The sequence below is a fragment of the Streptomyces sp. NPDC002156 genome, from assembly GCF_053593675.1.
On record NZ_JBSFDA010000050.1, the window covers coordinates 1 to 57,671 of the forward strand.

Consider the following 57,671-nt stretch of genomic DNA (forward strand, 5'->3'; position numbering starts at 1 on the left):
CCCGCCACTGCTCGGGGTGCTGGGCCAGTGTCAGCAGGCCCCGGGCGAGGGTGTTCCGTGGCTGCTCGGCGCCGGTGAGGAGCAGCAGCAGGATGGCTTGGCGGGATGTTCGGGGTGGGTGAACGGGGATTGTTTTCGCCCCCGCCGCCCCTACCCGTCCCATCCTTCTGGGGGCTGCGCCCCCAGGCCCCCCCTTTCGCGCTGAACGCGCTCGTCCTCAAACGCCGGACGGGCTGAAATGCCTCGCCCCGCGCTGATCAGTTGGTCGTAAACGGGTGGGTGGGCGGGAAACTCGACCTGGGCTGTACCAGCGTTGCCTTTCGCGCCCCGGTCGGGTGACCCGGCCGCGCGGCAAACCCCGGTGCGGCCGACCCCCGCGTTCTCCTGATCGCATGATGAGCAGAAACATCACGCGCCGGTGCCTGGCTGTGGCCCTCGTCGCGATGACCGCCCTTCCCGCCCACACCGCCCTCGCCGAGTCGTCGCCCCAACCATCCCCCGGCCCCATGGGCGACCTCGTTCCCGGCGTTCGGCCCTCGCCCTCTCAGCCCTGGTCCTTCGACACGCCGGACCAGGTGCTCGCCCCGCAGGTGTACACCCCGTCCAAGAAAGAGGACGCCGTCGAGCCGGCCGACGCCGCGCAGGGGACGTACGACCTCATCGAGTACGTGCCTCTGCATGAAGCCGCTCGCAGAGTTGCCTGCTCCAAGCTCACGGGTCCTTATCAGCGGCAGGTCGAGTACTGGCTGAAGCTGAAGGTGGACGGGAAGCAGTCCGCCGCCGACTGCCGGGCCATCCGCGCGTTCCAGCTCAAGCACAAGATCAAGCCCGCGATCGGGTTCGCGGGGCCTGTCACCTGGTCCCGCATGCAACTGCTGTCCGCGCGGAAGAACCCGAACGCCGCCGGCAAGTGCCCCGTACGGACCTACCGCGTCACCTGTGTCGATCTCGGGCGGCAGCTCACCTGGGTGCAGAAGGGGAAGAAGGTCGTCTACGCGCCCGTGCCCGTTCGGACCGGGCGGGCCGGGTATGCGACCCGGGGTGGGTGGCACAAGGTGTACTGGAAGCACAAGAATCATCACTCGACCCTCTACGACACCCCTATGCCCTACTCCCAGTTCTTCAGCGGCGGTCAGGCCTTCCATGGCGTCTACGGCAGCATCTACACCACCGTCGGCTCCATGGGCTGCGTCAATATGCGGCTCGCCGACGCACGGAAGCTGTGGAGCGTGCTGAAGACCGGCGACCGGGTCTACGTGTGGGGTCGGCGGGCCGCGGGGTAGGCGCCACCGTGCTCCTGAGCCCCTCTGAGACACTGGGGGCGCCATGAGTGAGACAGCAGCCCCGCCCACCGCAACCCTGCGTGCCCGCGCCGAGATCGATCTGGCCGCCCTGCGGGCCAACGTACGGACCCTGCGCGCCCGCGCACGCGGCGCGGCCCTGATGGCCGTCGTCAAGTCCGACGCGTACGGCCACGGGGCGCTCCGGTGTGCCCGTGCCGCCGTCGAGGCGGGTGCGGAGTGGCTCGGCACCGCCACGCCCGAGGAGGCGCTCGCCCTCCGGCAGCCGACCTCCGGGATTCCTCGCGATATCCGGATCATGTGCTGGCTCTGGACGCCCGGCGGGCCCTGGCAGGCCGCCATCGAAGCCGACGTCGATGTGTCGGTGGGCGGGATGTGGGCCCTGCGGGAGGTTGTCGAGGCTGCCGCTGCCGCCCATCGGCCCGCTCGTGTGCAGCTCAAGGCCGACACCGGGCTCGGGCGTGGTGGCTGTCAGCCGGGGGACGACTGGTGCGCGCTCGTCGCCGCGGCCCTGCGCGCCGAGCGGGACGGGCTGATCCGGGTCACCGGGCTCTGGTCCCATCTCGCCTGCGCCGACGAACCCGACCACCCCTCCATCGACGCCCAGCTGACCCGCTTCCACGACATGGTCTCGTACGCCGAACGGCACGGACTGCGGCCCGAGGTACGGCATCTCGCCAACTCGCCCGCCGTGCTCAGCCGTCCGGACACGCACTTCGACCTCGTACGGACGGGGGTGGCCGTCTATGGCATCTCGCCGAGTCCTGAGATCGGGACCTCCGCCGACCTGGGGCTGCGTCCCGTGATGACGCTGGCCGCCTCGCTCGCGCTGGTCAAGCACGTACCGGGCGGCCACGGCGTCAGTTACGGGCACCACTACGTCACCCCCGGGGCCACCACCCTCGGCCTGGTGCCCGTGGGCTACGCGGACGGCATCCCGCGTCACGCCTCCGGCACCGGTCCCGTACTGATCGGCGGCAAGTGGCGGACCGTGGCCGGGCGGGTCGCCATGGACCAGTTCGTCGTCGATCTGGGGGGCGACGAGCCCGAAGCCGGTGCGGAGGTTCTCCTCTTCGGGCCCGGCGACCGGGGCGAGCCCACCGCCGAGGACTGGGCACAGGCGGCCGGGACGATCGCGTACGAAATCGTCACGCGCATCGGAACCCGGGTGCCCCGCGTCTACGTGAATGAGCAACAAGAGGGGTAGGCGCCCGAGTGGTCGGCCGAAGGGCTCTTCGGCCGGCGGCACGAGTCACCCCGGCAGCAGCCAGTCCCATCAGTCATTCCAGAGTTACTTCAGCGAGGAGCGGTACGTGAGCGAGAGCAGTGCGGAGGTCGTCGCGAGCGCCGCCACGGCGGCCGTGGCCTCCGCCACGGGGGCGTCGGCGAACTGGCGCCGGGCGACCGGCATCGTCGGCGTCGCCATAGGAGTGGTGGCCGCCGGTGCCGCCGCGGGTGTCGCCGTCGAGCGGATGACCGTGGGACGCGGGATGCGCCAGAAGGCGCGGCTCGCGCTCGACTCGACGGGCCCGTACGGCTCGCTGCGCGGAACCCCGGGCAAGGCGTACGCCGACGACGGCACCGAGCTGTACTACGAGGTCGACGACATCGACCCGGCGGCCGCGCCCGCCCTCACCCCGCGCCGGCGCCGCCTGTTCGGGCGCAAGGCCCCGGCCCCCGTCACCGTCGTCTTCAGCCACGGCTACTGCCTCAACCAGGACTCCTGGCACTTCCAGCGGGCCGCCCTGCGCGGTGTCGTACGGAGCGTGTACTGGGACCAGCGCAGCCACGGCCGGTCCGGGCGCGGCGCCGCCCAGGTCAACGACGGCACGCCCGTCTCCATCGACCAGCTCGGGCAGGACCTGAAGGCAGTCCTCGACGCCGCCGTGCCCGAGGGGCCGATCGTGCTCGTCGGACACTCCATGGGCGGGATGACCGTCATGGCCTTCGCCGACCAGTTCCCGGACGTCGTACGGGAGCGGGTCGTCGCGGCCGCCTTCGTCGGTACGTCGTCCGGGCGGCTCGGCGAGGTCAACTTCGGGCTGCCCGTCGCGGGCGTCAACGCCGTACGGAGGGTGCTGCCCGGCGTACTGAAGGCGCTGGGGCAGCAGGCCGAGTGGGTCGAGCGGGGGCGGCGGGCCACCACCGATCTCTTCGCCGGGATCATCAAGCGGTACTCGTTCTCGTCGAGGGACGTCGACCCCGCCGTCGCCCGGTTCGCCGAGCGGATGATCGAGGGCACGCCCATCGATGTCGTCGCCGAGTTCTACCCGGCCTTCACCGAGCACGACAAGACCGAGGCCCTCGGCCACTTCAAGGACCTGCCCGTGCTGGTCCTGGCCGGGGTCGGCGACCTCGTCACGCCCAGCGAGCACAGCGAGGCCATGGCCGACCTGCTGCCGGACGCCGAGCTGGTCCTCGTGCCGGACGCCGGGCACCTGGTGATGCTGGAGCACCCGGAGGTCGTCACCGACCGGCTCGCCGACCTGCTCACCCGCGCGGGTGCCGTGCCGGCAGGGGCTACCGTTTCCGGTTATGGAAGCACCAGCGGCAGCGCACAACCAGGCTGAATCGGGTACAGCAGCGGAGTCGGTACAGATCGTCGTCGACTCGCCCGACCAGATGCGGGAGTTGGGCCTCCGGCTCGCCAAGCTCCTGCGGGCCGGCGACCTCGTGATGCTCACCGGTGAGCTGGGCGCGGGCAAGACGACGCTGACGCGCGGGCTCGGCGAGGGGCTCGGGGTCCGGGGTGCCGTCACCTCGCCCACCTTCGTGATCGCCCGCGTCCACCCCTCCCTCGGCGACGGCCCGCCGCTCGTCCACGTGGACGCGTACCGGCTGGGCGGCGGTCTCGACGACATGGAGGACCTCGACCTCGACGTCTCACTGCCCGAGTCCGTGATCGTCGTGGAGTGGGGCGAGGGCAAGGTCGAGGAGCTGACCGACGACCGGCTGCATCTGCTGATCCACCGGGCTGTCGGCGACACCACCGACGAGGTGCGGCACGTCACCCTCACGGGGGTGGGGGAGCGGTGGGCGGCGGTTGACCTCAGCTCGATCTGAGCGCCGGACGAACGTTTGCGTGAATGTTCCGACAATCGGTCGGCAAGATGTTGCGTTGGGTGTCTTGCGCGTGGTCACATGGTATCCAGTTCGTGGTTAGGTTTACCTAACTACATCCGCCCCCGGACCTCAGGAGGCGTCCATGTCGGCTACCGAGAGCACGCCTGCGCCCAAGCGCCGCGCGGTTTCCGGGGTGTCCATGCGTGAGCTGTTGGCTGCGGGTGCGGCCGCCCGTGCGGTGTCCACGCCCCCGCGTGTGCCGGACGCGCCCCTCCAGCAGCGGCCCAAAGCTGCTTGAGTGTTTGGCTGCGGCGCCGTTGTGGCTGGTCGCGCAGTTCCCCGCGCCCCTAAAGGGGGGCTGCGCCCCCTTTAGCGGATCACGATGACCTTCTCGCCGATCGTTGCGAACTCCCACATCGCGGTTCCGTCCGGGCGGGTTTCGCGGATGCCGCCTGTGCGCATTTCCGGGTCCGGTTCTGGCTGCGGAGCCGAGGCGTCCACTGCCGCGCTGAAGCCGATGGCCACGCCGTCCACGCCCGTGAAACGGACCACGTGCTCGATGGGGATGCCGTCGGTGCCCGTGATCGAGTTCGAGCGGGACGTGACCAGGTAGCTGCCCGGGGCCGGGTCGACCGTGCCCGGTGTGACGGTGAAGGTGCGGAGCACCTTGTTGTTCGTGGCGACGATCCACACCCGGTCGTCGTCCAGGGAGTACACGACCCGCTTGCCCTTGCCGGTGCCGCGTGGCAGGGCGTCGGGGTGCCGGGTGTCCCGGGGGACCTTCGAGGTCGTCACCGGAGTCGAGGAGGACAGGCGCTCGGCCTCCGGACGCGGGGCGTTCGCGGAGGCCTGGTAGGCGAGGAAGCCGACCGTGGCGAGGGCCGCCACGGTGAGCCCGGCCACGAATCCCGAGCTGCTCCTGGTCACCGGCGCCCACCTCTTCGTCTTGTACGTCCCGTTTTGTGGCGACGGTAGCAGCAGCCGTACCGCCGACCGGGGCGGCCGTACGGGGGGCGCGGGCGCCGTAGGCTGTTCGCGTGCTCTTGCTCGCTCTGGATACCGCCACCCCGGCCGTCACGGTCGCCCTGCACGACGGGACGGCCGTCGTCGCCGCGTCGGGCCAGGTCGACGCGCGCCGGCACGGGGAACTGCTGCTGCCCGCCGTCGACCGGGTCCTCGCCGAGGCGGGCACGGGCCTCGACGCCGTCACCGGCGTCGTCGTCGGCATCGGCCCCGGCCCCTACACCGGCCTGCGCGTCGGCCTGATGACCGCCGACACCTTCGGACTGGCGCTCGGCGTCCCCGTCCACGGCGTCTGCACGCTGGACGGCCTCGCGTACGCCGCCGAGGTCGAGGACGGCCCCTTCGTCGTGGCGACCGACGCCCGCCGCAAGGAGGTCTACTGGGCCCGCTACAGCGACTCCCGTACGAGGGTGACGGAGCCGTCCGTCGACCGGCCGGCGGACATCGCCGACCAGGTCGCGGGCCTGCCTGCCGTCGGCGCGGGCGCCCTGATCTACCCGGACACCTTCCCGGACGCGCACGGGCCCGAGCACGTCTCCGCCGCGGCCCTCGCCGCCCTGGCCGCCGAACGGCTGGCGGCGGGCGTCGAACTCCCCGCACCCCGGCCCCTCTACCTGCGCCGCCCCGACGCCCAGGTCCCCAAGAACTACAAGGTGGTCACCCCCAAGTGACGACTGCCGTGCTGCGCGAGATGCGCTGGTGGGACATCGAGCCCGTGCTGGAGCTGGAGAAGGACCTCTTCCCCGAGGACGCCTGGTCCCGGGGCATGTTCTGGTCGGACCTCGCCCACGCGCGGGGACCGGAGGCGACCCGGCGGTACTTCGTCGCCGAGGACGAGAGCGCGGACGGGAGCCGGCGGATCATCGGGTACGCGGGCCTCGCCACCGCCGGTACCGAATCTGACAGTGGCTCCGCCACGGGCGCCGACGTGCAGACGATCGCCGTCGCCCGCGAGCACTGGGGTACCGGGCTCGGTGCCACGCTGCTGACCGAGTTGCTGCGGGCGGCGACCGCGTTCGAGTGTGCCGAGGTCATGCTGGAGTGCCGGGTGGACAACGTGCGCGCGCAGAAGCTGTACGAGCGGTTCGGCTTCGAGCCCATCGGGTTCCGGCGCGGCTACTACCAGCCGGGGAACGTCGACGCCCTGGTGATGCGGCTGCGCGACCCGGCGGCATCGGTCCCTGAAGCCCCCTCAGCCCCCTCAGCACCTTCAGCCCCTTCAGTACAAGGAACCGAGAGCAATGGCTGACTCCAAGGACGTCCCGCTCGTCCTCGGCATCGAGACCTCCTGCGACGAGACCGGCGTCGGCATCGTCCGGGGGACCACGCTCCTCGCGGACGCCATCGCGTCCAGCGTCGACGAGCACGCCCGGTTCGGGGGTGTCGTGCCGGAGGTCGCGTCCCGCGCGCACCTGGAAGCCATGGTGCCGACCATCGAGCGGGCGCTGAAGGAGGCGGGAGTCAGTGCGAGGGACCTCGACGGCATCGCCGTCACCGCCGGTCCCGGGCTCGCGGGCGCCCTGCTGGTCGGGGTCTCGGCGGCGAAGGCGTACGCGTATGCGCTGGGCAAGCCCTTGTACGGGGTGAACCACCTCGCCTCCCACATCTGCGTCGACCAGCTGGAGCACGGGCCGCTGCCCGAGCCGACGATGGCCCTGCTGGTGTCCGGCGGACACTCCTCCCTGCTGCTGTCCTCGGACATCACCTCCGACGTGCGGCCCATGGGCGCGACCATCGACGACGCGGCCGGCGAGGCCTTCGACAAGATCGCCCGGGTGCTGAACCTGGGCTTCCCAGGCGGCCCGGTCATCGACCGGTACGCCCAGGAGGGCGACCCTCGCGCGATTGCCTTCCCACGCGGGCTGACCGGGCCGCGCGATCCGGCGTACGACTTCTCCTTCTCCGGGCTCAAGACGTCCGTGGCCCGCTGGATCGAGGCGAAGCGGGCGGCGGGCGAGGACGTGCCGGTGCGTGATGTCGCGGCCTCCTTCCAGGAGGCGGTGGTGGACGTGCTGACCCGGAAGGCGGTACGGGCCTGCAAGGACGAGGGCGTCGACCACCTGATGATCGGCGGGGGCGTGGCCGCCAACACGCGGCTGCGGGCGCTCGCCCAGGAGCGTTGCGAGGCTGCCGGTATCCGGCTGAGGGTCCCCCGGCCCAAGTTGTGCACGGACAACGGGGCGATGGTGGCGGCACTGGGTGCGGAGATGGTCGCCCGGAACAGGGCCGCCTCCGACTGGGAACTGTCGGCGGACTCGTCGTTGCCGGTGACCGACCCGCACGTACCAGGTCGTCATTCACATGCGGTGAGTGAGGGGAACCTGTACACGTGACCGTCGCGTTGATGTGGGAGGCGCGGGCCGTCGAGGGGCGCGGCGACGAACTCCTCGCCTGGGCGCGGGCGCAGGTGCTCGCGGGGGCTCCGGTGCGCCGGGAGACCTTGCGGGCTCCGCAGGACCGCGTTCTCGTCATCACGTGGTGGGACGCGGAGTTCGACGCCGAGCTGCCGGAACTTCCCGAGCCGGACGGGGGGTTGGTGGCGCGGGTGGTGCATCGGTGGCGTTTTGAGGTGGTGGGCGAGTGATGTCCCCATTTCCCGTCAAGGATTGGGCAACCCTGGCTTTGCCAGTGTGAGGGCGAACGGGCCGGACGAAGCGGATGAATCGGGGCGGCCCGGCGGGGCGGTTTTTCCCTGCCCATCCGCCCCCTTTGAATCCGCTTTATGTTCCCTGGGGCCGCTGTTGAGACGATCTTCGCCCGCGTCCGCACCGCCCCTGATGATCAAGCCGCTTTTGCCTGTGTGACCGCACACGGGCATGAAGGGGGCTGATCATGCATCAGGGACAGAGACACAGACGCAGACAGAGAAACGTGCGCCGTACGGCTGTGGCCGTGCTGGTGGCACTCGCGGCCCAGGTCGCACTCGTGGAGCAGGGCAGTGGGCTGGCGTTCGCCGCGGACACGGGTTCGCCGGCGAAGACGTCCACGGCGGCCAAGAAGTCCGCCACCAAGGTCTCCGGGCCCGCCGAGGCGCAGGACGAGGCCTCCGCCGTACTGATGGCCCGTCTCCAGCACCGGAAGATCGAGGTGCTGTCGGAGCGTACGGCCGATTCGACGACATACGCGCTGCCTGACGGGCAGTTGCAGACGCAGGCCTATGCCGGGCCCGTCCGGACGAAGGTCGACGGGGTCTGGAAGAACATCGACACCTCGCTCTCCGACACCGGCGCCGATCTCACGCCCGCCGCCGCGCCCGCCGATGTGGCCGTCTCCGACGGTGGCGACACGCACCTCGCGTCGGTCAGCAAGGGCAGGCAGTCCTTCGGACTCGGCTGGGACGCGAAGTTGCCCACCCCGTCAGTGAAGGCGAACACCGCCTCCTACGCCCTCGGCAGCGGCCAGACCCTGTCGGTGAGCGCGCTCGCGCAGGGCTTCTCCGAGAGCATCCGCCTCGCCAACAAGCCTTCCGGTGGGGCGGTTTCCTATCGCATCCCGCTGAACCTTGCCGGGCTGAAGCTGTCCCGGGCCGCCTCCGGGCACCTCCTGCTGAAGGACACCAGCGGCAAGCTGGTCGCCGAGGCGCCCGCGCCCATGATGTGGGACGCCAGTATCGACAAGGCCTCCGGCGAGTCCGCCCACCAGGAGCAGGTGGCGACGAAGGTCGAGACCGCCGCCGACGGCGCGCAGACCCTCGTACTGACTCCGGACGCGTCCTTCCTGGCCACCGCGTCCTACCCGGTGACCGTCGACCCGACGACCACCCTCGCCGTCACCACCGACACCTGGGTGCAGAACCCCGACTACACCGACTCGCAGATCAGCTCCGAGGAGCTGAAGTCGGGGACGTACGACGGCGGGACGGACACCGCGCGTTCCTATCTGAAGTTCGACGTGTCGAAGTTCGCGGGCAAGCACATCACCGCCGCGACGATGTCGCTGTACAACTACTACTCGGCGACCTGCTCGACCTCCGGCGCGGCCACGCTCGCCAAGCGGATCACCTCCACCTGGACGTCCTCGTCGATCACTTGGGGCGCGCAGCCGACCACGACGACGACCGGTGACGCCTCCAACACCGGGCACTGGGGCTACGACTCCTCCTGCGCCGCGAACTGGTCCAACTGGAACCTCCAGGCCATCACGCAGGCGTGGGCGGACGGTTCGACGAACTACGGGCTCCAGATCGCGAGCGCGAGTGAGACGGACTCCACCACCTGGCGGCGCTTCCGCTCCGCGAACTACTCGACGTCCGGGTACGCGCCGAAACTGTCGGTCACCTACAACTCGTATGCCACGACCGCCAGTTCGGCCGTCTCGCCGAGCTACGCCAACCCCTACAACGGCAAGACGTACGTGACCTCCCTGACGCCGACGCTGTCGGCGAAGGTGACGGACGCGGACGGCTCCACGGTCAAGGGGCAGTTCGAGATCACCGCCGATCCGGCCTACGCCGACACCACGTACAGCTACACGGGTACGTCGGCGTCCGTGGCCTCCGGGGCGACCGCCAAGCTGACGGTCCCGTCCGCGTCGGCGTTCCCCGCGGGCAAGCATCTGCGGCTGCGCGTGCGCGGGTACGACGGGACGGACTACGGGTCCTGGTCCTCGTACAAGACCTTCGTGATGAACACCGCGCTGCCGGCCGCGCCGACCATCTCCTGCGACCCGTACACGGCCGACACCTGGACGGCGACGGCGACCGGCGGGGCCACCTGCACGCTGGACACTGCCTCCACCGACGGCATGGGCTACGCCTGGGGCCTCGACGACGCCACCGTCCCGGGGCGGGTGTACGACACCGCGAGCGGCAGCGGCGGCATCGCGCTGACCATCACCGTCAACCCCGGCGAGGACTGGCACAAGCTGTACGCCAAGACCGTCGACTCGGGTGGGAACCTGTCGTCGGCGACCACCGCCTATGCCTTCGGCGTCGGGGACGGGGCCGGGCTGCTCACGCCGGGCGACGGTGACAGTGCCGCGCGCCGGGTGAGTCTGACGGCGACCGGGAAGACGACGTACACGGGTGTGACGTACCAGTACCGGCGTGGTGAGACGGACTCCTGGCAGAGTGTGCCGGTCGCCGATGTCACCAAGTCGTCGGACGGGTCTGCTGTTTCGGCCTGGCCGGTCGCGGTCACCAGCGGCAGTCCCGCCGCGCTGACGTGGAACGTGACGACCTCGCTGGCGGAGGACGGGGCGGTCGACATCCGGGCCGCGTTCACCGACGGGACGACCACCGCGTACTCCCAGCCGCACACGATCACCGTGGACCGCAACGCCGGTACCGCGCCGAGCGCCGACGTCGGCCCGGGCAGTGTGAACACCCTCACCGGTGACTTCACGCTCTCCGACACCGACGCCTCCGCGTTCGGGCTGACGGTGTCGCGCACCGCGTCCTCGCGCCGGCCGACCGCCGGTTCGGACGCCGAGGGGCAGGTCGCGATCTTCGGGCCGCAGTGGACCTCGGGTACGACGGCCGAACTGACCGACTCCGACTGGGCGTACGTACGCAAGACGTCGGCCACCTCGGTGGCGCTGGTGGACGTCGACGGCGACGAGACCGGGTTCACCGCCACGAGCTCCGGCGGGTGGAAGCCGGAACCCGGCTCGGAGGACCTGACACTGACCGGGTCGTTGACGGGCGCCTTCACGCTGAAGGACGACGACGGTACGACCACGACCTTCGCGAAGGTCGACCCGGCGGCCACGACCTGGCAGGTCTCCAGCACCTATCTGCCGACGGACAACTCGACCACCAAGGTGGTCTCGGAGAAGGTGACTTCGGGCAGCAGCACGCTGGCCCGCCCGAAGTACGTCATCGCGCCGACCTCGGCCGTCTCCTCCTCGACGTGCGAGACGACCCCGGCGACGGCGGGCTGCCGTCTGCTGCAGTTCGTCTACGCCACGTCGACGACGGCGACTTCGAGCGCGCTCGGCGACTACAGCGGTCAGGTCCAGCAGATCAAGCTGTGGGCCACCTCCCCGGGCGCCTCGGCGGCGACCGCGACCGTGGTCGCGCAGTACTCCTACGACACCTCCGGCCGGCTGCGTGAGCAGTGGGACCCGCGGATCAGTCCCGCGCTCAAGACGGCTTACGCGTACGACAGTTCAGGTCGGGTCACCACCCTGACCCCGCCCGGCGAGCTGCCGTGGACCTTCACCTACGGCCAGGCGGGCAACGCCGCCACCGCCGGTGCGGGCATGCTGCTGGCGGCCTCCCGCCCCAACCTCACGGCGGGCTCGGCGAGCACCACGGACGGTACGACGGCCACCACCAGCGTGGTGTACGACGTCCCGCTCTCGGGCACCAACGCGCCCGACGCGCTGGGTACTTCGGACGTGGTGACCTGGGGCCAGACCGATGTGCCCACGGATGCCACCGCGGTCTTCCCGGCCGACTCCGTCCCGTCCTCCCACACGGGCGGCGACCTGGCCGCCGGCGACTACACCCGGGCGACGGTCACCTACACCGACGCCTCCGGCCGCGAAGTGAACACGGCCACGCCGGGCGGGCACATCAGCACCACCGAGTACGACCGCTTCGGCAACACCGTGCGTCAACTGACCGCAGACAACCGTGAGTTGGCACTCGCCACCAGCGGCGCCGGACAGGCGGAACAGGTCGCGCTGAGCATCGACCAGCTGACCTCGGCCGACCGTGCCGACCAGCTCTCCACCCGCTCGGTCTACTCCTCCGACGGGCTGCGCGAGACCGACGAGTACGGCCCGCTCCACCAGGTCACGCTCACGTCGGCGCTGGCCGCCGGGTCGGGCGGCACCGACCTCCCGGCGGGCAGTCAGGTCCCGGCGCGCGAGCACACCGTCAACACCTATGACGAGGGGCGCCCGACCGACGGCACGGCGACCGTGGTCAACCAGGTCACGACCGCCAAGTCCGGTGCGTACGTGGCCGGTTACCCGTCGGACGCCGACGTACGGACGTCGACCACGGGCTACGACTGGGTCAAGGGGCTGCCGACCAGCACGGTCACCGACCCCTCCGGCCTGGCGCTGAAGAAGACCACGTCGTACGACTCCCAGGGCCGGGTCACGAAGAGCACGCTTCCCAAGTCGTCGTCGGGTTCGGGCACGGACGCCGGGACCACGGTCACGACGTACTGGTCGGCCACCGGCACGGGCGCGTGCAACGGCCGTCCCGAGTGGGCGGACCTGGTCTGCTCGACGGGACCGGGCGGCGCGATCACCGGCGGCGGCTCCAACCCCTCCCAACTGCCCACCAAGACGGTCGAGTACGACCGCTGGGGCAGTACGGCGAAGACGACGGAGACCGCGAACTCCGTCACCCGCACCACCACCGACACCTATGACGCGGCGGGCCGGTTGACGACCACGTCGGTCAGCGGTGGCGTGGGCACGGCGGTGCCCGACGTGACGACGACCTACGACGCCTCCAACGGCGCCGTGGCGACGGTCGCGTCGAGCGCGGGCACGATCACCCACGTACAGGACCAGCTCGGAAGGGAGATCTCCTACACGGACGGCGCCGGCAACACGGCGACGACCAGTTACGACGCCCTGGGCCGGGTGACGAAGGCGACGGACTCGGCGCCTTCGACGACCACCTACGCCTACGACACGTCGAAGGACCCGCGGGGCCTGGAGACCTCCCGCACCGACTCGGTCGCCGGGACGTTCGCGGCGACCTACGACGCGGACGGCGGCCAGGCCACCGAGTCCCTGCCCGGCGGTTACACCCTCACCGTCGCACAGGACGAGACGGGCACGGAGACGTCCCGGGTCTACACCAGGGACAGCGACGGCACGGTGGTCGCCTCCGACACGGCCGACCGCTCGGTGCAGGACCAGACGGTCGCCGACACCGACTCCAACGGCCTGACCAGGTCACGGGCGTACGCCTACGACGCGGCCGGCCGCCTCACCCGGGCCGACGACACCGACCCGAACGGTGCCTGCACCCGCCGGGACTACACGTTCGACAACAACACCAACCGCACCGCCCTGGTCACCTCGACGAGTGACGTGGGCGCGGCGTGCACCTCGACGGGCGCGACGACGACCTCGTACGCCTACGACAGCGCCGACCGCCTGGAGACCTCGGGCACGGTGTACGACGCCTTCGGCCGCACCACCACCCAGGCGTCCGGCGCGACCATCGGCTACTACGCCGACGACCTGGTCCGTCAGCAGACGTCGGGCACCAACCGGCAGACGTGGACCCTGGACGCGGCCGACCGCCTGGCGTCCTGGACGACGGAGACCCAGGCCACGGACGGCACCTGGTCGCAGAGCGCCGCCAAGACCAACCACTACGGAGGTGACAGCGACAGCCCCGACTGGGTCCAGGAGACCTCGTCGACGCTCACCCGCAACGTCCAGGGCACGGACGGCGACCTCGACGCGGTCACCAGCGCCACCGGTGACACGGTCCTCCAGCTGACCGACATCCACGGCGACGTCACGGTCCAACTCCCCCTGGACACGGCCCAGTCCCCGACGGCACTGGCGTACGACGAGTACGGCAACGCCGAGCCCGACTCCACCACCGCCCGCTACGGCTGGCTCGGCGGCAAGGAACGCTCCAGCGGGACGGTGACGGGCGCGACGCTGATGGGCGTACGGCTGTACGACCCGGTCGGCGGGCGGTTCCTGCAGGTGGATCCGGTACCCGGGGGCAGCGCCAACGCCTACGACTACGTCTACGCGGACCCGGTCAACAAGTTCGACCTCGACGGACGGTGCTGGAGGCACTTCGGGTTCGCCTGCTGGGGCTACCACCACGCCCGGCACTGGGCCCACCACCACCGGACGTTCCTCATCGGGGCCGCCGCCGGATTCGGCTGCGGACTCGCCATCGCCTCGGTCGCAGGGGCGGGCGCCTGCGTCGCCATCGCGGGTGCGGCGGTGGGCGCGGGCTCCTATCGGTGGAGCCACCGGCACAAGAGGCGGACCTATGGCGGCTACTGGAAGTACATGCAGTCCGGCTATGCCGGGGCGGGCATCGGCGCCGGCTGGGGCGGCGCGGCCCGGGCAGGCTGGGGACGGTACGCGGGCTGGCGAGCGGCGAGAAGGGCAGCGGCGCACGCCAGGGAACTGGAGCACTACATGTACCGGCACTACATGTAGCTGACTGACGGTGGGTGGCAGGCGACCGGGGAGGTGAAGATCCTCTTCGGCCGCCTGCCCCCCCGTTGCCGCAGGCAGTGCGGGCAAGAAGCCGATCAAGCAAGAAGCAAGAAGCAAGAAGCAAGGGCAGGTTCAGTGTCAGGTTTCAGTGAATTCTCCTACGGGATCTTGGCCGGCGTCTGGCTCGCGGCCGCGGTCGTCGAACTGACCGAGCGCAGGAAGCGCTCAACGGCTTGGCCGCTCAGGACGCTGATGGCCGTGTCCGCCACCCTGGCCTTCGTCGCGTATGTGGCGAGCGGCCGGTAAAGCGAGGCGGTCACGCATGCGCCGGGACCAGGCCGTACTCATCGCCGCCCTGGCCGTGTTCGGGGCGCTCTCGGCCTGGCTGCTGCCCGACGGCTGGAGACTGGCCTCGCTGCCCGTCGCGCTGATCTGTGCGACCGTCGCCCGGCGGTACGCGGCGGGCGCACGGCACGGAGACACCGGGGAGGAGGGCAGGGGAACGGCCATGAGTGACTCGAACGACCCGTCCTGGTACGGCGTCTGTTTGGCTCCCCGGAGGAAGGCGCCGAGGTGTTCTCGCTGATGCGGGGGAGTGCGCTGCCGGCGCGCGAGTACGTGCGGAGGTTCTTCGCGACGGGGGAGGAACGGACCGGGGTGAGCGCATCCCCGCCGGACAGCCATGCCCATTGACCCGAACTCGGTCCGGGGGCACGTCCTTTACGCGTCCTCCGCCAACTCCTGGGCGCTGCTGTCGACCCGCTTGGCCTGCTGGGTCACCGGAGCGACCCTGTCGGCGCTCACTCCGGCCTACAACAGTGGCGCCCCGGTGTGGATCTGGCCGCTGTCCCTGGTGGCCTGTCTCCTCATGGCGGGCCGGACGATCGGTGCCATGCGCAGCAAACGCGGCAGCGAGAAGGAACGGAGCTGAGGGGGAACCCGTGGAAGCCACTCTGTACACAATGGCGTTCGCCGTCGCCGCGGTTCTCGTCGGGGGAGGAGCACTGCACCTCTCGGGGCGCAGAACGCCGGCAAGCCCTCCGGACGCCCGGGGGACGACGGGCGCGTGGTCGAACATCCTGTTCGGCGTGGGGCTCGCCCTCGGCACCGCGGCACGCATCCCGAGAGGCCACCGTCTCCTGTGGGACGGCGCTCTCCTCGGCCCGGCGTTCGTCTGTGTCGTCGTCTCGTTCCTGCTGTACGCGTGGCCCCGACCGGGCGTTTCGCGGTGAAGGGGGATGCGGACCCCGTCCGCGTTCGGAACGAGCCTGCGGTTTCCAGGAGTTGAGTGGTTCCGCTCCGGTGGTCATAGGTGCATGTCGTCACCGCAATAGGGCGCCCGCCTATGGCAGTGGGCACGGGAGCGCGCCCACGGTCTTCCTTGTCTTCCGCGAGGCGCCGAAAGATTGGCGGGATCTTTGCGCCATCTTGTCTCTGGTGCCCCTTGCGTCTACTCAAGTCCCTTGAGTCGGAGTTGAGTCCGCTATTCCATCACATGGAATTCATCTCTCCGATGCTTTTCATGCCTACTTTCACATGGCCATGACAGCTTGATCATGGCTGGGGCACAGGTGGTGCGGGGGAAGGGCTGGCGATGTTTCGTCGCGCGCGTAGACGCAAGGGGGCGGGCTTAGCAGTCGTACCACTCGCGATCAGTGCCGGATTGGCTGTGACAGTCGGTCTGTTGCCAGTGGGAGCGCTCCCCATGGCCTGGGCCGCTCAGTCGGCAGCGGCACCCGAGCGTGCCGCGAGCGCGCAACCGACCTCTGCTGAAACGGAATCCAGCACCGCGGCCTCCGAGGACGAAGCACTGGCTCTGGCGAAGCGCCTGGGCAAGAAGGTGGAGGTGCTCTCGCAGCGGAGCGAGAGCAGCGACCTCTACGCCACCCCTGAAGGGGCACTGGAATCCCGCGAGTACATGCGGCCGGTCCGGACCCGGGTGGACGGCGAGTGGCGGCCCATTGACACGTCCCTCGCGGAGATCGGCACGGGTACCGACAAGGGCATGGTCGCGCCGAAGGCGGCTTCGGTCGGGCTGGCGTTCTCCGGTGGAGGCGCAGGACCGCTGGTGCGCCTGGAACGCGCAGGGCGGACCTTCCAACTGTCGTGGCCGGGCACCGTACCCGCACCGAGACTGGACGGTGACACGGCCACCTACCCCGGCATCCTGCCGGATGTGGACCTCCGGCTCTCGGCCCGACCCGAGGGCTTCACCCAGCTGCTCGTCGTCAAGTCGGCGGAAGCGGCACAGAGCGAGGAACTCGCCGAGCTGCGTTTCCAGTTGAGCACTGAGGGCTTGGTGGCAAGGGAGACCGTTGACGGCGGTCTCGAAGCGGTTGACGAGGGCGCGGGCGGTGTCGTCTTCGAGGCGCCCAAGCCGGTGATGTGGGACTCCAGCCCCGGGCCGCAGCAGACGCAGGGCCAGGGAGCAGGCACCGCAAACCTCGCATCGGAAACCGTACGGGCTCTGCAAATTGCCCAGGGCGCCGAAGCGGCAGGGGAACCTGGTGCCGGTGACTCGGGTCGCCTGGAGCCCGTGGGCGTCGACATCCCGGCCGGCGGCGACGAACTCGTCCTCACCCCGGACCGCGAGCTGCTCACCGGCCCCGACACGGTCTATCCGGTTTTCATCGACCCTCAGATGTACACGCCGCGCGCCACCGCCTGGACGATGGCCTCCCGGTACTGGGACAGCTCACCGCAGTGGAAGTTCAACGGTGACCCGGACGCCGGCCTCGGCTACTGCGGCTGGGACTACTGCGCCCCGCAGGACGTGAAGCGGCTCTTCTACCAGGTCCCGACCACCAAGTACGCGGGCCGCAGCATCCTCAAGGCCGAGTTCACCGTACGGGAGACGCATGCGGCTTCCTGCCAGGCCCGCGAGGTGCAGCTGTGGCGGACCAAGGGCATCAACTCGTCCACCACCTGGAACAGCCAGAACGCATCGGGCTTCTGGATCGACCGCCTTGAGACGCGGAGCTTCGCATACGGCTTCGACGGCTGTGCCTCGGCCGACGCCGAGTTCAACGTAAAGGGTGTCGTCGCTCAGGCGGCGGCCAACAAATGGCCGACGATCACCTTCGGGATGCGCGCCACCGACGAGGACGACCGCTACACCTGGAAGCGGTTCTCGGACGCCGCGTATCTGAGGGTGACCTACAACCGTCCGCCGCCGCGGATCAGCACCTCGCAGCTCACCATGGACCCGGGCGGCCCGTGCATGACGTCCACCAACGCGGTGAGCATCCGCTCCCGCGCGACGATCAAAGCCAGTGTCGTGTCCGACCCGGACAAGGACCGGGTCTCGGTGCAGTTCCGGGCGCGGTGGGACTCGGGCAGTTGGCTCTCGGCACGGAGCACGATCAAGGACTCCGGCGAGGACTTCTCCATGACGCTGCCGACCAGTGTCCCCGTGGACAAACTGATTGCCTGGGAGGTACGGGCCTGGGACGGCAAGGACGGGGACAACACCAGTGGCCAGTGGTCGTCCTGGAGTTCCCAGGGTGCCCACAGTTGTTACTTCAGGTATGACCTGGGGGTACCCGTCGGCCCCTCCATCACCTCAACGCAATACCCACGCGCGGACGACAGCGACCCGAACGATCCCTGGTGGGACGGAGTGGGCCGGTACGGCACTTTCACCATCGACGCGCCGGACACGGACGTCACCAAGTACTGGATCGGCGTCAACGGGTCGCCCAGCAGCAAGTACACGGTGACCACCACGGGCGGGGCCGCCAGGACGATCAAGGTGATGCCCACCAGACCGGGCCCCAACATCATCATGGCCAAGGCGTGGGACAGCGCCGGTAACGCCTCCGAACCGCGCACCTACCACTTCCGGGTCCGCTCCGGTCAGCCCGACCGGGTGTCCTGGCAACTGGACGAGGGCGCCGGGGCCAGCCAGGTCGCCGGTGTGGGCGGCGAGTGGCCCGCCACGATCAACGGGGTCAAGACCGGCGCCGAAGGCGTTTCGGGCAGCGGCCTCGAACTTGATGGCGTCGACGACTATGCGGCCACGGACTCCCCAGTCCTCAATACCGGTAAGAGCTTCTCGGTGTCGGTGTGGGCGAAACTGCCCAGCGACCACCCCACGTCCGGGACCGTCGCCGTCGCCCAGTCGGGTGCCAACACCAGCGGATTCGAGATCTACTACTCCACCGCGCTCGGCGGCTGGGTCTTCCTGCGGCACTCCGTCGACGCCTCGGGCGGCACGGCGGTCCGAGCCGTTCAGCCTGCCTGTCCGGCCGGGGACACAGTGTGCCTGGAATCCCGGCTCAACGCCTGGACACATCTGGTGGGCGTCTTCGACAACGTCAACCACGTGATGAAGCTGTATGTGGACGGCAAGGTCGTCGGCACCGCCCCCTTCACCGAGCCCTGGGACGCGCGGGGGCGCACCTTCCTTGGCGCCGCATCCCACTACGGGACCGTCGAGAACTTCTTCAAGGGTTCCCTCGACGAGTTCCAACTGTTCGACTACCAGCTCGAAGACGCTCAGGTGACCCGCCTTCACGAGCGAAACCCGGTGGAAACCGGTCGTCCAGCGAAGCTGGTCTTCCCGCTCGACGAGAAGGCGACCGACATCGCGCTGACCGGGCGGGCTCAGCCGGTCGCCGCCCAACTGCGCGGCGGAACCACCCCCGGAGGGGACGGAGTCAACGGCCGCGCGGTCGAGTTCGACGGGGTCGACGACTACGCGACCGCCGGCCGACCGGTCATGGACACCTACCAGAGCTTTGCGGTCTCCACCTGGGTCAAGTTGCCCAAGGACAAGGAGAGCCGGGCGATGACGGCTGTCGCCCAAAGCAGTGCCAACATCAGCGGATTCGAGCTGTACCACTCCACAGCACAGGGCGGCTGGGTGTTCCTGCGGCACTCCGCCGACGCCTCGAACGCCACCCCCGTGCGGGCCATCCAGACCGCCTGCCCCGCGAACACCAACTGCGCCGCAGCACGGCTCGGTCAGTGGAACCACGTCGTCGGCGTCTACGACATCGACGCCGCCGAGATCCGGCTGTACGTCAACGGCGTACTGGCGGCCACAACCGCCTACACCACGCCATGGCTGGCCACCGGTGAGGTCACGCTGGGCGCCGCCAAGGGCGCCAACGGGCTGATCAGCCCACTCAAGGGCGCCATCGACGATGTGCGGCTCTACGACCGGGCCATCTCCGACGACGAAGTACGGCAGTTGTTCAAGCAGCGGTCGCTGGTCAAGAGCCGGTGGAAGTTCGAGAGCGCCTCCACAGCGACCACGCCCGTCACTCCCGATGCTGGTCCGGGGGGCGCGGGACTGAGCCTCAACAAGGGCGCCAAGATCGGGTCAGGCTGGGTCGACGGTGGTCTGGAACTGGACGGCGTCGACGACTATGCCGCCACCGCGAGCGGCATCGTGCCCCTCGACACGGAGGCCAGCTTCACCGTCAGCGCCTTCGCACAGGCGGCGGCCGCCCCGACAGGCCCGGTCGCGTTGTTCAGCGCTCCGGGCACGAACAAGGACGCCCTGTCGGTGCGGTACATCCCGAGCGCCACGGGAGGAGCGGGCAGTGGACGTTGGCGGATCACCACCGCCGAGGCCGACAGGACTGACGCGGTGTCCACGCAGGTGGAGAACGGACAGTTCTACGGTCCGGAGGAGTGGACTCATCTGGCGTTGGTCTACGACGGCTTCGCCCACGAGATGCGGCTCTACGTCAATGGTGAGCTGGAGGAAGTCGCCTGCCAGGACGCCAATGAGGACGGCGAACCCGATGTCGCGGGCTGTACCGACCAGGTCTCGTTGGCCGAGAACGTCCTGACCTTCAAGGCTGTCCAGTCACTCCAACTCGGCCGCGACCGGGCCGGCGGGTACTGGCCCGGTTCGGTCTCCGATGTCTGGACCTTCCAAGGCGCGCTGAACGACGTACAGATCCAGCGGCTCGCGATCGGTGCGCCGGGCGCAGAGACGACCGTCCCCGGCAACGACTGACCGTCACGACCGGCTTCCACGACATCGGCCTCACACCCACACGAGGGATGAAGAACGAGGATGAACGGTAGAGCCCGCAAGCGAGTTCGCACGTTACGCCGCCGTGTCGCCCTGGCCTCGGCCGCGGTCATGATCGGCACCCTTCTGCAGGCCGTGACACAGGCCGAAGGCATCGCCGCTGACCGAGGCACTGGCCGTCCGGACCTGCCGGCGTCCGAGAAGCCGGTCGCCGTCACGCCTGTCGCGATCACCCCGCGCCCGACCGCGAAGAGCCCCCGCACCCCGCAGGAAGCTCCACGGGCCACTTGGCCGAAGGCTGCCTCGGCGACCGTCGAACTCAACGAGCGTTCCTCGTCCGTCGTACGTGCGAAGGGCCTGCCCCTGTCCGTGGGCAGCGCAAGGACGAACACGGTCGACGGCACCACGGTCGAGGCCCGCTTCTACGACCGAGGGGCAGCTCGGCGCGCAGGCTCGGACGGCCCACTGTTCACCCTGAAGCCCTCGAAACCACTGAAGACCAGGGCCGCCGTAAGCACCCGACTCGACTACTCCTCCTTCGCCGGGGCGTTCGGCGGCGGGTACGCCGCCCGGCTGCGCCTCGTCGAACTGCCCGCGTGCGCGCTGACCACACCGGCCCAGGCCAAGTGTCGTGCTGCCAAGCCCGTCGAGACCGTCAACGACACCGAGCGACAGACCCTCACCGCTCCCAGCGTCTCCTTGCGCACCTCCGGAGCCACCGTCCTGGCGGCCGTCGCCGACGACGCCGGCATGGGCGGCGACTACAAGGCGACCCCCCTTTCCCCTTCAGCCGCATGGAGCACGAGCCTCAACACCGGTGACTTCTCCTGGCAGTACGACATGGGAGTGCCGGACGTCCCGGGCGGGCTGACGCCGAGCGTGGGAATGTCGTACTCCTCGGGCTCGATCGACGGCCGGACCGGCAACAGCAACAACCAGGCCTCGTGGGCGGGCGACGGCTTCGACATATGGCCGGGGTCGATCGAGCGCCGCTACAAGTCGTGTGCCGACGACGGAGTGGAGAACGCCGACGGTGGCAGGCCCGGCGATCTGTGCTGGGCCTACGACAACGCGTTCATCTCGTTCAACGGCAAGGGCGGCGAGCTGGTGCCGAACGGCACCAACGCCTTCAAACTGAAGAACGACGACGGTACGAAGGTCGAGCGGAAATACGGCTCGACCACTGACGTGCGTGCCAACAAGGCCCGCGACGACGAGTACTGGAAGGTCACCACCCCCGACGGGACCCAGTACTACTTCGGCTACAACCGGCTGCCGGGCTGGGTGGACGGCAAGGAGGCCACCGACTCCACCTGGACCGTTCCGGTCTTCGGCAACAACGCCGACGAACCCTGCCACGCCTCGACGTTCGCCGCCTCCTGGTGCGAGCAGGGGTGGCGCTGGAACCTCGACTATGTCGTCGATCCACACGGCAACGCGATCGCGTACTACTACGACAAAGAGCTCAACTCCTACGGCCGCAACCTCAAGGCAGAAGACAGCACCCGATACACGCGCGGCGGCTCCCTCGACCGGATCGAGTACGGGCTGAAGTCCACCACCATGTACTCGGCGCAGGCACTGGCCAAGGTCGACTTCACCAGCGGCGAGCGCTGCCTGCCGAACGCGCAGACCACCTGCTCGTCCATCGGCAGCGACGCCTTCTACTGGTACGACACCCCGTGGGACCTGAACTGCGACGAGGGCGCGACCTGCGACAAGGGGCGGCTCTCCCCGGTGTTCTTCACCCGGAAGCTGCTCAGTTCGGTCAAGACCCAGGTGCTGAAGTCCGGTTCCTACGCCGACGTCGACTCCTGGCAGCTCGCCCACCGCTGGGGCATGGCCGACATCGACTACCAGTTGGAGCTGGACTCCATCCAGCGCACCGGCCACACCGCCACCCCCGCGGTCACCCTGCCGAAGACCACGTTCTCCTACGTCCAGCTCGACAACCGCCTGGACAGGACCGGTGACGGCTTCGCCCCGTTCACCAAGGACCGGCTGGCCACCGTCATGGACGAGGCGGGCGGTGCGATCTACGTCAGCTACTCGGCCCCGCAGTGCGACTTCGACGCGCTGCCGACCCCGCAGACCAACACCACACGCTGCTTCCCGCAGTACATCGGTGGTACCCCCACCGACGATCCCGACCTGCACTGGTTCAACAAGTACGTCACCTCCAAGGTCAGTCTGGGCGACCGCACCGGCAGTTCACCGGAGCAGGTCACGTTCTACGACTACCTGGGCGGTGCGGCCTGGCACTACGACGACGATGACGGGCTGTCGAAGGAGAAGTCCAAGACCTGGTCGCAGTGGCGCGGCTACGACCACGTCCGGGTGGTGACCGGAGGCCCAGAAGGACCGTCGGCGCTGCGCACGCAGGCGGACAGCTATTTCCTGCGGGGCATGGACGGCGACCGCAAGGCGCCGAGCGGCGGCACGAAGGAGGTCAGCGTCGCCCTGGGCGCGGGTGAGGGCGCCGCCCTCACCGACCACGACTCGGCCGCCGGATTCCTCTACAAGACCGTCAGCTACTCCGGACCCGGCGGCAACGTCCTGGCCAAGACCGTCAACCGGCCGTGGCACCACCAGACCGCGAGCAAGGTACGTGACTGGGGCACGGTCACCGCCAACCTCACCGGCACCGACCAGACCAGGACCTGGACCTCGCTGGACAACGGGGCCGGCGACAGGTGGCGTACGAGCACGGCGGACAACAGCTTCGAGACCACGGCCGGACGGATCACCCAGACCAACGACCTCGGGGACGACTCCACTTCGGCCGACGACAAGTGCACCCGCACCACCTACCCGGCCGCCGGGGCGATCCTCTCCCTGCCTTCCCGGGCCGAGTCGGTGGCCAAGGCGTGCGGTGCCACGACCGACCGTGCCAAGGACGTCATCTCCGACGTCCGAACCGCCTACGACGGTCTCGCCTACGACGCGGCGCCCACCAGGGGCGACCCGAGGGCGACCGCCATGCTCAAGTCCCACGACGGCACCACCGCCACGTACACGGAGACCAGCGCCACCTACGACGCGTACGGCCGCAAGCTCACCAGCAACGACCTGAGCGGAACCGTGACCGTCAAGTCCGGCGCCCTGACCCGCACGGACCGCACCGACGGCCGTACCGCCACGACGGCCTACACCCCAACCACGGGCTTCCCCACCTCCGCCAAGGTCACCACGCCACCCGTGACGCCCGGTGACAGTGCCACCGCGCAGACCTCCTCCTCCACCAACGACCCACTGCGCGGCGTGCCGCTGACCCAGACCGACACCAACGGCAAGGTCACCAACTTCGCGTACGACGCACTGGGCCGCACGGCCAAGGTGTGGCTCGCCAACCGGGGAACCGGCGACGTCCCCACGTACGAGTACACCTACACCCTCGGGGACAGGCAGCCGATCGCCGTCGGTACCAAGACCCTCGGCAACAACGGCGCCCAGATCACCTCGTACGTCCTCTACGACGGTTTCCTGCGCCCTCGTCAGACGCAGGACCCCGGTCCGGAGGGCGGAATGCTGCTCTCCGACGTCCTCTACGACGAACGCGGCCTGACGGCCCAGGAGTTCCTGCCCTACCACGTGCTGAAGAAGCCGTCCACGACGCTGTACAAGCCGCTGGACGCGCAGGATGTGGAGATCCAGAACCGCTACGCATACGACGGACTGGGCCGGCAGACCGAGCACCGGCAGATCCTCGGCAACGGTGACGGCGGCAGGGTCCTCAACACCACGAGGACGATCTACGGCGGCGACCGGACCACGGTCATCCCGCCGGTCGGCGGCACCGCCACCACGACGCTGACGGACGCCCGCGGCCAGACCACCGAACTGCGCCAGCACCACCAGCGCACTGCCGACTCCGCGTACGACACCACGAAGTACGGCTTCTCGCAGAGCGGAGCGGTGTCCAAGGTCACGGACCCGGCGGGCAACGAGTGGACGTACGAGTACGACCTGCTCGGCCAGCTCAAGCGGGCCAAGGACCCGGACAAGGGTGAACTCAAGTACTTCTACGACGACCGCGGCCTGCTCACCTCCACCGTGGACGCCCACAACACGCTCGCGTACGCCTATGACGGCCTCGGCCGCAAGACCGAACTGAGGTCCGGGTCAGCGACTGGCCCCCTGCGCGCCAAGTGGACGTACGACACGATCAGCGGCGCCAAGGGGCACATAGCCGAGTCCACCCGCTACACCGACGACGGCCAGGCCTACACCTCGAAGGTCGTCGCGTACGACCGCCTCTACCGGCCGCTGCGTACTTCCGTCACCATCCCGGACACCGAGGCGAACAAGGGGCTGGCCGGAACGTACGTCTCGACCACCGAGTACACGGAGTCCGGCCTGATCGGCGGCGTCGGCCTGCCCAAGGCCGGAGCCCTCGCAGGCAACTCGGTCGGCTACAAGTACGAGGACGACACATTGCGGCCGATCCTCGTGGACGGCCTCGATGGCATCAAGTCCTCGGTCAACTACACCCTCACCGGTGATCCGCTCCAGTACGAACTGTCCAACGCGGGCGGCAAGTTCGTCTGGATCACCAACGAGTACGAGCCCGGTACCCGGCGGCTTGCCCTCAGCCGAGTGAACCGTCAGGACGTCGCGGGCGTCGACCAGGCTTCCAGCTTCCGGTACGACGAGACCGGCAACGTCCTCTCCGTCTCGGACACCTCCCGCTCCGGCACGGACACCCAGTGCTTCGACTACGACTACCTGCGCCGGCTGACGGAAGCGTGGACCCAGTCCACGGGCACCTGCGCGAGCGCACCCGGCGCGTCCGTACTCGGCGGCCCGGCGCCGTACTGGCAGTCGTACACCTACGACAAGATCGGCAACCGGCGCACCGAGGTCGAGCACGACGTCACGGGCGATGCCTCGAAGAACGTCTCCAGCACGTACGACTACCCGGTGCCGGGCGCGAACGTGGTCCAGCCGCACGCCCTGAAAGCGGTCACCCGGACCGGCCCCGGCGTCGTCGCGGGCGACAGCTTCACCTACGACGCGACCGGCAACACCAAGACCCGGACGCTGGGCAGCGGCACCACCCAGGACCTCGTCTACGACGCCGAGGGCCGGTTGGCAAAGGTCACGGAGCCGGTCGAGGGCGGATCCCCGAAAATCACGGAGTACGTCTACGACGCCGACGGCAACCGCCTGATCGCCCGCACCCCGACCGAGACCACGGCCTACCTGGGCGCGACCGAGATCTCGGTGGCGAAGGGCACGACAACTCCCAAGGCCACCCGCTACATCGCCCTCGGCGGCGGCCACCAAGCGGTCCAGGACAACAATGGCAAGGTCTCCTTCACGACCGCCGACCACCACGGCACCGGGCTCCTCGCCATCGACGCCGCCACCCAGCAGCTCAGCCAACGCCGCGCCTCGCCCTTCGGCGGCACACGGGGCCCCGAGCCTGCGTCCTGGCCCGGCACGAAAGGCTTCGTCGGCGGGACGAACGACGCCTCAACGGGCCTGACCCACCTGGGCGCCCGCGAGTACGACCCGTCCACGGGCCGTTTCCTGTCGGTCGACCCGCTGATGGACCTGACCGACCCGCAGCAGATCAACGGCTACAACTACGGGAACAACAACCCGCTCACCTTCATGGATCCGTTGGGGACGGAGCCGGGTGTCAGCGGCGACGGGGGGTGCTCGTACGACCTTGACAGCTGCGATCAGGCGACGCAGGACGCCGTCGGTTACGACCCGGCGACGGGTACGGCGGATCCGGCGCGGGCGAAGAAGCCGGGGAAGAAGAGCACTACTCAGGACGACCCTGCGACGGCGGTCAATGTCAGCCAGAAGGACGACGGCTACGTCTATGTCGAGGACCAACGGATCCCGAGCGCCCGCGAACTGGAGGCGCATTACCCCCAGTACGACGAGGACAAGCGACTCAAAGTCTGGGCACAGGAGGACATGTGCCGCACCGCCGCACAGCAGGCTGGGCGTTTCTGCGGAGCCGCCGAGGCTCTCGGACTGGTCGTATACGGACAGAGCCCCTTCGAGAAGCTGGTCACCTTGATTGTGGTCAGCCTGGTTGCCCCGGATGTCGCCGCCTGGAAGAGCTGCCTGAGCGGCGACAGCGTCAAGAGCTGCGGCTCTGCGGCGCTGGACCTGCCGCTGGCGAGGGTGTTCAAGGGAGCGAAGGTTCTCAAGGGCTGCAATAGCTTCGTGCCCGGTACCGAAGTACTGATGGCGGACGGCACCACGAAGCCCATCGAGGACGTCCGGATCGGCGACAAGGTTCTGGCGACTGACCCGAAGACCGGCAAGACGGTGGTCAAGACGGTCACTGCCGAGATCACGGGCAAGGGCTGGAAGCGTCTGGTCAAGGTGACCATCGACGTCGATGGTGACAAGGGCACCAAGACTGCTTCGGTCACGGCGACCGGTGGACACCCTTTCTGGGTTCGGGAGCTGGGTGAGTGGATCGATGCCACGGAATTGAGGGCGGGCGAGCGGCTGAGCACGAGTGTCGGTGCATATGTGCGGATCGTTGCTGTCAAGCAGTGGAACGTGCTGTCAGAGACAGTTCACAACCTGACTGTCAGTGACGTGCACACGTACTATGTGCTGGCGGGGCAGACTTCAGTCCTGGTCCATAATTCTCGCGCTGGAAACTTGTGTCCGCACCCAGACGCGGAAGGGCCCCATACGACGTTCCGTCGCGACGGAACGACTGGTGAGATCGACCACTATGAATCCTATGACCGACCGTCAGACCCCCGGGATCCGAGGCCGTTTGTCCCGACGAAACGAGTCGACGTGAAGGGTAAACCTCACTACGACAAGAAGACTAAGACCAGAGTTCCGACACCGCACGTAAATCTTCCGGATGGATCGGCAATCCCCGCGGAGCCCTGGGAAATCCCTAGAAGGAACCCATGAATTCGGCCTTGAAGGTTCTCCAGCAGTGGTACGCATCCGCCTGTGACGGAGACTGGGAGCACTCATACGGCGTTCGAATCGAAACAACCGACAATCCTGGCTGGATCCTCGCTGTCGACTTGGTCCGAACTTCGCTTTACGGTCGCACGTGCGAGAGTGAAGATCAATGCAGTGATGGGTCCTGGATGTCGGCAAAGAGTGACGGAACCGAGTTTGTGGCAGCATGTGATCCAGGATCATTGGAGAGGGTAATCGAATATTTCATCGAATTCTCTGCTCCTGGGTCAATAAAGTAGCGACGATCTCAGGCGCCCGTCAGTACCATGGCGGGCGCCCGAGTTTCCAATCTCCACAGGACTTTCGTAGCTGTTCAGGTGCTCCGGCCTGGGGTTTCTCTCAGGCCGGTGAAGTCATTCGTCCTATTTTGGGGCAGCTTCCAGGTTTGTAGAGTTAATTCCGCGATCCGCTCACAGTGTCGTGACCTGCAGAGGTGGCCGATGCAGGGGGCTGAATAGTTACGGATTTTCTGCCTCTGTGCGAGTGAGGCTAAATAGCTGAGCGCCCTGGAGAGGGCTGCTAAAGGAGTTATCGATGGATAATCCGATGGAGTATCCAAAAATTAAATCCTGGGCGGATGAGTGGGGGGGCGTAGATTATATAGATTATGTAAAACGCAATGGCGACCTGGCATTGCTAGTCGCATTTTCTCGAATCTTCTGGCCTCGCTTTGTCGAGGTGGGGGGCTGCGTGCTGTGGGATCGTGCGTATGAGGAGTCGAACTTTAATGTCTGGCAGGAGAGCCTCTCTGGTGATTCCAGAAGAATTGAGGTGACGCTGAATCAGTTGAGAGTTTGGCAGGTTGTCGAATCAGGGGATATGAGTGAAGATCGGCAGGCGCTAGAATTTATTGCCGCATGTATTGCGAAAACTTGGAGAGCTGCTTTGCGTGCCGAATTCCCTGACCGATCTTTCGACGTCCGGGTCATCAACTCCGAGGATGGGCCCATCGTTACTTTCTCTTCTGGTTCGCAATAGATCTACGGCTCGGTCATCCGATGTGCCGGGCGGTTTTCGGGAGGGAGCCCTTCTCTTGCAAGCACGACGATCAGTGGAAGCAGAGCCACTATGGCCAATTCCAAGGGTTTTGTCGCCAGGGCCATCGATGGGAACATAAATACCGTGATGACTAATGTGGACCAGGCCTACATCAACCGCCTCCAAGGAGGGCGCTGATCGTGGCTGACGTCAGAGTCACTTACGATCAGAAGGCGGATGCGGCGTACGTTTACTTCGCCGATCCGAAGAAGCACCTGAATGTGGCACGCATGTATCCCTGCGATCCGATCGATGTCGGTGGCATGATCAACCTCGACTTCGACGAGAGCGGGCGCCTGGTTGGTATCGAGGTGTTGGCGGCCAGTTCAAAGCTGCCCCAATACTTGCTCGACGTAGCGGAGCGACTCGATATCGAGGGTTCATGAACGGTGCCAACAGATTCGAATCAATTAAGTGTCGCGTGAATGAAGTTCTCCAACGTGCAATGCCTGGGAATTCAAAGGCTCCATTCGCGCGAAACTAGGGGTTCCAGGCGGTTAGTACTGCAGTATTAGTTCGAAGGTGCAACCGACGTGTGGCGCCATCTGGCGCGACTCGATTTTCGGATAGATCTGCCTGAATTCAGGAGTGCAAGTGAAAAACCGCTGCCGCATTACTTTATGTAGCTCGCTGCTGGTTACTTTTGCGTTGCTGGCCACCGGATGTTCGTCTCCGGAGGACCATGTGGCTGGCAGCTCGATTCGCCCGGCGTCATCGAGTCCCGCTGCCTCCCCCGAACCCCGCGCGCTCACTCAGGCCGAGTTGGAGGCCGCCAGGCTGACCGAAGGCGACGCGGCCCGTTATGTGATCTTTCTGGGAGACGAGACGGTGGCGGATCTGGAAGAGGTGAAAGTCGACGTCGCGCCCGCTGTGTGCCTACCTGCTGCCGAGGTGCTCTTCCGCGGACGAGGGAAGGGGCTGACTGGGTATGCGAGTTCAACCGTGAGCGAGCCCAAGGAATTTACCCCGACCGTTGACGTAAAGCTGACCAGCTATCCCGCTGATAAGGCTGAACAGGTTTTCTCCATGATGGAGAGGTCTCTTCCGGAGTGCAGGTCGTTCGTCTTCCGTTCGGCGTACGGAGAAGCGATTCGCGCGCAGCTCGTGACTAAAGGAATGTCGGGCCTGGGTGACGAGGCCATTAACATGGAAATGTTGTACGCGGCTGATGGGGTTGAGTCCTTTACTTCGTATGTTCTTGTGCGCACGGGCGGTATCATCTCTTACTTCCGTGCTCACAGTTCGATGGAAAGTTCCTTACCGGAGGGGAAGAAAGAGAAATTCAGGGCGGAAGTCCAGGATGATGCCGTCTCACGGCAAGTAGCCAAGGTGGATTCCGCTCTGCGGGCGGGGCCGGCAGTTTGACCGCTGTAGGGGTTCTCCGCGGTGGTGCGATTCTGTGCGTTCTCATGGCGACGGCCCCAGTCGCCCCCGGTGGTGAGGGCTTTCGCGTGGCTCAGGTGGGCAGATTTCCGCCTTTGACGGAGTCGACGAAAGATGACCATGCAGCTGCGACGAAGATGACGGCAGGGCCGTGCGGGTTTTTGGAATCACGGACCGGAACGCCATCGGAGTGGCCGTCTGATATTTCGATGCAGCCGCCTGCCGAATTCTCGCTGTAACTGGACTTTCGCCATTTAGGTAGAGTCGATGCATTAGGAATCGTATTCAACTTCATACTCTTTCAGATATTTACGGATCAGGTCGAGTGATTCATCGTCCGTGAGGGCGAGAGTGCGTGCCGTGTCGAACTTCTGCGTCAGCTCCAGAACCCTTCGCGGGGACTCTACCGGCTCACCGGAATCGAAGCTCTCGACTACGGCGATGGTTGTGCCGTCCGGCAGGGTGTGCAAGGTAAGGCTTCCCCCGAGGATGGGGTGCGCCCCTTTGGTGAAAGGTAGTACCTGTACGGTCACGTGCGGGCGGGATGCGAGCCGCAGCAGATGCTTTATCTGCTCAATCATGCACGAGATGCCACCGATTGGGCGCTTAAGTGCCGACTCATCCATAATCCCCCAATAGTAAGGGGGTTCCTTGCGCTCCAGGATTCGCTGTCGCTTCACGCGAACGGCGACACGGTCATCAATCTGCTCATCGGACTCTCCTAGCAAGACTCTCCGGAATGCTGCCCGTGAATATTCCGGGATCTGAAGAAGCCCTGGGACGACGCTGCTGTTGAAGACCTGGATGCGCTGGGCTTCGGGCTCCTTGTCGATGGCCTTGCGGCTGTAGTCCGGAATCAAGGTGTCGTGCGCCAGTTCCAGCAACTCCGCCAGCACTCCGTCGGCCTCGAAGAACTCGTCCAGCGTGTTGACCAGCGCCTCCGAAGGCAACTGCTCCCCAAGCTCCACGCGCCCCAAGTAGCTGTGCGAGTAGCCGCCCACGCGTTCGGATAGCTGACGTAGTGACAGGTCCTTGCGTTCTCGGAGTCGTCGCACCCGTCTGCCGAGCCTGACTCGTGGCGTGAGCTTGGCGTCTTCGCTGTTCAGCTCCACTCCGTCGACCCTCTCTTCGTGCCAACTTGCTGTCACTCAAGGGCGTTCGGTGACAGTCCAAGCATGTACCCGACCGGCCCCATCGGTCATGTTGGTGACGGTTGGAGCACAGTGCGTAGCTACCCGCCTGATCGGGATGCGCACACACGAGGCGTGAGGTGTACGGAGTGACCATGACGCAACACACGGACGAACAGCCCCCTGAGCGCGGGGCGTTGGTCTACGACCCGGTGGCGTGCAAGGCGGGGGAGTACCAGGACAGGGCGGGGCCGTACGTGATGCTGCGCCCCGTGGGCGGGGGCCGGGAGTGGCAGGCCGACCCGGCGTTGATTCGCCCGGCGACCCCGGCGGAGCGGCTCAGTGCCGAGGTCAAGGCGGCCAACGAGCGTGCCGGGCGGGCGCTGTGAGCACGCCGGGCTCCGATGTGAGCCGTCCGCCCGTTCCGGTCGCCGACTGTGCGACGTGCGCCGAACTCGCCGAGTGCCGTGCAGCGGCGCGTGCGGTGTTCGACCGCAGCGCGGAGACGGACGCCAACGTGTTGATGCGTCAGCACCAGCGGCAGGCTCACGAGAGTCAGGACCACTCCGTGCCTATCCGGCGGACGTTCCGGTACGTGCCGTTCACGATCGTGCAGGACGCGACGGCCGAGCCGGAGTACGCGACGCGTTGCGTCTCGGGGGGTGAGTCCGAGTGTGGCGCCGAATCCGGTGTGCGGGGGCATCCAGCGGATGTTGAGGAGTGGCAGCGCAGGCACACGCAGGAGACTCGGCACGAGCGGTACCGGCGTACGTTCGCGGATTACGCGGTCATGGAACCGCCGGACGGAGTCCCTTCCGGACTTCCGGCCGGCCTCGAACCGGCACGTGTCGCGCGGGCGTGTACGTCATGAGGTGACCGTGTGGCTGACTGGTGCCGACGACCGACGATGCGTGCTGGGCCGAGGATTGAGGCGCTGTGCGGGCCCACGCCAGCCTGAGGAGCCACACCGTACAGACGTCCCCTGAGCCCGGCGATCCCGGCGCAACCTCCACAGCAGGCCCACCAGGTTGACATGGCTCATTCACGCAACGTCCACATCTGGCGCGTGTGAGCGACAGGATTCGGCCATTGACTCTGTCCGCGCGGTGCCCTCCGGTACGGCGTGGGGAGAGTCGTTTCCGTTTTCTGAGGGGCGTACGTGGTGTCCACGCAGGAGGGTTCCGGCAGACCGGAGTCCGACAGACCCGTGCCTCGGCGGCTGCACACCGCCAGGGGGTTCGGTGACCGGGTCTTCCGGATCCAGTTGACGGCCACCGGGGTTGTCGTCCTGGCCGTGATGGCGGCCGTGGGGTTGTTCCTGCTGCTCAGGGCGGGGCAGGCGCTGCATGCCCGGGGCCCGGCGTTCCTCACAACGGCCGCCTGGCAGCCGGACGTTCACAACTTCGGCATCGCGGCCGTGCTCACCGGCACCCTGCTGATCGCCCTCGTTGCCGTCACCATCTCCGTACCGCTTGCGGTGGGAACGGCCCTGTTCATCTCCGACGTCGCCCCGCGCGGACTGCGCCGCACGCTCGTCAGCATGGTCGACCTGATGGCCGCCGTACCGTCGGTGGTGTACGGACTCTGGGGGCTGTTCTTCCTTCAGCAGCACGTCATCGGGCTGTCGCGCTGGCTGTCCGACTGGTTCGGCTGGATACCGCTGTTCACGGTGGACGGTATTCAGCCAGGCGACCCGCTCGCCTCCGACAGCGTGTACACGGCGTCCACCTTCGTCGCCGGGATCGTCGTCGCGCTCATGGTCGCGCCGATCCAGTGCTCGGTCATGCGCGAGGTCTTCTCCCAGGCACCGGCGGGCGAACGGGAGGGCGCCTACGCGCTCGGCGCCACCCGGTGGGGCATGATCCGCTCGGTCGTGCTGCCGTACGGCAAGGGCGGGATCATCGGCGGCACGATGCTGGGGCTGGGCCGGGCGCTCGGCGAGACCATCGCCGTCTATCTGATCATTTCGCCGGTCTTCACCATCCAGCCGCACATCCTGCAGACCGGCTCGAACTCGGTCTCCTCACTGATCGCCCTGCACTACGGAGACTCCTCCGAGTTCGGCATGTCGGCGCTGATGGCGGCGGGCCTGGCGCTGTTCCTGCTCACCCTGGCGGTCAACTTCACCGCGTCCTCGGTCGCGGCGCGGTCGCGCTCGGGCGCACAGAGCGAGGCATGAGATGACAGTCGTAGAGGAAACCTTCGTCGAGGCCGCCGAGCCTGTCGTGCCCGAACCTGTGTCTGTCCCTGCCCCTGAACAGCCGCGCCGCATAGGTGGCGTGAGCCGTACCGCCGTACTGTCCCTCACCGGCGCCGCGGCCTCCGCGCTGTGCGTCACGATCCTCCTGTTCGGTGAACTGGCCCCGTTCTCAGGGGCGTTGGGCTTCGCCGTCACCGCCTACGTCGTCTTCCTCACCGTCTACGCGGTGCTGACCGGGTTCGAGGAGGACGGGCAGGCCGTACGGGACCGGGTGATGACGGTCGTGCTGTGGACGGCGGCCTCGCTGCTGTTCTCCGCGCTCGCCCTGGTCGTGGGCTTCACCGCCTGGCGCGGCAAGGACGCCCTGCCGCACGGCAACTTCTTCACGCAGGACATGCAGGCGGCGGGCCCGCTCGACCCGTTGACGATGGGCGGTATCGCCCACGCGATGGCCGGCACGCTGATCATGATGGCGATCGCGCTGACGATCACGGTCCCGCTCGGGCTGGCCTGCGCCGTCTACCTCAACCAGATCCCCGGGCGCTTCTCCCGCTTCGTCCGCACGATCGTCGAGGCGATGACCGCGCTGCCGTCGATCGTGGCCGGCCTGATGGTGTACGCCGTCTGGATCCTCGGCCTCGGCATGCAGAAGTCGGGCCTCGCGGCCGGGTTCGCGATCAGCGTGATGATGCTGCCGATCGTGATCCGGGCCTCGGACGTGGTGCTGCGCCTGGTGCCGGGCACCCTCACGGAGGCGGCGGAGGCGCTGGGCGCACCACGCTGGCGCACGGTGTGGCACGTGGTCCTGCCCACCGCCCGCTCGGGCCTCGCGACCGCAGTCATCCTGGGCACGGCACGCGGCATCGGCGAGACGTCCCCCGTCCTCCTGACCGCAGGCTTCACAGCGGCCCTCAACGCGGACCCGACGTCCGGCCCGATGGTGTCCCTCCCCCTGGCGGTCTTCAACTTCGTCAAGTCCCCGCAACCGGAGATGATCGCGAGGGGCTTCGGCGCGGCGGCGGTCCTGATGACGATGGTCCTGGTCCTGTTCGTGATCGCCCGAGTGATCGGCGGCCGAGGCCCCGGCCACCAAACCCGCAGCCAGTCCCGCAAAACGGCCCGAGCATCGCGCCGAGACGTAGCCCGCTTCGCCGAACTGCACGAGCCTGCGCCCAAGCCCGGCCTGTCTCTGTTCGACACCCCCGCCCCTGACCCGGCCGCAGCCGCCGACGGCGAGCACGCCCCACAGGGGCCACCCGCACCCGACGACGAAAGCAGCACGGGTGGTGCGGGTGGGATCAACAACCCGGCCGAAGGCCGGGAAACCACCCCCCGACCCGCACCCGCAGACGCACCGGCCCCCGGAGAGACCGACTGATGCCCAGCCACCTCACCACCGCTCTCCGGCGCCTGCGCACGCCGAGGAAGGCGGCAACCCTCGCCGTCCTGCTCGGCATGGTCGCCGCCCTCCTCGCCGGACCGGCGGCGCCACCCGCCGTCGCCGAGAGCTACACCCCCGTCGCCGGAGCCGGCTCCACCTGGGCGGAGAACGCCATCGAGCAGTGGCGCAAGGCCGTCAACCAGTACGGCATGCGCATCAGTTACGCGGGGAGCGGTTCCTCCGACGGGCGGCGGCAGTTCCTCAGCGGGACCGTCGACTTCGCCGTGTCCGACATTCCCTTCCAGACCAACCCCACCGACGGCTCCGCCGCCGAACGCCCCTCCTCCGGCAGCTACGCCTACATGCCGATCGTCGCCGGCGGCACCTCGTTCATGTACCACCTCACCGTCAACGGCAGAAAGGTCACCAACCTCCGCCTCTCCGGAGACGTGGTCACCAAGATCTTCACCGGCGTCGTCAAGTACTGGGACGACCCCGTCGTCAAGGCCGACAACCCGGGGCTCCAGCTCCCGCACCGTGCCGTCGTCCCCGTCGTCCGCTCCGACGGCTCCGGCTCCACCGCCCAGTTCACGATGTGGATGGCCAACCAGCACCCCTCGCTGTGGAAGGCGTACTGCGCCAAGGTCGGCCGCTCGGGCGCCTGCGGCCAGACCTCGTACTACCCGACCGTCTCCGGCATGATCGCCCAGTCCGGCGACCCGGGCGTGGCCGGATACGTGGCCCAGAACTACGGTGAGGGCGCGATCGGGTACGTCAACTACTCGTACGCCGTCAACGAGGGCTATCCCGTCGCCAAGGTCCTCAACCACGCGGGCTACTACACCGAGCCCACCCCGAAGAACGTCGCCGTCTCGCTCCTCAAGGCGAAGATCAACACCAACAAGGCCTCCGCCGACTACCTCACGCAGAAGCTCGAAGGCGTCTACAACGACACCGACAGGCGCAACTACCCGCTGTCCAGCTACTCGTACATGATCCTGCCGCTCAAGGTGCAGGGCACCTTCACCAAGGACAAGGGCAAGACGCTCGGCGCCTTCTCCTACTACTTCATGTGCCAGGGCCAGCAACAGGCGCCCAAACTCGGCTACTCACCCCTGCCCATCAACCTGGTCCAGGCCGGCTTCGACCAGATCCGCCGCATCCCCGGTGTGAAGGCGCAGAACATCAACATCAAGGGCTGCAACAACCCCACGTTCAGCACCGACGGCCACAACAAGCTCGCCGAGACCGCCCCTTACCCGGCCGCCTGCGACAAGAAGGGAGCCCCGCCCTGCACCACGGGCAGCGGCGGCGCCAAGCCGGCCTCCGGATCGGGCGGTTCGGGCGGTACGTCGTCGGGGGGCGCGTCCGGCGGTACGGCCTCCGGCGGCACCGCGTCCGGCGGAACCACCGGCGGCTCGGCGACCGGCGGCAGCGCGACGGGCGGCACCGCGGCGAGCGGGGGCGGCACCGGGCAGCCGTCTGTCGACCCCGACACCGGGCAGGCCCTGACCACGGGCGGCAGCACGGCCACCGGCACGGGAACCGGCACCGGCGGCACCGCGGTAGACGGCACCGTCGCCCTGGCCCAGCCGGTCGCCGTCGCCGGACGCGGCGGCTGGACCGGCACCCAGACCCTGATGCTCCTCGCCGCCCTGCTCATCCTCGGGCTGGTCCTGCTGCCGTCCGCAGTGGCCCGGGCCCTCGGCGCGAACCGCGATACCACGGACGGGAGTTCGCGATGAAGGCGACGACCATGAGTACTCCTCGGATACGTCGGCTCCTCCTGCGCCTCGTCACCGGAGCCACCGCAGGCGCCCTCGCCGGCCTCGCCCTCGCCCAGACCGCCCCACCCGCCACCGCAGCCGCCGCAGCCGCCGCAGGCACCGGCTCCGCCGTCACCATCTCCGGACGCGGCGAGTTCGCGGACATGCGATTCACCGTCAGCCAGACCGAGCACCTCACCAGCCAGGCCGTCACCGTCTCCTGGACCGGCGGCACCCCCACCACCCTCGCGGGCACCCTCTTCAACACCGACTTCGTGCAGATCATGCAGTGCTGGGGCGACGACGACGGCACCGTCCCCACCAACCCCGGCCCGCCCCGCACCCAGTGCCAGTACGGCGCCTCCCCGACCACCGACCGGGGCAGCTGGCCCGGCAACGAGTACGACGACACCCGCAAGGTCTTCTACAGCGCCGACCCCACCAACTACGGCCAGGACGACCGCTACGGCGCCGGAAACGTGTCCGGCCTCGGCGAGGTCCCCTTCAAGGCCGTCGACGGCACCCTCATCACCTCCGGCACCCAGAACAACGCCCTGTTCAACCGCAACACCACCAACGAGGTCGACTTCGCCCGTACCGGCGCCGACGGCACCGGCCGCGAGTACGTCGAGGTCCAGACCGCCAACGAGGCCCCGCACCTCGGCTGCGGTGTCCCCGTACGCCAGAACGGGACGATCAAGCCCCGCTCCTGCTGGCTGGTCATCGTCCCGCAGGGCCATCTCGACCTGGACGGCAAGCCGTACGCCGACACCAGCCAGGTCAACGCCGGCTCCCCGGTCTCCGCGACCAACTGGAAGAACCGCATCGCCGTGAAGCTCGGCTTCAACACGGTCGGCGCCAACTGCGCGCTGGGCTCCGACGAGCGCGCCACCACCGGCAGCGAACTCGCCGCCGACGCCATGTCCAGCTGGCAGACGGCCCTCTGCCCGAGCGGCAAGGTGTACGGCTACACGGAACTCGGCGAGCCCGACACCCGTGCCCGTCTCATCGCCGACGGCTCGTCCGGTCTGGCGTTCACCACGCGCGCCCTCGGCGCCGACGAGGGCACGACCGCCCCGGCGGACCCCACCGTCTACGCGCCAACTGCCCTCTCCGGCACGGTCATCGGCTTCACCGTCGAGCGCAGGCCGAAAGCCGGCGCCTCCGAAGCCGTCCGCAAGCTGGCCGGGACCAAGGTCGAGTCCCTCGACCTCACACCCCGGCTGGTCGCCAAGCTGCTCACCGAGTCCTACCGGAACTCCCCCTGGGGAGCGGTCGTCGGCACCACCGCCGCGAAGGGCTACGGCTGGGCGAAGAACAACCCGGCCGGGCTGGCGAGCGACCCCGAATTCATCGCGCTCAACCCGGAGTTCGCCGAACTGTCCGTCCCTGAGACCCCGGCCACCGACACCGACCTGCTCACCGCCCTCGGGCACAGCGACTCGGCGCGCGCGGTCTGGCAGTGGATCGTCTCCGACAAGGAGGCGCGCAACTTCCTCGCGGGCGTCTCCGACGACTGGGGCATGAAGGTCAACCCGTACTTCAGCACCAACACGGACCTCAACCCCACCGGCTTCGCCTTCGACCCGGCCGACACCGACACCTACCCCAAGAGCGACCCCTGGTGCACGATCCCGCCGGGCACCGGCGCCACCGCCCCCCAGTGCATGATCGACTTCCACCCGTACGTCTCGGACATGCACGCCGGCGCCCTGCACACCCGGCGCGCCGACAGCCTCTGGAAGGCGACCTGGGACCCGCTGGCCAGCCCGCCCGCGTACAAGAGCCCCGGCCCGCAGACGGTCGGCTCCCGGTTCGTGATCACGGTGACCGACGCGGCCTCCGCCGCCCGCTACGGCCTTCAGACCGCGCGCCTGCGCAACGCCTCCGGCGCCTTCGTCGCCCCCACCACGACCTCCCTCACCACCGCCGCCGCGAGCGCGTCCGGCGCCAAGGCCCCCGAGATCAGCCCGGCCAAGGCCACCGCGAAGGGCGCGTACCCGCTCGCCCAGCTCGTCTACGCGGCCGTACGCCCGGCGAAGCTCGACTCCGCCGCCCGCAAGGACTACGCGACCCTGCTGACGTACGCGGCGGAGAAGGGCCAGATCAGCGGCGCCGACCCGGGCCGCCTCCCGGCCGGTTACGCCCCCCTGTCCAAGGCCCTGCGCGCGAAGACCGCCAAGGCCGCCGCCGCCCTCGCCCACTACACCGGCCCGGCAGCGGACAACGGGGGTACGGGATCCGGCAGTTCGGCCTCCGGCGGGTCGAACGGCGGTACGTCCGGCGGCGGTTCCGGTGACTCCGGCGGCCTGGGCGGTACGGAGGGCGGGGCCGCGACCGGCGGCGGAACGACCGGCGGTGCCGGGTCCGTTGCCGGCGGCGCGAGCGCCTCGCCGAGCGACAAGCCCTCGTACGACGGAGGACAGGCCGTCCAGACCACCGCCGCCGGCACCACGCCCGCCGACCCGGCGAACTCACTCCGCTACGCCGTCCCGGTGGGCGCCGCGCTCGGTGCCGCCGCCGGTCTCGGGGCGCCCTTCGCGGGCGGCAGCCGACTGCGGCTGCCGCTCAGGGTCCCGCTTCCCGGCGGTCGCACCGTGACCGTCATCCCCGAACTCGCCCTCCCGGAACGGCTGCGAAAGCTGCTGCCACCCGGCCGGGGCTGACCCCGGAGCCCGCGGCCACCCGGCCCCGGCTCCCCACAGACGGCCGCCCGCCCCGAATCGCAGTCGGGGCGGACAGCCCGTACCACCTTGCCAGATCCGCCAGATCCGCCAGATCCGCCAGATCCTCTCTCGTTCCACGACGCACAACAGGAGAACCTCGATGCGCAGAACGCGCCTCACGGCGGCCATGGTCGCCGCCGCCGTGGTGTCCGGCACGCTGGCTCTCGCGAGCCCGGCGTCCGCCGACCCAACCCCCGCCGGAACGTTCCGCCAGCTGGTCGGCACGGGTTCCGACACCACCCAGGACGTCCTGAACGCCCTCGCCGGTGACACCGTCAACGACAAGAGCTACGCCGACACCGCCGTGAAGTCGACGGCCGGCGCGGGTCTCGCCTCCTATGACGCGATCGGCTCCGCCACCATCCAGACCCGCTCGGGCGGTACGACGTTCAACCGGCCCAACGGCTCGGGCCCCGGCCGGACCGCGCTCAGCATGTCGCTGACGGGCGACCTCTTCCCCAACGCGACGGGCGTCTCCGTCAAGGGCCAGGTCGACTTCGCCCGCTCCTCCGGCGGCCCGAGCGTCTCCGGCACCGCGCTCACGTACATCCCGTTCGCCCGGGACGCGGTCGGCGTCGCGGTGCGCGGCACCGGCCTCGACAGCCTGACGGTCGACCAGCTGCACGACGTCTACGCGGCCGGCAGCGACCACAAGATCAACGGCCAGACCGTGCAGCCGGTCCTCCCGCAGAGCGGCTCCGGCACCCGCAAGTTCTTCCTCGGGGCGATCGGCCTCAACGAGAACACGGTCGACACGAGCATCGAGACCGTCCAGGAGAACCAGGCCGACGCCGCGCTCGACGAGGACGGCACGCTCGTACCGTTCTCCGTGGGCAGCTGGATCGCGCAGAGCAACGACGTCGCCCCCGACCACAGCAAGACCGCGATCGCCGCCGGCGCGCACCTCGCCAGCGTCACGCTGCCCGGCGACACCGGCGCCACCAGCCCGGTCACCACGGTCAACGGCAAGCTCGCCCCGGTCGGCGGCTACTACGAGAACGCCACCTTCGGCCGTGACGTCTACAACGTCGTCCCGACCCGGGCGATCGACCCGAGCAGCATCTTCTTCGACAAGGACCTGTACGACGTCTTCGTCACCAGCGGTACCCACGAGGCGGCCCTCGCCTCCGACGCCGCCGAGGCCGTCATCGCCAAGTTCGGCTTCGTGAACGAGTCGTACAACGGCTCGGTCAACCTGGCCAAGCACGCCAAGGTCGGCGGCCTGGAGATCACCGGCCTGGAAGCCAAGACGCCCGCCAAGCCCGCCCTCAAGACCACCCTCGGCGACGCGAGCGTCAAGCTGACCTGGACCGCGCCGAGCCCGGCCCCGGCCCAGCCCGTCACCGACTACCGCGTGACGCTCCTCGGCGCCGACGGCGGCGTCGTGGCCACGAAGGACGTCCCGGCCACCACCACCTCGTACACCTTCGCGAACCTCGCCGTCGGCACGTACACCGCCTCGGTCTCCGCCGCCAACCTCATCGGCACCGGCGACGCCGCCACCTGGACCGGCGCCGTCAAGTACGCCAGCACCACGAAGGCGTCCGTCGCCACGACCGCGTACGGCAAGGCCCCCAAGGTCGCCGTCACCGTGACCGGCACCCACGGCGTCGTCCCGACCGGCAAGGTCACCGTCAAGGAGGGCACCACCACCCTCGGCACCGGCACCCTCAACAGCGCCGGCAAGGTCACCGTCAGCCTGTCCAGCCGCCTCAAGGTGGCCACGCACACGCTGACCGTCTCCTACGCGGGCGCCGCCAAGCTCAACGCGTCCTCGACGAAGGCCACCCTCAAGGTCACCAAGGCGACCCCGGCCGTCGGCACCAGCGCGCCCGCCTCGGTCAGCCACACCGCCCGCGCCAAGGTCACCGTGAAGGTCACCGCGACCGGCACCACCCCCGGCGGCACGGTCCGCATCTACGAGGGCTCCCGGGTCCTCGCCACCGGCACGCTGAGCGCCGGCAAGGTGACCATCACCCTGCCGAAGCTGAGCAAGGGCAGGCACACCCTGCGCGCCTTCTACGCCGGTTCGACGACCGTGCTCTCGAGGTACGGCGCGAACTTCGTGATCAAGTCCACCTGATCCCTGCCCCGTTCCACCCGGGGGGACCCTCGCCACGGTCCCCCCGGCACTCTTCCGAACCTCTGAACCGCGAAGGAGGCGGGCCGCCGTGACGGTCGCCGTACAGACCACGCTCGCACCGGCAGCGTCCGCGTCACGGACGCGCGTCGCGAGTGTCACCGCCGTCCGCCATCTCGCCCGGGGCGGCCTACTCAGCCTCGCCGCCCTGCTGCTCGGCGTCACCGCACAGCTGCTGTTGCTCAGCGGCATCCAGCAACACAGCGCCCAGCAGGCCGAGTTCGACGCCCTGCGTGACCAACTCGCCCAGGGCACCGCCCCGGTGGCCCAGGTCGACATGCAGGGCAAGCTCCTCGCGCCGGGCACTCCGGTCGCGCTGATCGACGTACCCGCTCTCGGCATGTCCCAGGTCGTCCTGGAGGGCACCGACTCCGCCGTGCTGACCGACGGGCCCGGCCACCGCAGGGACACGCCGATGCCCGGTCAGGCCGGGACCAGTGTCCTGATGGGCCGCGCGGCGGCGTACGGCGGCCCCTTCGGAAGCCTTGCCGACCTCGCCGAGGGCGACAGGTTCACCGTCGTCACCGGCCAGGGCAAGGCGACGTACCAGGTCATCGGCGTACGACGGGCCGGTGATCCGGCGCCCGCGCCGCTCGCCGCCGGGAAGGGGCGCATGGTGCTGGTCACCGCCACCGGGCCGCGCTTCATGCCCGACGGCGTCCTGCGCGTAGACGCCGACCTGGTGTCCGCGGCCGCCGAGACCCCGGCGGCCGTCATCCGCTCCGGCACCCTGCCCGAGGCCGAGGAACCCCTCGCCCGGCCCTCCGGGGTGCCGTGGCCGCTGGTGATGTGGCTGCAGGCGCTGCTGGTCGTGGCGGTCGGCGCGGTGTGGACCTGGCACCGGTGGGGCCGGCACCAGACCTGGATCGTCTTCGCGCCGGTCGTCGCCGTGCTGGGCCTCCAGGTCGCCACCCGGGCCACCGAACTGCTGCCGAACCTGCTGTGACCCGACTTCCTTCGCTCTCCTGTGAGGTACCCGACGTGACCGACTCCCTGACCGACACGATCGTCCTGCCCCCGGCACCGGCCGGTCCGGCGACCGCGACCATGACTCCCGCCACGCTCGAAGCCCGTGACGTGGCGGCCTGGTTCGGCGGTCACCAGGTGCTCAGCCATGTCTCGCTCACCATGCCCGCCGGGCAGGTCACCGCGCTCATCGGGCCCTCCGGCTGCGGCAAGTCGACGTTCCTGCGCACGCTCAACCGGATGCACGAGATGATCCCGGCGGCGGCGCTCGCGGGCGAGGTGCTCCTCGACGGCGAGGACATCTACGACCCGTCCTGGCGGCTGACCGACGCGCGGCGCCGCATCGGCATGGTCTTCCAGAAGCCGAACCCGTTCCCTGCCATGTCGATCTACGACAACGTGGTGGCCGGCCTGCGGCTGACCGGGGCGCGGACAAGTCGTCGCGCGAAGGACGAGCTGGTGGAGGAGTCGCTGACCCGGGCGGGCCTCTGGAAGGAGGTGCGCGACCGGCTCCGGCAGCCCGGCGGCGCGCTCTCCGGCGGTCAGCAGCAACGTCTGTGCATCGCACGGGCGTTGGCGGTCCGCCCACGGGTGCTGCTGATGGACGAACCCTGCTCGGCCCTCGACCCCACCTCCACCCGCCGCGTCGAGGAGACCATCCACGAACTCGCCGGCCAGGTGACCGTCGTCATCGTCACCCACAACATGCAGCAGGCCGCCCGCGTATCCCAACAGTGCGCGTTCTTCCTCGCCGAACAGGGCACGCCCGGCGGCATCGTCGAACACGGCCCCACCGACGACGTCTTCGGCTCCCCGAAGGACCAGCGCACGGCGGACTACGTGGCGGGCCGCTTCGGCTGAGCCCGAAAGTCCCGAGCCCCGAAACTTTTTCCGCAACCCCTTCAACCTTTCCGCCCCGAGCACGCTCAAGAACAGGTGAGGGCGAGACCTGTGAGGCGTGTGAGGGGCGTGATGCGTATGAGGCACGTGAGCCATAGCAACTGCCATCGCCACAGCCTCAGCGATACGCATGACGGGAAACGGGAGGGTGGATGTCGGCGACGGTCCGGCAGCGGGACTTCGAGGAGTACGCGCGGGCGGGCCGGCAGCGCCTGTACCGGACGGCGTATCTGCTCTGCGGCGACCGCGAGCACGCCCGCGACCTGGTGCAGTCCACGCTGGCCCGCCTCTTCCAGCACTGGCACCGGGCGAGCCGGGCCGACCACCTCGACGCCTACGCCCGTACCGTCCTGACCCGGCTGTTCCTGCACGAGCGCCGGAGGCGGCTGCGCGACCTGCTCGCCCACTCCCGCCCCGACCCCGCGCCCGCCGCGCCCAGACCCGATCTGCGCGTCACGCTCATGGCCGCGCTCGGTGAACTCCCGCCCCGGGCAAGGGCGATGGTCGTCCTGCGCTACTGGGAGGACCTGAGCGTGTCGGAGGTGGCCGCGCAGCTGCGGTGCAGCGAGTCCACGGTCAAGAGCCAGTGCTCGCGCTCCCTGACCCGGCTGCGCGCGGAGCTGGGCGACGCCCATGTGTACACCGCCGAGTACTGACTCCCCGGCCCCCTGTCCCTCCGTACATCGCCCGATCTGCCGCGTCAGAGAGGAACTTCCGTGCACGACACGCCACCCGGCCGCCCGCACGGGCCCGAGCCGGACGCCGTCCCCGACGACGCGCTCGTCGGGGAGCTGAGGGAACTGATGGAAAGGGCGGCCGCCGGTCTCGCGCCGCTGCCCGATCTGACACAGGAGGCGGTACGGCTGGGCAGGCTCCGCCGGATCCGCGCGCGGCTCGCCGTGGTCGGCGCGGTCGTCGGGGTCCTGGCGGTCGGGGGCATCGGCTCGGCCGCGCTCGGCGGCCTGGGCAGCGCCGCGTCGCAGCCCGTCAGCCCGGCGGCCGCACCGCCCACCGCGTCCCGGACGTCGGCCGTGCCGTCCCCCGCCCCCTCCGTGACAGCGCCGATGCCCGCGGCCTCGGCCTCGGAGGACGCGGTTCGCGGGGCGCGGACGGCGGAGGCCCTGACCCGGGCGCTGGGTGACCTGATCGGGACCGTCACCCCGAACGGCGCGGACCACTTCGCCGGCCGGCTGAAGGGCCACATCTTCCCCGTGACCTTCCAGGTCATGCCGGGAGGGGGCGGCCTCGCCGAGTGCTCGGACCTGCCCGAGACGGCCACGACCTGCAGTACGGCCTCGCTGCCCGACGGCAGCGAGGCGCGGGTCATCGTGTCGGGCGGCGCGCTGTGGGGCGGCCGGTCCTTCAGCGTCAGCTACCGCTACGCGGAGAGCACCGTGAACCTGACCGTCACCCCGGACACCGACGCCAAGGTCTCCCCGCCCGTCACCGTCGACCAGCTGGTGGCCGCGGCAGGCGCGAAGGCACTGCTGGCCGAGGTGAGGGACCAGGCGAAGGAGCGGGCGTTGGACGCGGCGGAGGCTGAGGCGGACCCCTTGGGCGAGGCATCCGACGCCCCGTCCCCCCCGGCCGCGACCGCGCCCGCCACGACCGAACCCCCCACCGCCGAGCCCTCCTTGGCAAGCGATCCGAGCGGTACCGACAGCACGAGCGAGACAGGCGGTTCCTCCCGATGAGTGAGCAACGACGTGCAGTGGACGGTCCGCGCGGCCGGATCGCCTTACGGCGGCGACGCAAGCAGCGGGTCCGGCTCGGCGCGATCGGCGCCACGGTCTGTCTCGCCGCGCTGGGTACGGCGGCGGTGCCGCTGCTCCTGCCCCGACTGCTGCCGGACAACGCGTCGTCACGGGCCAGTTCTCCGGAGTCGGTCCGGACGACGGCCGAGCCCACCCAGGACCCGGGAACGCCCGCGACACAGGGCGCCACGAGTTCGCCCCCCGACGACTCCACCGTCGCCGGGTCCCCCGACCCCTCCGAGTCGCCCAAGACCCCCAAGTCCCCGAGCGCCACCGGCACTTCGGGGTCCGGGAAGGGCTCCTCCTCGACGCCCACCATCCCCGCCTCCGGCCCCGGCACCTTCGACACGGCCCCGGTCGTCGTCACCGGGCCCGCCTCCGGTACGCCCTTCCGCGTCCAGGTCGAGGACGGCGCGGGCGTCGACCCGAAGGACGCGGCCCGCCAGATCGGCGCCATCCTCAACGACCAGCGAGGCTGGCGGCAGGCAGGGGCACGCTTCCGCCAAGTCACCGGAGCCGAAGCCGAGTTGACGTTCAAGGTCGCCACCGCGGCCACCACGGACAAGCTGTGCAACGTCCGGCAGCCGGAACACATCGGCGAGGTCAACTGCCGGGCCGGCGTCAACGTGGTGATCAACCTCAAGCGCTGGCAGCTGGGTTCCCCCCAGTTCGACGGTCCGGCGACCGAGTACCGCGCCCTGATCGTCAACCACGAGGTCGGCCACTGGCTGGACCGAGGCCATCTGACCTGCCCGGGTCCGGGCCAACCGGCGCCCGCGATGATGCAGCAGATCGACGGCCTCAAGGGCTGCGTCTCCAACGCCTGGCCGTACGACTCGCAGGGCCGCTACCTGGACGGCCCCGCTGTGCCGTAGCGGAGGCGGAGGAGAGGGGACCGGCCCGCTAAGGGCCGACCTCCGTCTCGCACCGCAGCCGCCGCTCCGCCCCCAACTCCCTTACCGCGCCCACCAGTCGCACCCGGGCCGTGTGCCGCACATCCGCACTCGACGCCCCCAACCGCAGTTCCAACGTCCCCGGTTCGACGACCCGCCGCCCCGCGCGGTCCGTGAACGCCGACAGATCCGCGTGGAACCGGAACGTCACCCGGCGCGCGGTCCCCGGCGCCAACTCCAGCCGCTCATAACCGATCAGCCGGACATCGGGCCGGGTCACCGAGGCCACCGGATCGTGCAGATACAGCTGCACGACCTCGGCCCCGGCCCGCGCCCCCGTGTTCCGGACGGTCACCGACACGTCGTACGACCCGTCCGTCCCGATCTCGGCAGGACCGCCCTCATCGAGGTCCTCCCAGGCGAACGAGGTGTACGAGAGCCCGTGCCCGAAGGGATACAGCGGGGTCGGGTCCAGACTGCTCACCTCGCCCGCGAGCCCCAGCGGCGGCTGGAGATACGTCCATGGCTGGCCCCCGCGCTCCCTCGGCACGCTCACCGGCAGCCGTCCCGACGGGGTGACGCGGCCCGACAGCACTCCCGCGACCGCCGGGCCGCCCTCCTCCCCCGGGAAGAACGCCTGGACCACTGAAGCGAGTTGACCGTGCCAGCGCCCCAGCGCGTACGGCCGTCCGGTGAGCAGCACGAGCACCACCGGCACCCCCGTCGACACGAGCGCGTCCAGCAACTCGGCCTGTACGCCAGGAAGTTGCAGGTCGGCGGCATCGCACCCCTCGCCGGACGTACCCCGCCCGAACAGGCCGGCCCGGTCGCCCAGTACCGCCACGCACACATCCGCCTCGGCGGTCCGCGCCACCGCCTCCTCGAAGCCGCCCGTGTCCGGCCCCGAGGTGTCGCAGCCCTCCGCGAACGTCACCTTGGCGTCCGGGAGTTCGGCGCGCAGGGATTCCAGGAGGGTGGGGATGTCGAGCCCCACCGGGGTCTCCGGATGGCTGGGCAGGACATGCGAGGGGAACGAGTAGCACCCCAGCATGGCCAGGGAGTCCGCCGCCCTGGGCCCGATGACCGCGATCCGCGTGTCCGGGGCGAGCGGGAGCAGCCCGTCCGGGTTGTCGAGCAGCACCACCGACTCCTCGGCCAACCGCCTGGCCAGCGCCCGGTTCCCGGCCGAGTCCAGGTCGATCGGCCCGCCGTCCGGCTCGGGCCGCCAGTCCTCGTCCAGCAGCCCCAGCTCGCACTTCTGGGCCAACACCCGGCGCACCGCCCGGTCTACCAGCGACTCCGGTACGTCTCCCGCCCGTACGGCCGCCACGAGCGCGTCGCCGTAGCTCCGGATCGTCGGCAGCTCGACATCGATGCCGGCGGCCAGGGCGACATGGGCGGCCTCGGCCGGCGTACCGGCGACCCGGTGCAGGGTCTCCAGGAAGCCGACGCCGAAGTAGTCCGAGACGACCGTGCCCGTGAACCCCCAGTCCTCGCGCAGGAGTTGGGTGAGGAGCTGCGCATCGGCGGAGGCCGGGACACCGTCCGTCTCGTTGTAGGCGGCCATCACGGAACGCGCCCCGCCCTCGCGCAGCGCCATCTCGAACGGGGGGAGTGTCACGTCCGCGAACTCCCGCACGCCCGCCCGGACGGGAGCGAGATTGCGGGCGCCGGCGGAGGAGGCGTACCCGGCGAAGTGCTTCAGCGTGGCGATGATCCCCGCCGACTCAAGACCCCGCACGTACGCCGACCCGATCGTCCCCACCAGATACGGGTCCTCGCCGATCGTCTCCTCCACCCGGCCCCAGCGCGGATCCCGTACGACGTCCAGGACCGGGGCGAGGCCCTGGTGGACGCCGACCGAGGCGAGGTCGCGGCCGATACGGGCCGCCATCTCCTCCACCAGCTCGGGGTGGAAGGTGGCGCCCCAGGCCAGCGGGACCGGGTACGCGGTCGCCTGCCAGGCCGTGAAGCCCGCCAGGCACTCCTCGTGGGCCAGTGCCGGGATGCCGAAACGGCCCGCCTCCGCTATCCGGCGCTGGGCGCGGGCCAGTGCCTGCGCGCCCAGCGCCGGGTCCACGGGGGCCGTACCGAAGGGGCGCGTGAGCTGGCCCAGGCCACGGGTGATCAGCTCGTCCCACGTGTAGTCGGCGGTCATGTCGTGCTGGTGCGGGGCGACGCCGTGGCCGTCCGTCGAGGCGCCCACCCACACGCCGTACAGCTGGGCGGTCTTCTCCTCCAGGGTCATCCGGGAGAGCAGGTCGTCGACACGGGCGTCGGTGGACAGGGCCCGGTCACGCCAGGGGGCGGTCGTCGTCATGAAACTCCTGTCAGGGTCTGCGAGTTGACGGAATGCGCCGTCATCGGTGCCGCTCATTTGCCGCCCACGCCCATCAGGCCGCCGATCAGCGCTCGCCGGGCCACCAGATAGACGGCGAAGATCGGGATACCGGAGAGGACGACCGACGCGAGCAGGGCGGGGATGTTCACGCCGAACTGGCTCACGTAGTTGAAGAGGCCGAGGGTGAGGACGCGGGGTTCGTCGGACTGGGTGAAGATCAGGGGGAAGAGGAAGCCGTTCCAGGCCTGCAGGGCCGCGTAGATCACGACGGTGCTGATACCGCCCTTGGCCAGGGGGATCGTCAGCTGGAACAGCATGCGCAGGGGAGAGGCGCCGTCTAGGGCCATCGCCTCGTACAGATCCTCGGAGATGTCCCGCAGGGTGCCCGTGAGGACCAGCACCGAGACCGGCATCGCGAAGGCAGCCGTCGGCAGGATCACCGCCAACAGGCTGTCGTACAGGTCGAGTTTGGCGATCAGGAGGTACAGGGGGACCACGACCGCCTGCGCCGGGATCGCCACCCCGAGCAGGAACAGCCGGAAGGCCGCGCCCGACCAGCGGGTGCGGGTGCGGACGGCGACGTACGCGAGCGGGACACAGAGCCCGAGGACGATGCCCACGACCGTGACGGCCACGATCACCGTGTTGCTGAGCAGATGTCCGAAGCCCGAGTTGAGGACGGTGTTGTAGTTGTCGAGGGTCGGATCGGTGGGCGGTTTCAGGGGGTTGCCGGTGAGGGACTTGTCCTGGCTCGTGAGCGAGGCCGACAGCATGGCGTAGATCGGGACGAGAACGATCACCAGCCAGACGATCGAGCCGAGGCCCGCAAGCGGGTTGGCGCGCCTGGTCCAGTGCCGACGCCGCCGACTCTCCGCCTGTGGCCGCTCCGGGCGCTTGTCGGTGGCCGTCGGGCGGGGGAGCGTATCGTGTGACACTCCGTCACATCCCTTCGCGCGTACTGCGCATGCCGCCGAAACCGGTCAGCCGGACGAGCAGCAGGGACAGCCCGGTGGCGGTCAGCACGAGGGCGGACGCGATGGCGCTCGCGTAGCCGAAGTCGTACGTCTTGAAGCCCGCCTCGTACATCAGGTACGGCAGGATCGCCGTGTCCGTGCCCGGCCCGCCCTTCGTCAGGATGAGCACCGTCTCGAAGTACGTGAGCGAACCGACGACGATCAGCACGGTGGACGTCGTGATCGTGTGCCGCAGCTGCGGGAGCGTGATCGAGAAGAACTGGCGGTAGCGCCCCGCGCCGTCAATTGCCGCGGCCTGGTACAGGACTTGGGGAATCTGCCGGGCCCCGCCCTGGTAGATCAGCGTGTGGAACGGGATGAACTGCCAGCCGCCGACGAACACGATGGCGAGGAACGCCCCGCTGGACGAGCCGAGCGTGTCCTTCTGGATGATGCCGAAGTTCGGGTCGAGCAGCGCGTAGAACAGCACCGAGATGGCGGTCGAGGAGAGCAGGAACGGCACGAAGAAGATCGCCGAGAGCACCGCCCGGTTGCGTTGCCGGCCCGCCGCCCACACCCCGAGCAGCAGCGCCACGACCGTCTGGAACGCCCAACTGGCCGCCGTGAGAAGGACGGTGAGGGTGAGCGACTGGGTCAGGCGCGGATCGTCCAGCAGCTTCTGCCAGTTGGCGAGCCCGACCGGCTTCGGGTCGCCGAGACCGTCCCACTTGGTGAAGGAGAGATAGAAGGCAAGGGCCATCGGGACGACCGCGAAGAAGGTGAAGAAGAGCACTGCGGGCAGCGCCCAGACGGCACTCGGCCGCCCGGCCCGCACACCGCTCACGGCCTTGTCCGTGACGCTCACTTCAACCCCTTGCAGGCCGACACGAACTGACTGGGCGACGACTTGCCCGTGAACAGCTTCCCGATCTCCGTGTGCATCTTGGTGCCCAGCTCGTCGCCGAGTGCCTGGTCCCAGGAGAGCGTGAACGCCGGTGCCTGCTGGACCATGTCGTACTGGAACTTCGCGTACTCCGGGTTGGGCGCGGAGGACAGCAGCGCCGCCGCGTTGGAGGTGGTCGGGACGTCGCCGAGGGCGACCAGGTCCTTCGCGTACGCCTCGGACGCGCAGTCCTTGAGGAACGCGATCGCCGCGTCCTTGTTCTGCGTACGGGGGTTGATGGACCAGTAGTTGGTGGGGTTGCCGACGACGTTGCGGACGTCGCCGACGCCGTCCTCGATCTTCGGGAAGGCCGCCCAGCCCAGGTTGGACTTGGCGAAGTCGGGGAACTTGCCGAGCTGCGTCGAGTACTCCCACGAGCCCATCAGGTGCATCGCGGCCTTGCCCTTGGCGAAGACGGCCGGGGCGCCGCCGTTGACGTACGACACCGAGGTGAACTTGGAGCCGAAGGCGCCGTCGTCGATGAGTTCCTTCACCATCTCGGCGGCCTTCAGGACCGCCGGGTCGCCCCAGCCCTCCGCGTCGCCGTCCTGGATGCGCCTGAAGACCTCGGGCCCGCCGATCCGGTCGACCAGATACTCCAGCCACATCAACTCGGGCCAGACATCGGAGCCGCCGAGGGCGAACGGAGTGATCTTCGCCTTCTTCAGCTTGGTGTTGATGTCGAGCAACTCGTCCCAGGTGGTGGGCGGTTGGAGCTTCTGCTCGGCGAAGACGGACTTGTTGTAGAAGAGGATCACCGGCTGCATCCCGCGCATCGGTATGCCGTAGTGGCGGCCCTTGAGGTCACCGGCGGCGAGTACGGAGGGCAGGAAGCCGTTCTTCAGCACCGGGTCGTTCTCGATGGTGTCGGTCAGGTCGACGATCTTCCCGGCGGCCTGGTACGCCTTGATGGAGCCGCCGCCCCAGTTGAAGAAGACGTCCGGGGCACTCGGCGACCCCATCGCCGTACGCAGCTTGGGCAGATAGTCCGAGCCCGGGATCTTCTCCAGCTTGACCTTGCCCTTGGCCGTCCTGCTGGCGGCTGACTTGTTGAACCGGTCGACGGCCGCCTGCTGCACCTTCACGGCGTCGTCCCCGTACACGAACGCGGTGATGGTCCCCCCGCCCCCGCCCGAACCCTCACCCGAGCCGCACGCGCTCAGCCCGGTGGTGAGCAGGGCGGACGCACCGGCGCCGAGCACCCAGCGCCGACTGAACGCCGTACCGGTGGCACCTGTGGCACCGGTGGACCGCCCTCTGTTGGACTCCATGACAGCACCTCTCGCGAATGTTCTGACCGAAACCTGACTGAGTCTCTGTACGAATCTTTCGGGTGGTACTTCGAATGTTCCGGGAACTTATGGTGGGACAGGGGCTTCGTCAAGAGGTCGCGCAGGGATACGATCGCGGCCATGAGACCCTCGAAACCCGCTGAAACGCAGACGACACCGCAGTCCACCCAGACCGCGACGCTCGCCGAGATCGCCCGCGAGGCAGGCGTCTCCGCTCCGACTGTTTCGAAGGTGCTCAACGGCCGCGCCGACGTCGCCCCCGCGACCCGGACCCGCGTCGAGGACCTGCTGCGGGCGTACGGCTACCGGCGCCGCCGCGCCGAGGCAACCCGCTCACCACTCATCGACCTGGTCTTCCACGAGCTGGAGAGCGCGTGGGCTATGGAGGTCATCCGGGGTGTGGAGAACGCGGCGCGGGAGGAGGGCCTGAGCGTCGTCCTCTCCGAGAGCGCGGGCCGCCTCACTCCCGGCCGCACCTGGGCCGACCAGGTCGCGGCCCGCCGCCCGCACGGCGTGATCCTCGTCCTGTCCGGCCTGGACGAGTCCCAGCGGGCGCTGCTGACCAGCCGCTCCATCCCGTTCGTGGTGATGGACCCGGCGGGCGACCCCGGCGACGACGTGCCCTCGGTCGGCGCGACCAACTGGCAGGGCGGCCTGGCGGCCACCCGTCACCTGGTCGAACTCGGCCACACCCGCATCGCGTCGATCAGCGGCCCGTCCCGCATGATGTGCAGCCGCGCCCGCGTGGACGGCTACCGCGCCGCCCTGGAAACGGCGGGCCTCCCGGTCGACCCCGACCTCCTCAAGGTGGGCGACTTCCACCACGAGACGGGCTACCGGGCCGGCCTCGAACTCCTCCGCTCCCCGAACCGCCCGACCGCGGTCTTCGCCGGCAACGACCTCCAGGCATTGGGCCTGTACGAGGCGGCTCGCGAACTGGGCCTACGCATCCCGGAGGACCTCAGCGTCGTCGGCTTCGACGACCTCCCGATCGCCCGCTGGGTAGGCCCGCCGTTGACGACGGTCCGCCAGCCCTTGATGGAAATGGCGGAAACGGCAGCGAAGCTGGTTCTGGACCTAGGCCGAGTGGAGGGCACACCGGGCGCGACACGGGTGGAACTGGCAACAAGCCTGGTGGTGAGAAACAGTACGGGGGCACCGCCGGTGAGCTGACAGACCTAGGGGCGCGGGGAACTGCGCGACAAGCCACAACGCACCCGCACCCGAAACACAACCCATTGACGCCCAACACAACTCCCCCCACACTGCCCCGAAATCAATCGGTACACCAACCGAAACTTTCGGAGGCACCCGCATGAGACCCTCCAGAACAGCCTTAACCCTCCTCACCGCCGCACTGCTCCTCGCCGGGACGGCAACCTCGGCACACGCCGAAGACCCCCCACTGCGAGACCTCGCCACAGCCAAGAACAAAGTCATCGGCACCGCAGTCACCGGAGGCAAACTCACCGGCTCCTACGGCGACATAGCCGGAACCCAGTTCAACTCCCTGACCCCCGGCAACGCCATGAAGTGGGAATCCGTAGAGCCCACCCAAGGCACCTACAACTGGACCGAGGCCGACCAGATAGTCACCTTCGCCCAGGCCCACAGCCAACAGATCCGCGGCCACACCCTGGTCTGGCACAGCCAGAACCCCAGCTGGCTGACGAACGGCACCTGGACCCCCGCCCAGCTCAGCACCATCCTCCAGAACCACATCACCACCGAAGTCACGCGCTACAAGGGCCAGTTGGCGGCCTGGGACGTCGTGAACGAGCCCTTCAACGAGGACGGCACGTACCGCTCCACGCTCTGGTCCACCAACCTCGGCACCGACTACATCGCCCAGGCCCTGACCTGGGCGAGGGCCGCCGACCCGACCGCGAAGCTCTACATCAACGACTACAACGTCGAGGGCGTCAACGCGAAGAGCACGGCCCTGTACAACCTGGTCAAGTCCCTGAAGGAGCGCGGAGTACCGATCGACGGGGTAGGGCTCCAGGCCCACCTGATCCTCGGCCAGTACCCGTCGACCCTCCAGCAGAACATCCAGCGCTTCGCCGATCTGGGCGTGGACGTGGCGATCACGGAACTGGACATCCGTATGCAACTCCCCGCCACGGACGCCAAGTTGACCCAGCAGGCGGCCGACTACAAGGCCGTCATGGACGCGTGCGTGGCCGTGCCGAGGTGTGTCGGCGTGACCGTCTGGGGCTTCACGGACTCCGACTCCTGGATCCCGGACGTGTTCGACGGATACGGCGCGGCGACCCCGTACACGGAGACCTTCACCCCGAAACCGGCGTACTACGCGATAGCCCAGTCGCTCGGCGGCACCCCGTCCACCGAGGGCTGCACGGCGACGTACGCGGTCCCGAACCAGTGGAACACCGGCTTCACGGGCCAGGTGACGATCACATGCTCGGGCCGGTCGCTGTCGTCGTGGCGGGTGACCTGGACGTACGGCGCGGGACAGCAGCTCACGCAGGCCTGGAACGCCACCTGCACCCAGTCGGGGACGGCGGTGACCTGTGTCAACGCCTCGTACAACGGGACGGTGCCGAGCGGCGGTTCGGTGAGCTTCGGGTTCAACGGGACATGGAGCGGGAGCAACCCCGTACCAACGGTGACGCTGGGCTGATCCCGGGCTGAGAAGTGTGAGATTTTCCGAAGAATGCCGGGCACGGGCCTCCGCTCGTAATAATTCGGACGTACGTTCCTCCCTGTGATGGGAGAAGAGGAACAGACGTCGGACGACGACGGGGGCGCGGAGAGACAGACGGCCCAGCAGACGGGCCGGCGGCCGTCACGGTGGTTGAAGGCCGTCGGTTTCACACTCGCCGGCACCCTGGTGCTCGCAGCGGCGGCCGGGGGCTACGCGTACTGGCACCTGAACCGCAACATCAAGAGCGTCGACATCAACAGCGCGCTCGGCGACAACCGCCCGGCCAAGACACAGGCACTGCCGTCGACGGGCGCGTCCGCCTCGGCGACACCGCTCCCGAGCGAGGCGCTGAACATCCTGGTCCTGGGCTCGGACTCGCGCAGCGGCAAGCGGAACCAGGCACTCGGCGGCGGCAGCAGCGAGGGCGCGAGGTCGGACACCGCGATGGTCGTCCACCTGGACGCGGGCCGTACGAATGCGACGATCGTGAGCATCCCGCGCGACACGCTGGTCACGCGGCCGTCCTGCCCCCTGTCGGACGGAGGTTCGACGGCGGAGGCGTACAACGTCATGTTCAACACGGCGTACTCGGTCGGCGGCCCGGTCTGCGCGGTCAAGACGGTCGAGTCGATGACGAACGTGCGCATGGACCACTACCTGGAGATCGACTTCGCCGGTTTCGCGGACCTGGTGGACGCGCTCGGCGGTGTCACGGTCACGACGGACGAGGACATCCACGACGACGACAGCCACCTCGACCTGACGGCGGGCGAACACCACCTCGACGGCACCCAGGCCCTCGCCCTGGCCCGCACCCGGCACGGCATAGGCGACGGCAGCGACCTGGGCCGAATAGGCCTTCAACAGAAGCTGGTCAAGGCCCTCCTCCAGCAGATCTCCTCGACGAACCTGCTGACCAGCCCGGCCAAGCTGTACAAGGTCGCCGACGTGGCGACGGGCAGCCTGACCACGGACACGGGCCTGGACTCCCTCAGCGAACTGATGAGCCTGGGCCAGAGTCTGCAGGGCCTGTCGGCGGACGAACTGAAGACGGTCACGATGCCGGTGGTGACAGCGGCGTCGGACGCCAACCGGGTGGTCGCGGAGGAGCCGGAGGCGGCGGAACTGTGGGCGTCTTTGAAGTAACGACTCCGAAGTAGGGGGAAAAGTTTTCCGGAGACCGTGTCGATCCGGGCCCTCCCCGTTCGACGCGGTGGTGAGAGCCCGGAAAGGACCCGGGCCCCGCCACAGCCCCAGGAGGAACCCATGCCCCGCTACCTCTCCCTCGTGAAGATCGACGAGGCCACCGCCCCCGCTGAAGGCCCCAGCCCCCAGCTGATGCAGCGCATGGGTGAGCTGATCGAGGAGATCACCAAGGCCGGGGTGATGCTCGACACCGCGGGCCTGACCCCCACCGCGCAGGGCACCCGCGTGCACTGGCAGGACGGCAGGATCTCCGTCACCGACGGCCCCTTCACGGAGTCCAAGGAGATCGTCGGCGGCTACGCCATCATGCAGTGCAAGGACAAGGCCGAGGCCCTGGAGTGGACCAAGCGCTTCCTGAAGGTGCACGAGGAGCACTGGACGGTGACCTGCGAGGTACGGGAGATCGCCGAGGGCTGAGCGGCCGGGCGTTCCTTGGCCCCGAGCCCGCGAGGGGTGTCTGATGGTGGGCTGTGACACCAAAGCGCACACAGCCCACCCACCCCACCACGGACCCGAGCGAACCCATCGCGACCGTCATCGAGACGGTCTTCCGCCTGGAGTCCCCCCGCATCATCGCGGCCGTCACCCGCACGGTCCGGGACATAGGCATCGCCGAGGAACTGGCCCAGGACGCCCTGGTGGCCGCCCTCGAACAGTGGCCCCGCGACGGCGTCCCCGACAACCCGGCCGCCTGGCTCATGACCACAGCCAAGCACCGAGCCGTGGACCTGATCCGCCGCCGCGAGACGTACGCGCGCAAGCTGCGGGAGATCGGCCGCGACCTGGAGACGACGGTCTCACCCCCCGAACCCCCCACCCCCGACGACATCGACGACGACCTGCTCCGGCTGGTCTTCACCGCCTGCCACCCGGTGCTGTCCGCCGAGGCCCGTATCGCCCTCACCCTCCGCCTCCTCGGCGGCCTCACCACCCCGGAGATCGCCCGAGCCTTCCTGGTCCCGGAACCGACGGTCGCCCAGCGCGTCGTCCGCGCCAAACGAACCCTCGCGACGAAGAACGTCGCCTTTGAAGTCCCGTACGGCCCCCAGCGCGAGGCCCGTCTCGGCTCGGTCCTGGAGGTCATCTACCTGATCTTCAACGAGGGTTACGCCGCCACAGCAGGCGACGACTGGCTGCGCCCCGCCCTCTGCGAGGACGCCCTGCGGCTGGCCCGCGTGCTGTCGGGCCTGATGCCCAAGGAACCCGAAGTGCACGCGCTGACAGCCCTGTTGGAGCTGCAGGCGTCCCGCTCGGCGGCCCGCACGGGCCCGACCGGCGAACCGGTGCTCCTCAAGGACCAGAACCGCTCCCGCTGGAACCGCATGCTGATCGCCCGAGGCTTCACGGCCCTGGCCCGGGCGGAAGCGGCGGGCGCCACGACATCGACATCAGGCCCAGGCCCGTACACCCTCCAGGCCGCCATCGCCGCCTGCCACGCCCACGCCCACTCCTACGACACCACGGACTGGCCCCGCATCGCCGCCCTGTACACGGCCCTGGCCGCCCGATCCCCGTCCCCGGTAGTCGAGTTGAACCGAGCGGTGGCCGTCTCGATGTCCGAGGGCCCGGCCCAGGCCCTCCAGATCATCGAACCCCTGACAACCGACCCGGCCCTCCGCGACTACCACTTGCTCCCGAGCGTCAGAGGAGACCTACTCCAACGCCTGGGCCGAAAGAAGGAAGCAAGAGCAGAGTTCCTAAGAGCAGCGGACCTGACCCAGAACGAAAGGGAACGGCACCTGCTACGTACAAGGGCAAGGGAATGCGCCCCTTAGGGGCGCGGGGAACTGCGCGACAAGCCCCCACCGGCCTGCAGCCTCACGACGACCCATCCCGCGGAGCGCACCGCACAGGCTGACCGATCAACATAGTCGGCGCCCCCGCCACCCGAGTAAGAAAAACCGTCGCAGAATGAGGCCCAGAAAGCTTCATCTTCTTCCGCAACTCCTCCGGCTCAACAGCCGACCCCCGCTTCTTCACGGTCAACACCCCAACCCCCCGCTCCCGAAGCACCGCCTTCAACTTCTTCACCCCAAACGGCAGTTGATCGGTGATCTCATAAGCAGAGGCAAAGGAATTGGCCCGCAACTCATCCCCCGTCACATAGGCGATCGTCTCGTCGACAAGCCCCCCACCCACCTCCTCGGCAACCTCCGCCACCAGATGCGCCCGAATAACAGCCCCGTCAGGCTCGTACAAGTACCGCCCCACAGAACGCACTTGAGGATCGGGCAACCCCCGCCCCACCAGAACACGCGGCCCCGGCAACAGAGTTGCCCGCACCGACCCACCCCCAGGCTCCGCCCCGAACCACAGCACCGCCTCCTTCACATCCCCGCCGTCCGAGATCCACTCGGCCCCCGCCTCACCGGGAATCGCCTCGTGCGGCACCCCGGGAGCGATCTTCAGCGCGGCCAGCGGAGCCTTCATGGCCGCACCCACGGCCCACGACAACGGCGGCGAGTACGCCTCGGGATCAAAGATCCGTCCCCGCCCACCACGCCGCCCCGGATCGACGAACAAGGCGTCGTAGGCGGACGTGTCGACATC

General features: G+C 69.0%; 45 protein-coding genes (1 of these 45 running past the window's edge). 36 read left to right on the forward strand and 9 right to left on the reverse strand.

The features are described 5' to 3' along the window. The first annotated feature begins 395 nt into the window (after positions 1 to 395). The 5 genes from ACWCRB_RS21285 (at position 396) to ACWCRB_RS21305 (ending at position 4,662) form a co-directional block, all read left to right on the forward strand. Positions 396 to 1,283 carry a L,D-transpeptidase family protein gene (locus ACWCRB_RS21285; protein WP_450997556.1) on the forward strand — a complete coding sequence of 296 codons (888 nt, stop codon included), beginning with the start codon at positions 396 to 398 and terminating at the stop codon, positions 1,281 to 1,283. 43 nt (positions 1,284 to 1,326) lie between these two features. Then, positions 1,327 to 2,508 carry an alanine racemase gene (alr, locus tag ACWCRB_RS21290; protein WP_450997513.1) on the forward strand — a complete coding sequence of 394 codons (1,182 nt, stop codon included), beginning with the start codon at positions 1,327 to 1,329 and terminating at the stop codon, positions 2,506 to 2,508. Between the two features lie 106 nt (positions 2,509 to 2,614). Then, a complete protein-coding gene (locus ACWCRB_RS21295) occupies positions 2,615 to 3,871 on the forward strand; it encodes an alpha/beta fold hydrolase (protein WP_450997514.1) in 1,257 nt (418 codons plus the stop codon). After that, positions 3,837 to 4,364 carry a tRNA (adenosine(37)-N6)-threonylcarbamoyltransferase complex ATPase subunit type 1 TsaE gene (gene tsaE, locus ACWCRB_RS21300; RefSeq protein WP_450997515.1) on the forward strand — a complete coding sequence of 176 codons (528 nt, stop codon included), beginning with the start codon at positions 3,837 to 3,839 and terminating at the stop codon, positions 4,362 to 4,364. Before ACWCRB_RS21295 ends, tsaE begins: the two co-directional genes overlap by 35 nt. Before the next feature lie 142 nt (positions 4,365 to 4,506). Next, positions 4,507 to 4,662, forward strand: a complete 156-nt coding sequence (locus ACWCRB_RS21305; protein ID WP_450997516.1) for a hypothetical protein — start codon at positions 4,507 to 4,509, stop codon at positions 4,660 to 4,662. Positions 4,663 to 4,733: 71 nt separating this feature from the next. Here the strand turns inward: ACWCRB_RS21305 and ACWCRB_RS21310 are convergent, their stop codons facing one another. Further along, a complete protein-coding gene (locus ACWCRB_RS21310) occupies positions 4,734 to 5,291 on the reverse strand; it encodes a hypothetical protein (RefSeq protein WP_450997517.1) in 558 nt (185 codons plus the stop codon). Between the two features lie 110 nt (positions 5,292 to 5,401). Between ACWCRB_RS21310 and tsaB the strand changes: the two genes are divergently transcribed. The 5 genes from tsaB (at position 5,402) to ACWCRB_RS21335 (ending at position 14,492) form a co-directional block, all read left to right on the forward strand. Beyond that, the gene (tsaB, locus tag ACWCRB_RS21315) at positions 5,402 to 6,058 is read left to right on the forward strand and encodes a tRNA (adenosine(37)-N6)-threonylcarbamoyltransferase complex dimerization subunit type 1 TsaB (protein WP_450997518.1); all 657 of its coding nucleotides are present in this window, start codon (positions 5,402 to 5,404) and stop codon (positions 6,056 to 6,058) included. Further along, positions 6,055 to 6,636, forward strand: a complete 582-nt coding sequence (gene rimI / locus ACWCRB_RS21320) for a ribosomal protein S18-alanine N-acetyltransferase (protein ID WP_450997519.1) — start codon at positions 6,055 to 6,057, stop codon at positions 6,634 to 6,636. Before tsaB ends, rimI begins: the two co-directional genes overlap by 4 nt. Further along, the gene (gene tsaD / locus ACWCRB_RS21325; protein WP_450997520.1) at positions 6,629 to 7,720 is read left to right on the forward strand and encodes a tRNA (adenosine(37)-N6)-threonylcarbamoyltransferase complex transferase subunit TsaD; all 1,092 of its coding nucleotides are present in this window, start codon (positions 6,629 to 6,631) and stop codon (positions 7,718 to 7,720) included. The genes rimI and tsaD overlap by 8 nt, the downstream gene beginning before the upstream one ends. Continuing rightward, entirely contained in the window at positions 7,717 to 7,971 is a 255-nt protein-coding gene (locus tag ACWCRB_RS21330) for a hypothetical protein (protein ID WP_450997521.1), read from the forward strand. Before tsaD ends, ACWCRB_RS21330 begins: the two co-directional genes overlap by 4 nt. A 248-nt stretch (positions 7,972 to 8,219) precedes the next feature. Continuing rightward, positions 8,220 to 14,492, forward strand: a complete 6,273-nt coding sequence (locus ACWCRB_RS21335; protein WP_450997522.1) for a DNRLRE domain-containing protein — start codon at positions 8,220 to 8,222, stop codon at positions 14,490 to 14,492. Between the two features lie 158 nt (positions 14,493 to 14,650). Here the strand turns inward: ACWCRB_RS21335 and ACWCRB_RS21340 are convergent, their stop codons facing one another. Continuing rightward, positions 14,651 to 14,812: a hypothetical protein gene (locus tag ACWCRB_RS21340; RefSeq protein WP_450997523.1), complete on the reverse strand. Its 162-nt coding sequence runs from the start codon at positions 14,810 to 14,812 to the stop codon at positions 14,651 to 14,653. 2 nt (positions 14,813 to 14,814) lie between these two features. Between ACWCRB_RS21340 and ACWCRB_RS21345 the strand changes: the two genes are divergently transcribed. From ACWCRB_RS21345 to ACWCRB_RS21385, 9 genes are all read left to right on the forward strand, one after another. Next, positions 14,815 to 15,078, forward strand: coding sequence for a hypothetical protein (locus tag ACWCRB_RS21345; protein WP_450997524.1), 264 nt, complete (start codon positions 14,815 to 14,817; stop codon positions 15,076 to 15,078). A gap of 96 nt (positions 15,079 to 15,174) precedes the next feature. After that, positions 15,175 to 15,423: a hypothetical protein gene (locus ACWCRB_RS21350; protein WP_450997525.1), complete on the forward strand. Its 249-nt coding sequence runs from the start codon at positions 15,175 to 15,177 to the stop codon at positions 15,421 to 15,423. Between the two features lie 10 nt (positions 15,424 to 15,433). Beyond that, the gene (locus tag ACWCRB_RS21355; protein WP_450997526.1) at positions 15,434 to 15,724 is read left to right on the forward strand and encodes a hypothetical protein; all 291 of its coding nucleotides are present in this window, start codon (positions 15,434 to 15,436) and stop codon (positions 15,722 to 15,724) included. A gap of 473 nt (positions 15,725 to 16,197) precedes the next feature. Continuing rightward, a complete protein-coding gene (locus ACWCRB_RS21360; protein WP_450997527.1) occupies positions 16,198 to 20,463 on the forward strand; it encodes a LamG-like jellyroll fold domain-containing protein in 4,266 nt (1,421 codons plus the stop codon). Between the two features lie 60 nt (positions 20,464 to 20,523). Next, the gene (locus ACWCRB_RS21365; RefSeq protein ID WP_450997528.1) at positions 20,524 to 27,384 is read left to right on the forward strand and encodes a polymorphic toxin-type HINT domain-containing protein; all 6,861 of its coding nucleotides are present in this window, start codon (positions 20,524 to 20,526) and stop codon (positions 27,382 to 27,384) included. Further along, entirely contained in the window at positions 27,381 to 27,680 is a 300-nt protein-coding gene (locus tag ACWCRB_RS21370; RefSeq protein WP_450997529.1) for an immunity 53 family protein, read from the forward strand. Before ACWCRB_RS21365 ends, ACWCRB_RS21370 begins: the two co-directional genes overlap by 4 nt. 295 nt (positions 27,681 to 27,975) lie before the next feature. Then, positions 27,976 to 28,419: a hypothetical protein gene (locus ACWCRB_RS21375; RefSeq protein ID WP_450997530.1), complete on the forward strand. Its 444-nt coding sequence runs from the start codon at positions 27,976 to 27,978 to the stop codon at positions 28,417 to 28,419. A gap of 200 nt (positions 28,420 to 28,619) precedes the next feature. After that, positions 28,620 to 28,865 carry a DUF2283 domain-containing protein gene (locus ACWCRB_RS21380; protein WP_450997531.1) on the forward strand — a complete coding sequence of 82 codons (246 nt, stop codon included), beginning with the start codon at positions 28,620 to 28,622 and terminating at the stop codon, positions 28,863 to 28,865. 208 nt (positions 28,866 to 29,073) lie between these two features. Further along, positions 29,074 to 29,844 (forward strand): hypothetical protein, encoded by a 771-nt coding sequence (locus ACWCRB_RS21385; RefSeq protein ID WP_450997532.1) that lies wholly within the window; start codon positions 29,074 to 29,076, stop codon positions 29,842 to 29,844. Positions 29,845 to 29,935: 91 nt separating this feature from the next. On the opposite strand, the gene ACWCRB_RS21390 is transcribed toward ACWCRB_RS21385, so the two are convergent. Together ACWCRB_RS21390 and ACWCRB_RS21395 are read right to left on the reverse strand one after the other, a co-directional pair. After that, positions 29,936 to 30,157: a DUF397 domain-containing protein gene (locus ACWCRB_RS21390; protein ID WP_450997533.1), complete on the reverse strand. Its 222-nt coding sequence runs from the start codon at positions 30,155 to 30,157 to the stop codon at positions 29,936 to 29,938. Further along, the gene (locus ACWCRB_RS21395) at positions 30,135 to 30,974 is read right to left on the reverse strand and encodes a DUF5753 domain-containing protein (protein WP_450997534.1); all 840 of its coding nucleotides are present in this window, start codon (positions 30,972 to 30,974) and stop codon (positions 30,135 to 30,137) included. Before ACWCRB_RS21395 ends, ACWCRB_RS21390 begins: the two co-directional genes overlap by 23 nt. Before the next feature lie 173 nt (positions 30,975 to 31,147). Here ACWCRB_RS21395 and ACWCRB_RS21400 point away from each other — a divergent pair, with 173 nt between their 5' ends. From ACWCRB_RS21400 to ACWCRB_RS21455, 12 genes are all read left to right on the forward strand, one after another. Next, positions 31,148 to 31,381: a hypothetical protein gene (locus tag ACWCRB_RS21400; RefSeq protein WP_450997535.1), complete on the forward strand. Its 234-nt coding sequence runs from the start codon at positions 31,148 to 31,150 to the stop codon at positions 31,379 to 31,381. Then, complete coding sequence (locus tag ACWCRB_RS21405; protein ID WP_450997536.1) at positions 31,378 to 31,863, forward strand: DUF7848 domain-containing protein; 486 nt, start codon at positions 31,378 to 31,380, stop codon at positions 31,861 to 31,863. Before ACWCRB_RS21400 ends, ACWCRB_RS21405 begins: the two co-directional genes overlap by 4 nt. Before the next feature lie 291 nt (positions 31,864 to 32,154). Beyond that, a complete protein-coding gene (gene pstC, locus ACWCRB_RS21410; protein ID WP_450997537.1) occupies positions 32,155 to 33,171 on the forward strand; it encodes a phosphate ABC transporter permease subunit PstC in 1,017 nt (338 codons plus the stop codon). Between the two features lie 100 nt (positions 33,172 to 33,271). Then, entirely contained in the window at positions 33,272 to 34,570 is a 1,299-nt protein-coding gene (gene pstA / locus ACWCRB_RS21415; RefSeq protein ID WP_450997538.1) for a phosphate ABC transporter permease PstA, read from the forward strand. Continuing rightward, entirely contained in the window at positions 34,570 to 36,318 is a 1,749-nt protein-coding gene (locus tag ACWCRB_RS21420) for a phosphate ABC transporter substrate-binding protein PstS (protein ID WP_450997539.1), read from the forward strand. The genes pstA and ACWCRB_RS21420 overlap by 1 nt, the downstream gene beginning before the upstream one ends. An 11-nt stretch (positions 36,319 to 36,329) precedes the next feature. Then, a complete protein-coding gene (locus tag ACWCRB_RS21425) occupies positions 36,330 to 39,005 on the forward strand; it encodes a hypothetical protein (protein WP_450997540.1) in 2,676 nt (891 codons plus the stop codon). A 160-nt stretch (positions 39,006 to 39,165) separates the two neighbouring features. Next, positions 39,166 to 41,148 (forward strand): Ig-like domain repeat protein, encoded by a 1,983-nt coding sequence (locus tag ACWCRB_RS21430; protein WP_450997541.1) that lies wholly within the window; start codon positions 39,166 to 39,168, stop codon positions 41,146 to 41,148. An 88-nt stretch (positions 41,149 to 41,236) separates the two neighbouring features. Continuing rightward, complete coding sequence (locus tag ACWCRB_RS21435; protein WP_450997542.1) at positions 41,237 to 42,151, forward strand: sortase; 915 nt, start codon at positions 41,237 to 41,239, stop codon at positions 42,149 to 42,151. A gap of 101 nt (positions 42,152 to 42,252) precedes the next feature. Continuing rightward, the gene (gene pstB / locus ACWCRB_RS21440; protein WP_450997557.1) at positions 42,253 to 43,032 is read left to right on the forward strand and encodes a phosphate ABC transporter ATP-binding protein PstB; all 780 of its coding nucleotides are present in this window, start codon (positions 42,253 to 42,255) and stop codon (positions 43,030 to 43,032) included. A 191-nt stretch (positions 43,033 to 43,223) separates the two neighbouring features. After that, on the forward strand, positions 43,224 to 43,727 hold the full coding sequence (locus tag ACWCRB_RS21445) for a SigE family RNA polymerase sigma factor (protein ID WP_450997543.1): 504 nt from the start codon (positions 43,224 to 43,226) through the stop codon (positions 43,725 to 43,727). Between the two features lie 60 nt (positions 43,728 to 43,787). Next, complete coding sequence (locus ACWCRB_RS21450) at positions 43,788 to 44,765, forward strand: hypothetical protein (RefSeq protein ID WP_450997544.1); 978 nt, start codon at positions 43,788 to 43,790, stop codon at positions 44,763 to 44,765. Further along, complete coding sequence (locus tag ACWCRB_RS21455; protein ID WP_450997545.1) at positions 44,762 to 45,700, forward strand: DUF3152 domain-containing protein; 939 nt, start codon at positions 44,762 to 44,764, stop codon at positions 45,698 to 45,700. The genes ACWCRB_RS21450 and ACWCRB_RS21455 overlap by 4 nt, the downstream gene beginning before the upstream one ends. A 28-nt stretch (positions 45,701 to 45,728) precedes the next feature. On the opposite strand, the gene ACWCRB_RS21460 is transcribed toward ACWCRB_RS21455, so the two are convergent. The 4 genes from ACWCRB_RS21460 to ACWCRB_RS21475 are packed head-to-tail and all read right to left on the reverse strand — an operon-like array spanning position 45,729 to position 51,226. After that, complete coding sequence (locus ACWCRB_RS21460) at positions 45,729 to 48,038, reverse strand: beta-xylosidase/alpha-l-arabinosidase (RefSeq protein ID WP_450997546.1); 2,310 nt, start codon at positions 48,036 to 48,038, stop codon at positions 45,729 to 45,731. Between the two features lie 53 nt (positions 48,039 to 48,091). Next, entirely contained in the window at positions 48,092 to 48,994 is a 903-nt protein-coding gene (locus tag ACWCRB_RS21465; protein WP_450997547.1) for a carbohydrate ABC transporter permease, read from the reverse strand. Between the two features lie 4 nt (positions 48,995 to 48,998). Then, a complete protein-coding gene (locus tag ACWCRB_RS21470) occupies positions 48,999 to 49,877 on the reverse strand; it encodes a carbohydrate ABC transporter permease (protein WP_450997548.1) in 879 nt (292 codons plus the stop codon). After that, the gene (locus ACWCRB_RS21475; RefSeq protein WP_450997549.1) at positions 49,874 to 51,226 is read right to left on the reverse strand and encodes an ABC transporter substrate-binding protein; all 1,353 of its coding nucleotides are present in this window, start codon (positions 51,224 to 51,226) and stop codon (positions 49,874 to 49,876) included. Before ACWCRB_RS21475 ends, ACWCRB_RS21470 begins: the two co-directional genes overlap by 4 nt. Before the next feature lie 141 nt (positions 51,227 to 51,367). On the opposite strand from ACWCRB_RS21475, the gene ACWCRB_RS21480 reads away from it, so the two are divergent. From ACWCRB_RS21480 to ACWCRB_RS21500, 5 genes are all read left to right on the forward strand, one after another. Continuing rightward, complete coding sequence (locus tag ACWCRB_RS21480) at positions 51,368 to 52,420, forward strand: LacI family DNA-binding transcriptional regulator (RefSeq protein ID WP_450997550.1); 1,053 nt, start codon at positions 51,368 to 51,370, stop codon at positions 52,418 to 52,420. Between the two features lie 142 nt (positions 52,421 to 52,562). Beyond that, positions 52,563 to 53,891: an endo-1,4-beta-xylanase gene (locus tag ACWCRB_RS21485; RefSeq protein WP_450997551.1), complete on the forward strand. Its 1,329-nt coding sequence runs from the start codon at positions 52,563 to 52,565 to the stop codon at positions 53,889 to 53,891. An 87-nt stretch (positions 53,892 to 53,978) separates the two neighbouring features. Then, on the forward strand, positions 53,979 to 55,061 hold the full coding sequence (locus ACWCRB_RS21490) for an LCP family protein (RefSeq protein WP_450997558.1): 1,083 nt from the start codon (positions 53,979 to 53,981) through the stop codon (positions 55,059 to 55,061). Positions 55,062 to 55,181: 120 nt separating this feature from the next. Continuing rightward, a complete protein-coding gene (locus ACWCRB_RS21495) occupies positions 55,182 to 55,538 on the forward strand; it encodes a YciI family protein (protein WP_450997552.1) in 357 nt (118 codons plus the stop codon). Between the two features lie 107 nt (positions 55,539 to 55,645). Next, complete coding sequence (locus ACWCRB_RS21500) at positions 55,646 to 56,896, forward strand: RNA polymerase sigma factor (protein ID WP_450997559.1); 1,251 nt, start codon at positions 55,646 to 55,648, stop codon at positions 56,894 to 56,896. A 43-nt stretch (positions 56,897 to 56,939) separates the two neighbouring features. Here ACWCRB_RS21500 and ACWCRB_RS21505 read toward each other — a convergent pair whose 3' ends face one another. Continuing rightward, positions 56,940 to 57,671 carry the 3' portion of a THUMP-like domain-containing protein gene (locus ACWCRB_RS21505; protein WP_450997553.1) on the reverse strand. 546 nt of this gene lie beyond the right edge of the window, so only the last 732 of its 1,278 coding nucleotides appear in the window; the start codon falls outside the window, past its right edge; it ends in the stop codon at positions 56,940 to 56,942.

Coding starts and splice junctions, on each gene's coding strand:
- ACWCRB_RS21480 (WP_450997550.1), top strand. CDS start 51,368: ATGAGACCCTCGAAACCCGCTGAAACGCAGACGACACCGCAGTCCACC.
- ACWCRB_RS21420 (WP_450997539.1), top strand. CDS start 34,570: ATGCCCAGCCACCTCACCACCGCTCTCCGGCGCCTGCGCACGCCGAGG.
- ACWCRB_RS21425 (WP_450997540.1), top strand. CDS start 36,330: ATGAGTACTCCTCGGATACGTCGGCTCCTCCTGCGCCTCGTCACCGGA.
- ACWCRB_RS21365 (WP_450997528.1), top strand. CDS start 20,524: ATGAACGGTAGAGCCCGCAAGCGAGTTCGCACGTTACGCCGCCGTGTC.
- ACWCRB_RS21460 (WP_450997546.1), bottom strand. CDS start 48,038: ATGACGACGACCGCCCCCTGGCGTGACCGGGCCCTGTCCACCGACGCC.
- pstB (WP_450997557.1), top strand. CDS start 42,253: ATGACTCCCGCCACGCTCGAAGCCCGTGACGTGGCGGCCTGGTTCGGC.
- ACWCRB_RS21430 (WP_450997541.1), top strand. CDS start 39,166: ATGCGCAGAACGCGCCTCACGGCGGCCATGGTCGCCGCCGCCGTGGTG.
- ACWCRB_RS21345 (WP_450997524.1), top strand. CDS start 14,815: ATGCGCCGGGACCAGGCCGTACTCATCGCCGCCCTGGCCGTGTTCGGG.
- ACWCRB_RS21495 (WP_450997552.1), top strand. CDS start 55,182: ATGCCCCGCTACCTCTCCCTCGTGAAGATCGACGAGGCCACCGCCCCC.
- ACWCRB_RS21335 (WP_450997522.1), top strand. CDS start 8,220: ATGCATCAGGGACAGAGACACAGACGCAGACAGAGAAACGTGCGCCGT.
- ACWCRB_RS21305 (WP_450997516.1), top strand. CDS start 4,507: ATGTCGGCTACCGAGAGCACGCCTGCGCCCAAGCGCCGCGCGGTTTCC.
- ACWCRB_RS21485 (WP_450997551.1), top strand. CDS start 52,563: ATGAGACCCTCCAGAACAGCCTTAACCCTCCTCACCGCCGCACTGCTC.
- ACWCRB_RS21490 (WP_450997558.1), top strand. CDS start 53,979: ATGGGAGAAGAGGAACAGACGTCGGACGACGACGGGGGCGCGGAGAGA.
- ACWCRB_RS21475 (WP_450997549.1), bottom strand. CDS start 51,226: ATGGAGTCCAACAGAGGGCGGTCCACCGGTGCCACAGGTGCCACCGGT.
- ACWCRB_RS21400 (WP_450997535.1), top strand. CDS start 31,148: ATGACGCAACACACGGACGAACAGCCCCCTGAGCGCGGGGCGTTGGTC.
- ACWCRB_RS21455 (WP_450997545.1), top strand. CDS start 44,762: ATGAGTGAGCAACGACGTGCAGTGGACGGTCCGCGCGGCCGGATCGCC.
- ACWCRB_RS21390 (WP_450997533.1), bottom strand. CDS start 30,157: ATGAAGTTGAATACGATTCCTAATGCATCGACTCTACCTAAATGGCGA.
- ACWCRB_RS21350 (WP_450997525.1), top strand. CDS start 15,175: ATGCCCATTGACCCGAACTCGGTCCGGGGGCACGTCCTTTACGCGTCC.
- ACWCRB_RS21445 (WP_450997543.1), top strand. CDS start 43,224: ATGTCGGCGACGGTCCGGCAGCGGGACTTCGAGGAGTACGCGCGGGCG.
- tsaD (WP_450997520.1), top strand. CDS start 6,629: ATGGCTGACTCCAAGGACGTCCCGCTCGTCCTCGGCATCGAGACCTCC.
- ACWCRB_RS21360 (WP_450997527.1), top strand. CDS start 16,198: ATGGCCTGGGCCGCTCAGTCGGCAGCGGCACCCGAGCGTGCCGCGAGC.
- tsaE (WP_450997515.1), top strand. CDS start 3,837: ATGGAAGCACCAGCGGCAGCGCACAACCAGGCTGAATCGGGTACAGCA.
- ACWCRB_RS21375 (WP_450997530.1), top strand. CDS start 27,976: ATGGATAATCCGATGGAGTATCCAAAAATTAAATCCTGGGCGGATGAG.
- ACWCRB_RS21370 (WP_450997529.1), top strand. CDS start 27,381: ATGAATTCGGCCTTGAAGGTTCTCCAGCAGTGGTACGCATCCGCCTGT.
- alr (WP_450997513.1), top strand. CDS start 1,327: ATGAGTGAGACAGCAGCCCCGCCCACCGCAACCCTGCGTGCCCGCGCC.
- ACWCRB_RS21285 (WP_450997556.1), top strand. CDS start 396: ATGAGCAGAAACATCACGCGCCGGTGCCTGGCTGTGGCCCTCGTCGCG.